This window comes from Streptomyces sp. NPDC044571 (genome assembly GCF_040647115.1).
GTDB lineage: Bacteria > Actinomycetota > Actinomycetes > Streptomycetales > Streptomycetaceae > Streptomyces.
The window spans coordinates 1-49,478 of the sequence record NZ_JBEZBN010000046.1 but is presented as its reverse complement, the minus strand read 5'-3'; the positions used below and the strand labels follow the sequence as shown (position 1 = coordinate 49,478).

Annotated in this window: 51 protein-coding genes; 20 read left to right on the top strand and 31 right to left on the bottom strand. The window is 71.4% G+C overall.

From position 1 onward, the window contains the following. Positions 1-205 precede the first annotated feature (205 nt). Positions 206-1,933 (bottom strand): AMP-dependent synthetase/ligase, encoded by a 1,728-nt coding sequence (locus tag AB0B01_RS23200; RefSeq protein WP_361722212.1) that lies wholly within the window; start codon positions 1,931-1,933, stop codon positions 206-208. A gap of 117 nt (positions 1,934-2,050) precedes the next feature. On the opposite strand from AB0B01_RS23200, the gene AB0B01_RS23195 reads away from it, so the two are divergent. Together AB0B01_RS23195 and AB0B01_RS23190 are read left to right on the top strand one after the other, a co-directional pair. Further along, complete coding sequence (locus AB0B01_RS23195) at positions 2,051-3,061, top strand: AraC family transcriptional regulator (RefSeq protein WP_361722209.1); 1,011 nt, start codon at positions 2,051-2,053, stop codon at positions 3,059-3,061. A 179-nt stretch (positions 3,062-3,240) separates the two neighbouring features. Next, positions 3,241-4,419 (top strand): lipase family protein, encoded by a 1,179-nt coding sequence (locus AB0B01_RS23190; protein WP_361722206.1) that lies wholly within the window; start codon positions 3,241-3,243, stop codon positions 4,417-4,419. 11 nt (positions 4,420-4,430) lie between these two features. On the opposite strand, the gene AB0B01_RS23185 is transcribed toward AB0B01_RS23190, so the two are convergent. The 4 genes from AB0B01_RS23185 to AB0B01_RS23170 form a co-directional block, all read right to left on the bottom strand. Beyond that, positions 4,431-6,044, bottom strand: a complete 1,614-nt coding sequence (locus AB0B01_RS23185) for an alpha/beta hydrolase (RefSeq protein ID WP_361722203.1) — start codon at positions 6,042-6,044, stop codon at positions 4,431-4,433. Positions 6,045-6,158: 114 nt separating this feature from the next. After that, positions 6,159-7,982, bottom strand: coding sequence for an AMP-dependent synthetase/ligase (locus AB0B01_RS23180; RefSeq protein ID WP_361722219.1), 1,824 nt, complete (start codon positions 7,980-7,982; stop codon positions 6,159-6,161). 196 nt (positions 7,983-8,178) lie between these two features. Beyond that, positions 8,179-9,030 carry a helix-turn-helix domain-containing protein gene (locus tag AB0B01_RS23175; RefSeq protein ID WP_361722200.1) on the bottom strand — a complete coding sequence of 284 codons (852 nt, stop codon included), beginning with the start codon at positions 9,028-9,030 and terminating at the stop codon, positions 8,179-8,181. A 213-nt stretch (positions 9,031-9,243) separates the two neighbouring features. Further along, on the bottom strand, positions 9,244-9,651 hold the full coding sequence (locus AB0B01_RS23170) for an ATP-binding protein (RefSeq protein WP_361722197.1): 408 nt from the start codon (positions 9,649-9,651) through the stop codon (positions 9,244-9,246). 155 nt (positions 9,652-9,806) lie between these two features. On the opposite strand from AB0B01_RS23170, the gene AB0B01_RS23165 reads away from it, so the two are divergent. Both AB0B01_RS23165 and AB0B01_RS23160 read left to right on the top strand, forming a co-directional pair. Continuing rightward, complete coding sequence (locus AB0B01_RS23165; RefSeq protein WP_361722194.1) at positions 9,807-10,664, top strand: helix-turn-helix transcriptional regulator; 858 nt, start codon at positions 9,807-9,809, stop codon at positions 10,662-10,664. Beyond that, positions 10,661-10,852, top strand: coding sequence for a DUF397 domain-containing protein (locus AB0B01_RS23160; RefSeq protein WP_361722191.1), 192 nt, complete (start codon positions 10,661-10,663; stop codon positions 10,850-10,852). The genes AB0B01_RS23165 and AB0B01_RS23160 overlap by 4 nt, the downstream gene beginning before the upstream one ends. A 42-nt stretch (positions 10,853-10,894) precedes the next feature. On the opposite strand, the gene AB0B01_RS23155 is transcribed toward AB0B01_RS23160, so the two are convergent. Then, entirely contained in the window at positions 10,895-11,593 is a 699-nt protein-coding gene (locus AB0B01_RS23155) for a hypothetical protein (protein ID WP_361722188.1), read from the bottom strand. Positions 11,594-11,707: 114 nt separating this feature from the next. Here AB0B01_RS23155 and AB0B01_RS23150 point away from each other — a divergent pair, with 114 nt between their 5' ends. The 4 genes from AB0B01_RS23150 (at position 11,708) to AB0B01_RS23135 (ending at position 14,553) form a co-directional block, all read left to right on the top strand. Continuing rightward, positions 11,708-12,028 (top strand): hypothetical protein, encoded by a 321-nt coding sequence (locus tag AB0B01_RS23150; protein ID WP_361722185.1) that lies wholly within the window; start codon positions 11,708-11,710, stop codon positions 12,026-12,028. Positions 12,029-12,100: 72 nt separating this feature from the next. Beyond that, positions 12,101-12,577 carry a hypothetical protein gene (locus AB0B01_RS23145; RefSeq protein WP_361722182.1) on the top strand — a complete coding sequence of 159 codons (477 nt, stop codon included), beginning with the start codon at positions 12,101-12,103 and terminating at the stop codon, positions 12,575-12,577. A 12-nt stretch (positions 12,578-12,589) separates the two neighbouring features. After that, complete coding sequence (locus AB0B01_RS23140; RefSeq protein ID WP_361722179.1) at positions 12,590-14,035, top strand: hypothetical protein; 1,446 nt, start codon at positions 12,590-12,592, stop codon at positions 14,033-14,035. A 119-nt stretch (positions 14,036-14,154) separates the two neighbouring features. Beyond that, on the top strand, positions 14,155-14,553 hold the full coding sequence (locus AB0B01_RS23135; RefSeq protein ID WP_361722176.1) for a hypothetical protein: 399 nt from the start codon (positions 14,155-14,157) through the stop codon (positions 14,551-14,553). 66 nt (positions 14,554-14,619) lie between these two features. On the opposite strand, the gene AB0B01_RS23130 is transcribed toward AB0B01_RS23135, so the two are convergent. The 5 genes from AB0B01_RS23130 to AB0B01_RS23110 all read right to left on the bottom strand — a co-directional run bounded on the left by AB0B01_RS23130 (position 14,620) and on the right by AB0B01_RS23110 (position 19,016). Beyond that, positions 14,620-15,957 (bottom strand): dicarboxylate/amino acid:cation symporter, encoded by a 1,338-nt coding sequence (locus AB0B01_RS23130; RefSeq protein WP_361722173.1) that lies wholly within the window; start codon positions 15,955-15,957, stop codon positions 14,620-14,622. 342 nt (positions 15,958-16,299) lie between these two features. Continuing rightward, on the bottom strand, positions 16,300-16,605 hold the full coding sequence (locus AB0B01_RS23125) for a DUF4229 domain-containing protein (protein ID WP_361722170.1): 306 nt from the start codon (positions 16,603-16,605) through the stop codon (positions 16,300-16,302). 108 nt (positions 16,606-16,713) lie between these two features. Beyond that, positions 16,714-17,238 (bottom strand): GNAT family N-acetyltransferase, encoded by a 525-nt coding sequence (locus AB0B01_RS23120; protein WP_361722167.1) that lies wholly within the window; start codon positions 17,236-17,238, stop codon positions 16,714-16,716. A 105-nt stretch (positions 17,239-17,343) separates the two neighbouring features. Next, a complete protein-coding gene (mqnE, locus tag AB0B01_RS23115) occupies positions 17,344-18,507 on the bottom strand; it encodes an aminofutalosine synthase MqnE (RefSeq protein ID WP_356851950.1) in 1,164 nt (387 codons plus the stop codon). A gap of 53 nt (positions 18,508-18,560) precedes the next feature. After that, positions 18,561-19,016 (bottom strand): Lrp/AsnC family transcriptional regulator, encoded by a 456-nt coding sequence (locus tag AB0B01_RS23110; protein ID WP_361722164.1) that lies wholly within the window; start codon positions 19,014-19,016, stop codon positions 18,561-18,563. Positions 19,017-19,146: 130 nt separating this feature from the next. Here AB0B01_RS23110 and AB0B01_RS23105 point away from each other — a divergent pair, with 130 nt between their 5' ends. After that, positions 19,147-19,278 carry a hypothetical protein gene (locus AB0B01_RS23105; protein WP_356851947.1) on the top strand — a complete coding sequence of 44 codons (132 nt, stop codon included), beginning with the start codon at positions 19,147-19,149 and terminating at the stop codon, positions 19,276-19,278. Here AB0B01_RS23105 and AB0B01_RS23100 read toward each other — a convergent pair. Continuing rightward, positions 19,275-19,958 (bottom strand): UbiX family flavin prenyltransferase, encoded by a 684-nt coding sequence (locus AB0B01_RS23100; protein WP_361722161.1) that lies wholly within the window; start codon positions 19,956-19,958, stop codon positions 19,275-19,277. The two genes, AB0B01_RS23105 and AB0B01_RS23100, sit on opposite strands and share 4 nt — an antisense overlap. A gap of 151 nt (positions 19,959-20,109) precedes the next feature. Here AB0B01_RS23100 and AB0B01_RS23095 point away from each other — a divergent pair, with 151 nt between their 5' ends. Next, on the top strand, positions 20,110-20,655 hold the full coding sequence (locus AB0B01_RS23095) for a rhomboid family intramembrane serine protease (protein WP_361722216.1): 546 nt from the start codon (positions 20,110-20,112) through the stop codon (positions 20,653-20,655). Here AB0B01_RS23095 and AB0B01_RS23090 read toward each other — a convergent pair. The 4 genes from AB0B01_RS23090 to AB0B01_RS23075 all read right to left on the bottom strand — a co-directional run bounded on the left by AB0B01_RS23090 (position 20,648) and on the right by AB0B01_RS23075 (position 24,161). Next, positions 20,648-21,232 carry a Uma2 family endonuclease gene (locus tag AB0B01_RS23090; protein ID WP_361722158.1) on the bottom strand — a complete coding sequence of 195 codons (585 nt, stop codon included), beginning with the start codon at positions 21,230-21,232 and terminating at the stop codon, positions 20,648-20,650. The two genes, AB0B01_RS23095 and AB0B01_RS23090, sit on opposite strands and share 8 nt — an antisense overlap. A gap of 78 nt (positions 21,233-21,310) precedes the next feature. Continuing rightward, complete coding sequence (gene mqnP, locus AB0B01_RS23085; RefSeq protein ID WP_361722155.1) at positions 21,311-22,231, bottom strand: menaquinone biosynthesis prenyltransferase MqnP; 921 nt, start codon at positions 22,229-22,231, stop codon at positions 21,311-21,313. Further along, complete coding sequence (locus AB0B01_RS23080) at positions 22,231-22,707, bottom strand: hypothetical protein (RefSeq protein WP_361722152.1); 477 nt, start codon at positions 22,705-22,707, stop codon at positions 22,231-22,233. Before AB0B01_RS23080 ends, mqnP begins: the two co-directional genes overlap by 1 nt. Next, entirely contained in the window at positions 22,704-24,161 is a 1,458-nt protein-coding gene (locus tag AB0B01_RS23075; protein WP_361722149.1) for a menaquinone biosynthesis decarboxylase, read from the bottom strand. The genes AB0B01_RS23080 and AB0B01_RS23075 overlap by 4 nt, the downstream gene beginning before the upstream one ends. A 90-nt stretch (positions 24,162-24,251) precedes the next feature. Between AB0B01_RS23075 and AB0B01_RS23070 the strand changes: the two genes are divergently transcribed. Next, positions 24,252-24,578, top strand: a complete 327-nt coding sequence (locus tag AB0B01_RS23070; protein WP_361722146.1) for a PLD nuclease N-terminal domain-containing protein — start codon at positions 24,252-24,254, stop codon at positions 24,576-24,578. A gap of 49 nt (positions 24,579-24,627) precedes the next feature. On the opposite strand, the gene AB0B01_RS23065 is transcribed toward AB0B01_RS23070, so the two are convergent. Together AB0B01_RS23065 and AB0B01_RS23060 are read right to left on the bottom strand one after the other, a co-directional pair. Then, on the bottom strand, positions 24,628-25,746 hold the full coding sequence (locus AB0B01_RS23065; RefSeq protein WP_361722144.1) for a hypothetical protein: 1,119 nt from the start codon (positions 25,744-25,746) through the stop codon (positions 24,628-24,630). A gap of 31 nt (positions 25,747-25,777) precedes the next feature. Beyond that, a complete protein-coding gene (locus AB0B01_RS23060) occupies positions 25,778-26,149 on the bottom strand; it encodes a cupin domain-containing protein (protein ID WP_361722141.1) in 372 nt (123 codons plus the stop codon). 82 nt (positions 26,150-26,231) lie between these two features. Between AB0B01_RS23060 and AB0B01_RS23055 the strand changes: the two genes are divergently transcribed. Beyond that, complete coding sequence (locus AB0B01_RS23055; RefSeq protein ID WP_361722138.1) at positions 26,232-26,708, top strand: MarR family winged helix-turn-helix transcriptional regulator; 477 nt, start codon at positions 26,232-26,234, stop codon at positions 26,706-26,708. Positions 26,709-26,760: 52 nt separating this feature from the next. Here the strand turns inward: AB0B01_RS23055 and AB0B01_RS23050 are convergent, their stop codons facing one another. The 8 genes from AB0B01_RS23050 to hemL all read right to left on the bottom strand — a co-directional run bounded on the left by AB0B01_RS23050 (position 26,761) and on the right by hemL (position 34,871). Continuing rightward, positions 26,761-27,264: an SRPBCC domain-containing protein gene (locus AB0B01_RS23050; RefSeq protein ID WP_361722135.1), complete on the bottom strand. Its 504-nt coding sequence runs from the start codon at positions 27,262-27,264 to the stop codon at positions 26,761-26,763. Positions 27,265-27,289: 25 nt separating this feature from the next. Then, on the bottom strand, positions 27,290-28,372 hold the full coding sequence (ccsB, locus tag AB0B01_RS23045) for a c-type cytochrome biogenesis protein CcsB (RefSeq protein WP_361722132.1): 1,083 nt from the start codon (positions 28,370-28,372) through the stop codon (positions 27,290-27,292). Beyond that, positions 28,369-30,048, bottom strand: coding sequence for a cytochrome c biogenesis protein ResB (locus AB0B01_RS23040; RefSeq protein ID WP_361722129.1), 1,680 nt, complete (start codon positions 30,046-30,048; stop codon positions 28,369-28,371). The genes ccsB and AB0B01_RS23040 overlap by 4 nt, the downstream gene beginning before the upstream one ends. 11 nt (positions 30,049-30,059) lie before the next feature. Beyond that, positions 30,060-30,833 carry a cytochrome c biogenesis protein CcdA gene (locus tag AB0B01_RS23035; RefSeq protein ID WP_361722126.1) on the bottom strand — a complete coding sequence of 258 codons (774 nt, stop codon included), beginning with the start codon at positions 30,831-30,833 and terminating at the stop codon, positions 30,060-30,062. 4 nt (positions 30,834-30,837) lie between these two features. Then, entirely contained in the window at positions 30,838-31,467 is a 630-nt protein-coding gene (locus AB0B01_RS23030; RefSeq protein ID WP_361722123.1) for a TlpA disulfide reductase family protein, read from the bottom strand. 67 nt (positions 31,468-31,534) lie between these two features. Continuing rightward, entirely contained in the window at positions 31,535-32,785 is a 1,251-nt protein-coding gene (locus AB0B01_RS23025; RefSeq protein WP_361722120.1) for a hypothetical protein, read from the bottom strand. 74 nt (positions 32,786-32,859) lie between these two features. Then, entirely contained in the window at positions 32,860-33,540 is a 681-nt protein-coding gene (locus tag AB0B01_RS23020) for a histidine phosphatase family protein (protein WP_361722117.1), read from the bottom strand. Next, positions 33,537-34,871: a glutamate-1-semialdehyde 2,1-aminomutase gene (gene hemL, locus AB0B01_RS23015; protein ID WP_361722114.1), complete on the bottom strand. Its 1,335-nt coding sequence runs from the start codon at positions 34,869-34,871 to the stop codon at positions 33,537-33,539. Before hemL ends, AB0B01_RS23020 begins: the two co-directional genes overlap by 4 nt. A gap of 307 nt (positions 34,872-35,178) precedes the next feature. Between hemL and AB0B01_RS23010 the strand changes: the two genes are divergently transcribed. Continuing rightward, positions 35,179-35,616 carry a hypothetical protein gene (locus tag AB0B01_RS23010; RefSeq protein WP_356851979.1) on the top strand — a complete coding sequence of 146 codons (438 nt, stop codon included), beginning with the start codon at positions 35,179-35,181 and terminating at the stop codon, positions 35,614-35,616. A gap of 148 nt (positions 35,617-35,764) precedes the next feature. On the opposite strand, the gene AB0B01_RS23005 is transcribed toward AB0B01_RS23010, so the two are convergent. Then, the gene (locus AB0B01_RS23005; protein ID WP_361722111.1) at positions 35,765-37,174 is read right to left on the bottom strand and encodes an FAD-binding oxidoreductase; all 1,410 of its coding nucleotides are present in this window, start codon (positions 37,172-37,174) and stop codon (positions 35,765-35,767) included. Positions 37,175-37,350: 176 nt separating this feature from the next. Here AB0B01_RS23005 and AB0B01_RS23000 point away from each other — a divergent pair, with 176 nt between their 5' ends. Further along, the gene (locus AB0B01_RS23000; protein ID WP_361722108.1) at positions 37,351-38,091 is read left to right on the top strand and encodes a Mut7-C RNAse domain-containing protein; all 741 of its coding nucleotides are present in this window, start codon (positions 37,351-37,353) and stop codon (positions 38,089-38,091) included. A gap of 35 nt (positions 38,092-38,126) precedes the next feature. Here the strand turns inward: AB0B01_RS23000 and AB0B01_RS22995 are convergent, their stop codons facing one another. After that, positions 38,127-38,564 carry a hypothetical protein gene (locus AB0B01_RS22995; RefSeq protein WP_361722105.1) on the bottom strand — a complete coding sequence of 146 codons (438 nt, stop codon included), beginning with the start codon at positions 38,562-38,564 and terminating at the stop codon, positions 38,127-38,129. Between the two features lie 246 nt (positions 38,565-38,810). Here AB0B01_RS22995 and AB0B01_RS22990 point away from each other — a divergent pair, with 246 nt between their 5' ends. Together AB0B01_RS22990 and AB0B01_RS22985 are read left to right on the top strand one after the other, a co-directional pair. Further along, the gene (locus AB0B01_RS22990; RefSeq protein ID WP_361722102.1) at positions 38,811-39,572 is read left to right on the top strand and encodes an SDR family NAD(P)-dependent oxidoreductase; all 762 of its coding nucleotides are present in this window, start codon (positions 38,811-38,813) and stop codon (positions 39,570-39,572) included. 106 nt (positions 39,573-39,678) lie between these two features. After that, positions 39,679-40,260, top strand: a complete 582-nt coding sequence (locus AB0B01_RS22985; RefSeq protein ID WP_361722099.1) for a Uma2 family endonuclease — start codon at positions 39,679-39,681, stop codon at positions 40,258-40,260. 72 nt (positions 40,261-40,332) lie between these two features. Here the strand turns inward: AB0B01_RS22985 and AB0B01_RS22980 are convergent, their stop codons facing one another. Then, positions 40,333-41,526, bottom strand: a complete 1,194-nt coding sequence (locus AB0B01_RS22980; protein WP_361722096.1) for an RtcB family protein — start codon at positions 41,524-41,526, stop codon at positions 40,333-40,335. Positions 41,527-41,717: 191 nt separating this feature from the next. Between AB0B01_RS22980 and AB0B01_RS22975 the strand changes: the two genes are divergently transcribed. From AB0B01_RS22975 to AB0B01_RS22965, 3 genes are all read left to right on the top strand, one after another. Continuing rightward, on the top strand, positions 41,718-42,584 hold the full coding sequence (locus AB0B01_RS22975) for a DUF3558 domain-containing protein (protein WP_361722093.1): 867 nt from the start codon (positions 41,718-41,720) through the stop codon (positions 42,582-42,584). A gap of 183 nt (positions 42,585-42,767) precedes the next feature. After that, complete coding sequence (locus tag AB0B01_RS22970; RefSeq protein ID WP_361722091.1) at positions 42,768-43,541, top strand: DUF3558 family protein; 774 nt, start codon at positions 42,768-42,770, stop codon at positions 43,539-43,541. Between the two features lie 103 nt (positions 43,542-43,644). Beyond that, positions 43,645-45,012 carry a DUF2637 domain-containing protein gene (locus tag AB0B01_RS22965; RefSeq protein WP_361722088.1) on the top strand — a complete coding sequence of 456 codons (1,368 nt, stop codon included), beginning with the start codon at positions 43,645-43,647 and terminating at the stop codon, positions 45,010-45,012. A 116-nt stretch (positions 45,013-45,128) separates the two neighbouring features. Here AB0B01_RS22965 and lysS read toward each other — a convergent pair whose 3' ends face one another. After that, positions 45,129-46,862, bottom strand: a complete 1,734-nt coding sequence (gene lysS / locus AB0B01_RS22960; protein WP_361722085.1) for a lysine--tRNA ligase — start codon at positions 46,860-46,862, stop codon at positions 45,129-45,131. Between the two features lie 180 nt (positions 46,863-47,042). Between lysS and argS the strand changes: the two genes are divergently transcribed. After that, positions 47,043-48,818, top strand: coding sequence for an arginine--tRNA ligase (gene argS / locus AB0B01_RS22955; protein ID WP_361722082.1), 1,776 nt, complete (start codon positions 47,043-47,045; stop codon positions 48,816-48,818). Positions 48,819-48,917: 99 nt separating this feature from the next. Here argS and AB0B01_RS22950 read toward each other — a convergent pair whose 3' ends face one another. Next, positions 48,918-49,190 carry a DUF1876 domain-containing protein gene (locus tag AB0B01_RS22950; protein ID WP_361722079.1) on the bottom strand — a complete coding sequence of 91 codons (273 nt, stop codon included), beginning with the start codon at positions 49,188-49,190 and terminating at the stop codon, positions 48,918-48,920. Positions 49,191-49,478 lie beyond the last annotated feature (288 nt).

Genomic DNA, 49,478 nt, shown 5'->3' with positions numbered 1-49,478 from the left:
GCAGTCTGTTGTCTTTCCGGGGCGGGCCGGGCAGTCAAGGGTGGCCGAAGGCCATCGCGAAGCGACGCGACGAAGGAGCGCCCTTGACGGCCCGGCACGACACGGAAGGACAGTGGACTGACGGGACGCCCCCGGACCTCCCCTGATGCCGGGTGCGGGCATCCCGGCCCCCGAAGCCCCCCCCCCGCCCCACGCCCCACGCCCCTCAGTCGTACAGCGCCTCGATCTCCGCCGCGTAGCGTTCCGCCACCGCCCCGCGGCGGAGTTTCAGGGTGGGGGTCAGGGTGCCCGATTCCACCGTGAAGTCCTCCGGCAGGATGTGGAAGGCGCGGATGCGGGCCGGGCGGGAGACCGTGGCGTTGGCCGCCGTGACCGCCTCCGCGATCAGGGCGCGGAGCGCCGGGTGGGCCGCCGCCTCTCGTGGGGTCAGCGCCAGGCCCTCGCGCTTCGCCCACGCCGTGGTCTCCTCCGCGTCCAGGGTGATCAGGGCGACCGGGTGGGGGCGGTGGTCGCCGATCAGGACCGCCCGGGAGACGTACCGGGAGCGCTGGAGGGCGAACTCGACCTCCGTCGGCGTGATGTTCTTGCCCGCCGAGGTGATGATCAGCTCCTTCTTCCGGCCGGTGATCCGCAGGTAGCCGTCCTCGTCCAGTTCACCCAGGTCGCCCGTGCGCAGCCAGCCCTCCGCGTCCAGTGCCTCCGCCGTCGCGGTGGGGTTCGCGTGGTAGCCCGGGAAGATCATGGGCCCCCGGGCCAGGACCTCCCCGTCCTGCGCGATGCGCACCTCGCAGCCCGTGATCGGGCGGCCGACCGTGCCGTGGCGGACGGCGCGCGGGTGGTTGAGGCTGATCACCCCGCCCGACTCGGTCATGCCGTAGCCCTCGTAGACGGCGATCCCGCAGGCCCGCAGGAAGTCCAGGGTCGCGGGGGCGATCGGGGCTCCGCCGGTCAGCGCCCAGGTCAGCCGGCCTCCGAACGCGCCGCGGACCAGGGAGTACAGCGATGTCTCCGCCTCCCGGTACGCCTCCCGGGCCGACTCCGGCAGCCGGTTCTCCGCCGCCAGCAGCCCGAGCCGCACCGCCTCCCGGAAGCGCTCGGCGCCGCCCTCCTGCGCCTCCGCCAGGGAGAGCACCACCGCGTGCACCTTCTCGAACAGCCGTGGCACCGAGGGCAGATGGGTGGGCCGGGCCTCGGCGAGCTCCGACAGCACCTCCTCGATCCGGCCGCCGAAATAGCACAGCTCACCGCCCTCCAGCAGGGTCGTGAACTGGATCAGCTGCGCCAGCAGGTGCGCGAGGGGGAGGTAGAGGTACGTGGAGTCGCCCGGGGCGCCCTGGACCAGCGGGAGCGTCGCGTCCTGGACGGCGCCCAGGTTGGCGTGGGTGAGGCGGCACCCCTTCGGCGGGCCCGTCGTGCCCGAGGTGTAGACGATCGCGGCGTCCGCGCCGGGCTCCACGGCGTCCGCCCGGGCGAGGAGTTCGGGCTCCGGGGCCGGGTCGAGTCGCGGCAGCGCGTCCATCCGTACGACCGCGCGCAGCGCCGGCAGCTTCGCCCGCAGCGCCTCCACCCGCGCGGCCTGGGCCGCGTCGTCGCAGACCACGGCCACCGCCTCGGAGTCCGCCAGGACCCAGGCGAGCTCCTCCTCCCCCGCCGTCGGGTAGACCGGTACGAGGACCGCCCCCGCCGCCAGGATCGCGAAGTGGGTGTACGTCCAGGCCGGCCGGGTCTCGGCCAGGACCGCCACCCGCTCGCCGGCCGCGACTCCCAGGCCGAGCAGGGCGCGCCCGGTCTGCCGTACCGCCGCCCCCAGTTCCGCGTACGTACGGGTCTCCCACCCGCCGTGCCGCCCTCGGAACCGCAGTGCGGTCTCCTGGCCGTACCGCTCCTCGGTCCACTGGGTGAAGACCGCCAACGTGCTCGGCCGACCGTTCATCGCGCACCCCTCCTGGATCGGTGACCTTTGACGCTAGCCACCGCCGGACGGCCCCCGGCATGACCGGAAGCGTCACCCCCGCTGACCCCGGCGCTCATTGGGGCTACCGTCGAAGGCATGGGGAGGCGGACGGTCACCGTGCACCATGTGCGCGCCGTGCTGGCCGGGGCGGCGCGCAGCGGCATCGACACCGTGCCGCTGCTCCAGGAGGCGCAGATCCCGCCGCTGCTGCTCGGTGACGACCGGGCCCGGGTCACGTCGGCGCAGTTCGCCCGGCTGTTCCGGGCGCTGTACCGGAGCACGCAGGACGAATTCCTCGGCCTGTCCTCCGTGCCGAGCCGGCCCGGCACCTTCGCGATGATGTGCCACGCCTCGCTCGGCTGCCGGGATCTCGGTGCGGCCGTGGAGCGGGCGGCGGCGTTCTACGGTCTGTTTCCGGGCGGGCCGGAGCTGGAGCTCGAAGTCGACGGCGCCGAGGCCCGCTTCACCGTGCGCAACGACTTCGCGCGGGACGAGGAGCGGTTCTTGACCGAGTGCGTGCTCGCCATCTTCCACCGGTTGAGCAGTTGGCTGGTCGGGCGCCGGATTCCGCTCGTGTCCGCCGGCTTCTCCTATCCGCCGCCGCCGCACCGCGACGAGTACGCGGTCCTCTTCGACTGCCCGGTCCGTTTCGGGGAGGGCCGGACGGGCGCGGTCTTCGAGGCGCACTGGCTGGCCGCGCCGCTCGTACGGGACGAGGCGGCGCTGGATGCGATGCTGCGCCGGGCCCCCTTCGACCTGCTGTCGCGGCCGGAGTACGGGACGACGGTCTCGGAGCAGGTGCGGCGGGCGCTGGCCCGGCAGTTGCGCGGCTCGCCGCGGCTGCCGGCGCTCGGGGAGGTGGCGGCGCGGCTGGCGGTGTCCCCGGCGACGCTGCGGCGGCGGCTGCAGCAGGAGGGGACCTCGTTCCAGCAGTTGAAGGACCACGTGCGGCGGGATGCGGCCATCGCGGGGCTGGCGGAGGGCGGTGAGCCGATCGCGGAGCTGGCGGCGCGGCTCGGCTTCTCGGAGGACACCGCCTTCCACCGGGCGTTCCGCCGGTGGACGGGGACGACGCCGGGGGCGTACCGGATCGCTTCGGGCGGCTGAGGTCCCGTCTCGGGGGACTGAGGTCCCGTCTCGGGCGGCCGTCGGCGGCGCGCGCGTGCCGGGTGGGGTGCGAGATCCCGTCAGGAAAGCTGAGCTGCGCGGTCAGCGACGTTCCGACCGGTCGGTCACTACCTTCTCCTCACCCACCCCGCACGGATCGAACCGTTGGGAGAGCCGCCATGCGTTTTCGAATCCCCCCGCGTCCGCGCCGCAGCAGCCTCGCCGCCGTGGCCGCCCTGGCCCTGACGGCCTCGGTGCCGGTCACCGCCGCCGCGGCGGAGCCGGCCGCGGAGGCCGGCCGCCCCGGTGACCTCGTCGCCGTCGCGCCCTCCGCCTTCCACCCGCTGCCAGGCCAGCCCACCGCCACCAAGGCCTGGAAGATCCACTACCGCTCCACCACCGCGGACGGTGCCCCGAACGTGGTCTCCGGCACCGTGATCGTCCCCCAGGACGGCCGCACCGGCCCGCGTCCCCTCGTCACGTACGCCGTCGGCACGGTCGGCATGGGCGACTCCTGCGCGCCGAGCAACAACCTCCCCCACGGCACCGCCATGGAGGCCAACCTGATCCAGCAGCTCACCCTGCGCGGCTGGGCCGTGGTCGTCACCGACTACGAGGGCCTGGGCACTCCGGGCGTCCACACCTACACCGTCGGCCCCTCCGCCGGCCACGCCATGCTCGACGCGGCGCGCGCGGCGACCCGGCTGCCCGAGGCGGGCCTCCCCGCCGACACCCCGGTGGGCATCATGGGCTACTCCCAGGGCGGCCAGGCCGGCAGCTGGGCCGCCGAGCTGCAGGGCTCGTACGCCCCGGAGCTGAAGGTGAAGGGCACGGCGACGGGCGGGGTCCCGGCCGACCTGATGGAGGTGGCCGACTTCAACAACGGCTCCTACGGGTCGGGGCTCATCTTCATGGCGGCCGCCGGGCAGGACGCGGCCTTCCCCGAGCTGAAGCTGGACTCGTACCTCAACCCGGCGGGCAAGGCGCTGGTCGGCGGGATGAGGGAAGGCTGCGTGGCCATCGACGCCATCGCCGGATCGTTCAAGCGGATCTCCGACCTCACCACCCGCAATCCGCTCGACCAGCCGGACTGGCAGGCCCGCCTGAACCAGAGCAGGCTCGGGCGGACGGCCCCGGCCGCGCCGGTGCTCCAGTACCACGCGCTCGGCGACGAGCTCATCCCGTACGCCGTCGGCCGGCAGCTGCGCTCCGAGTGGTGTGCGAAAGGCGCGAACGTGGAGTGGGACACGATCTGGGTCGGCGAGCACGTCAGCGGCGTGATCACGCACTCCCTCGCGGTCGGGAACTGGCTGGCCGACCGCTTCGCGGGACGCGCCACGCACGCCAACTGCCCGTAAGAAAGCGGAGGTTACGAGCCGGCGGGGCAGGAGCTGCGACCGGCCGGGAGGCGGCCGTCGACCAGGAAGCGGGTCACGTGCTCCCGTACGCAGCGCGAGGCGGAGTAGCCGGTGCGGCCGGCGCCGTGGTGGTCCAGGACCACCGCCGGGCCGCCGAGGCGCCGCGCCGTCTCCTGCGTCCAGCGGTACGGGGTCGCCGGGTCCGCGCGCGTGCCGACGAGCAGCATGCGCGGTAGCCCGGCCGGCTGGTCGATCCTGCGGAGGAAGTCGGTGCCTGCGGGGCGGCCGTAGCAGGAGAGCACGGCCGCCAGCTGCTGCGGCCCGAAGACCTGCGAGGCCCGGCGGAAGTCCTCCTCCAGCCCGTCGATCTCCTGCGCGAGGGCCGCGGCACCGGCCTCGTCCCGGCTGTGGTCGGGGTCGTCGGCGCAGTTGACGGCGGTCAGTGCGGCCGCGCCGTTGTCGGCGGGCACGGGAGGTACGGGAGGTGCAGGCGGTGCGGGGGCCGCGGCGCCGCTCCGCCCGCGCGGCGGCTGCGTCGGGCCGCCGAGCCGGAGCAGGCCGCCCGGTTCGCGCTCCCGTTCCACGAGGGCGAGGCCCGCGGCGAGAGCCGGCCACGTCTGCTTCGCGTCCAGCGCGGTGGCGAGGGAGGAGACGGCGTCCTGGCCGGTGAAGTACGAGCCGTCCTCGCCGACGAGCGGTTCGGCGTCGAGCCGGCTGACGAGCGCACCGACCTTCTCCTGGGCGGTGCGGGGGTCGGCGCCGTAGACGCAGTCCTTCCGCCGGGCGCACCAGGCGAGGAAGTCGTCCAGGGCCTGCTGCCGGCCCCGCGCGGTGACGAGCGCCCGCTCGACCAGCGGTTCGGTGAGGGTGTCGACGCCGTCGAGGACCATCCGGCCGGTGGTGCGCGGGAACTGGGCGGCGTACACCACGCCGAGGCGGGTCCCGTACGAGAAGCCGAGGTAGTTGAGCTTGGCCTCGCCGAGGGCCTGGCGGATGCGGTCCAGGTCGCGGGAGACGTTCACCGTGCCGATGTACGGCAGGACGGGGCCGGAGGCGAGCTCGCAGCGCCGGACGACGGCGCGCAGGGCGGCCAGCCGCGCGGCGGCGTCCTTGTCGGAGGCGGGGTCGGTCTGCTGGGAGCCGCCGCAGCTGACGGGCTCGCTGCGGCCGACCCCGCGGGGGTCGAAGGCGACGAGGTCGTAGCGCTCGCCGAGGGCGGCGAAGGCGGCGGGGTCGGCGGCGAGCCCGGCGATGCCGGGGGCGCCGGGGCCGCCGAAGTTCAGCAGCAGCGAGCCGAGCCGCCGGTCGGGGCGCCCGGTGGCGGGCAGCTTGGCGACGGCCACCCGCACGACACCCTTCCCCGGACGGGTGTGGTCCAGCGGCACGTCGAGGGTCCCGCACCGCATCCCGGCGGGCACGGCCGTCTGGGGGCACTCGCCCCATCGGATACCGGGCCGGGGGTCGTGCGCCACGCCCAGGGAGGCGGCCAGCAGCGCGACACCACCGCCGACGACGACACCGATCCGGGCCCGCGAACGCCCACGGGCCGGGGCCGGGACACGGGCACGCCCACGGGCACGGGCACGGGCACGGGCACGAAGAAAACCGGACTGGGACTGGGGCACGCCACCCTCCTAGGGCAACCCCCCGGACCCATCGGCCCCCACCCTAGGCGCCCCCGGGCCCCCCTGCACGGCGAAGCAACCCAGGGCGACACCCGCCCCCCTCCGCCGGCGGGCCTACCCGTTCCCGGACGGCGGCGTCCGGTACATCGCCTCGATCTCGTGCGCGTAGTCCCGCGCCACCACGCCCCTCCGAAGCTTCAGCGACGGCGTCAAGTGCCCCCGCACCTCCGTGAACTCCCCCGCCACCACCGCGAACCGCCGGATCGACTCCGCCCGGGACACCAGCCGGTTCGCCTCGTCCACCGCCCGCTGGAGCTCGGCCCGCAGTTCCTCGTCCGCCACCAGCTCCCTCATGGGCACGCCGGTCTTCTTCCGCATCTGCCGCCAGTGCGCCAGCCCCTCCGGCTCCAGGGTGATCAGCGCCGTGACGTAGGGCCGGTTGTCGCCGACGACCATGCACTGTCCGACCAGCGGATGAGCCCGCAGGCAGTCCTCCAGCGGGGCCGGGGCCACGTTCTTGCCGCCGGAGGTGATGATCAGGTCCTTCTTGCGGCCGGTGATCGTCAGGTATCCCTCCCCGTCCAGCTCGCCGATGTCCCCCGTCGCGAACCACCCGTCACCGGCCTGGACCGTCTGGGCCGAGTTCCAGTACCCCGTGAACACGTGCCGGCCCCGCAGCAGCACCTCCCCGTCCTCCGCGATCCGTACCGCCGTACCCGGCAGTGGCCACCCCACCGTCCCGAGCTTCGGTTTCAGCGGCGGCGTGACCGTGCTGGCGCCGGTGGTCTCGGTGAGCCCGTACCCCTCGAAGACCTCGACGCCCGACCCGGTGTAGAAGGCCGCGAGCCGCCGCCCCAGGGGGGAGCCGCCGCTCAGGATGTACCGCACGCGGCCGCCCAGCGCCGCCCGGATCCGGCGGTAGACCAGCGGCTCGTACAGGGCCCGCGCCGCCCCGAGGATGATCCCCGCGGCCCTGCCCTCCACGGCCGCCTCCCCGTACCGCTGCGCGATCCGCGCCGCCCGGTCGAAGGACGCGGCGCGGCCCATCCGTTCGGCGGTGGCTCGCGCGGTGTTGTAGACCTTCTCCAGGACGTACGGGATGGCCAGCAGGAACGTCGGCTGGAATCCGGCCAGGTCCGCGAGGAGGTCCTCGGTACGGATGCTCGGCGCGTGTCCGAGCTTCACCCGCGCCCGCAGGCAGCCGACGGCCACCATCCGGCCGAAGACGTGCGACAGCGGCAGGAACAGCAGGGTCGACGCGGGCTCCCTGCTCACCGACTTGAAGACGGGATGGAGCAGTTCCACGGAATTGTCGACCTCGGCGAAGAAGTTGCCGTGGGTGATCACGCAGCCCTTGGGCCGTCCGGTGGTCCCGGAGGTGTAGATGAGCGTGGCGACGGACTCGGGCGTACGCAGGGCCCGGCGCGCGTGCACGACGGCGTCCGGCAGGTGCTCCCCGGCCTTGACCAGCCGGGCCAGCGCCCCGGTGTCGAACTCCCACAGGTGCGCCAGCCACGGCAGCTGGGTCCGTTCGGCGCTGATGATGCGCGCCTGCGCGGTGTCCTCGACGGCACAGGCGACGGCGCCGGAGTCCTGGATGATCCAGCGGGCCTGGAGCGCGGAGGAGGTCGGGTAGACGGGTACGGTGACCAGCCCGGCCGCCCAGCCGGCGAAGTCCAGCAGGGTCCACTCGTACGTCGTACGGGCCATGATCGCGAGGCGGTCCCCCTCGCGCAGCCCCTCCGCGATCAGGCCTTTGGCGACGGCCATCACCTCGGCCGCGAACTCGGCGGCGGTGACGTCCCGCCAGCTGCCGTCCCGCTCCTTCCGGGCGAGCACCGCCTCCCGCGGCGCCTCCCGGGCGTTCAGGAACGGGATGTCCCCGAGCGACCCGCTTCCCGGCACCCCGACCAGCGCGGGGACCTCCACCTCCCGCACGACCCCGTCGACGGCGGTGATCACGGGCTGGACCGGCTCCGGCAGGGCTTCCACGGCGCTCTCCTCGGCTCGACTCCGGCGTTACCGCCGGTAATCTACGGACGAGTCATCGCCCTGACCACCCTCTCGACAGGCCCTGACCGCCGCACGCACGACTCCTCCACCCGCCGCCCATACGCCTCCACGCGGGAAGCGGTCAGGCCGCGACCGCCGCGTCGGGAGGGCAGTCCCGGCAGCGGCCCGGTTCGGGGGCGCGGAAGGCACGGTCGCAGCCGTCGCAGGTCTGGAACGGGTCCGGCCGTCTGACCTCCGGCTTGGAGGGCGCCTTGGGCAGGTGCGGCGGGAGCAGGGCGGCCAGGCGGTACGCGAGGACCGATGCGGGGTGGCGGAGGTGCTCGGGGAGGTTCGCCGACAGCGCCACCCCGACGGCCTCGGGATCGGCCCCGCGCTCCAGCCAGAGCGACAGGGCAGGCGCGAGCCTCCGTACGTCCCGCTCGGACAGCAGCAGCCGCGGGTCACGGCCGCGCAGGCCGGCAAGGACGCCCGCTGCTCGGGGATCGACCGGCCCCGCCGCAGGCGGCTCGGGCTGCGGCCGCGGCTCCGGGCCCGGGCCCGGCTCCGGGTCCGGCTCCTGCGGCTCCTGTGGGGGCGGGGAGGGCGGTGGGGGCGGGGGCCCGGCGGGGGCCCCCGGGTTGTTGTACGAGTACGTACGGGTCACCACCTGCCCCGTGTCCAGCCGTACGCGTCGCCGCTCCAGATACCCGTGCGCCTCCAGCTCCCGGAGGGCGGAACCGATCCGGATCTCCCCCTCCCGGAACCGCTCGGTGAGCGCCTTGATGCCGACCGGGGCACCGTCGGGCAGCGACTGGATGTACGCCGCGACCCCGATGGCCGTCGCCGACAGGTCGGGGTGCTGGAGCAGGTGGTTGCCGACCACGGTGAAGTGACGGGCGTGCCTCGTGTTGACGTGGATGACACCGGATCGGGGGGTCCCGGCGGGAACGCGGGACGAGGAACGCGAGGGCGCGCTAGTGTGCTCAAGAGCCATTGGGAAGATGCTGCTTCCTGGTTGGTCAGGCCCTCGGCCGGGATGCCAGTCCCGCCGGGGGCCGTCTCATGTCTGCGGTTGTCGGGGCGAGCATATGCCCGCCAACCGGCCAGAAATCCAGCTGAGTTGGCACGGTTCACCCGACCGAGCGACGCGGGCCGGTTGGGTTGGGTTGGTTGGTTCTTTCCCCCGGTTCTTTGGCTCTTTATGCGTCTAGGCACGCCGGATCGCGGCGCCCCGCGACCCGGCCGTGAGGGAGACGTCCGCCCACACCACCTTGCACGGAGCCGGCCCTTCCCTGACGCCCCAACGGTCCGCAAATGCTTCGACCAGGACGAGCCCCCGCCCCGAGTCGCGGATCTGCGGGATTCGGTCTCCCCGGGCGTCCGTCACCTCGATGCGCAGCGTGCCCGAGGTGACGGTGAGCGCCAGCCGGAAGTCCCGCCCCGGGACGCGCCCGTGGGTCACGGCGTTGGCGGCGAGCTCGGCCACGATGTGCGCGGGCGCCGCCAGAGGGAGTCCCCAGCCACGCAGTTGTTCCACCGTGAGCAGGCGGGCGAGCCGGGCGCCGCGGGGGGTGGCGGAGAGCTGGACGTGAAAGTCGACGAGTTGAGAGATCACGTCACTCAGCGTGGCCGCCCGTGCGTAACGTGAGAAGCGCCGCGGCCCGTACGTCCCGCGTTTGTCCGGTGGTTGTCCGGCGCTGTCGTGGCTGTCCGGACCGGCCGTCCGGGTACGGGGCGTTGAGGACATCGGCTCGTCGGAGGTGGGCGCGCGTGGGCGTGGACAGTGACGGTACGGAAGAGCCCGGCTGGGACATCGATCCCGAGGACGAACAGGGAGCCGCGGTCCTGTCCGCGCTCGGCCGCCAGCTGCGGGCCTGGCGGGAGTCGGCGGGGATGCGGGCCGCGGACTTCGGTACGGCGATCGGATACGGGGAGGACCAGGTCCGCAAGGTCGAGGCGGGCAAGCGCATCCCCCGCCCCGAGTACCTGGACAGGGCGGACGAGGTGCTCGGCGCGGGCGGCAAGATCGCCGCGATGAAGGGCGACCTGGAGCAGGTCCGCTACCCGAAGAAGGTACGCGACCTGGCGAAGCTGGAGGGCCGCGCCGTCGAGATCGGCGTGTACAGCACCCATGCCATCCACGGCCTGCTCCAAACACCGGAGCACGCCAGGGCTCTTTTCGAGATGCGACAGCCGACCTACCCGCAGGACGAAGTGGAGCGCTACATCGCCGCGCGCCTCGCCCGCCAATCGATCTTCGACCGGGCACCCGCCCCTGCACTCAGCTTCGTACACGAGGCATCGGCGCTGCGCCGTCCCATCGGAGGCACAATGGTGTGGCGCCGACAGCTCGAACGGCTCCTGGAGGTGGCTGCGTTGCGCAACGTGTCAATCCAGGTAATGCCGAATGACCGTGAAGCGCACGCCGGGATGGACGGCGGGATCGAGATCCTGAAGTTCGATGACGGCACCGGCGTGGGGCGCTCTGAAGGGGCGTTCAATGGTCGCGCCGTTTCCGATCCGAAGCAGCTCCGGATCCTTGAACTGCGCTATGGCATCATCCGGGCTGAGGCTCTCACGCCCCGTGAGTCACGGGACTTCATCAAGGAACTGCTGGGAGAGACATGATCGACAATCCCGAGCTGGACTGGTTCAAGAGCAGCTACAGCAGTGGCAGCGAGGGCGACTCCTGCGTCGAGGTGGCCACCACCCCCGCCGCCGTTCACGTCCGCGACTCCAAGGACACCGAGGGCCCGCAGCTCGCCTTCGCGCCGCAGGCCTGGGCCGGGTTCGTGGCCCACGCGTCCGGTAGCTGAACGGGCTCGTCAACGCCCCCGCGCAGACATCCCGATCGGCCGTCAGGCGCGGGTGCAGACGTGGACCGACTCGCTGTGCCCGTTCTCGCTGTGGACGATGCGCAGCACGTTGTTGCGGTAGGTCACCTTCAGCACTTCACCCTCGCTCGTGTCCCTGGCGCCCGGCGGCTTCCACGGGAAGGTGAGCGACAGGCCCTCCCCCGCCTCCTTGGGCACGGTGAGGGCCTCGCCGCCGGTCAGCCGCTGCACGCCGCCGGGGGCGTCGTACACGTCGAGGTTGAGGTGGCCGCCGCGCAGCAGCCAGCCGCCGGACCAGGTGACCGGGGAGCCGCCGCCGGTCCAGGTGATGGTGAAGCCGCCGTTCCCGCCGCCGTCCGCCATGACCGTGGCCGTCCCCTTCACGGTCTTGCCGTTCGGGGTGGTGGACTCCAGGTTCCACTTGCCCTTGACGAAGGCGTCGAAGGCCCGGGCGGCCAGGCCCGAGGTGGCGGGCTCCGAGGCTTCGGTGGACGCCGCCCCGGTCGACGCGGTCGCGGTGGCTGTGGCGCCGGAGGGCCCACCGGTGGTGGGGGACCCGGAGGGGCCGGGGGCTCCCCCGGAGCCGGACGGTGGCGTGGCGGCCTGGTCCTTGCCCGGACCGCATGCCGCGAGCAGTGACGCGCCCACGCCGATCGCCAGGTAGCGCAGTGCGTTGCGCCGCCCGATGATCCGTGCTGCCGCGCGTATCTCTCCTACCGTCACTGTCGTTCCCCCGTACGCCTCTTGGACAACAGCAGCCGACTATACGGCCGGCTCGGGGCCCGGGAACCGCTTGATCGTCCACTGCGTCATCGGCAGGGTGAAGGACGCAATGCGATGACGTACGGGCGCGAAAGCATCGACCTGCCCGAGGACCGGGGTTGTCTTCAGTGGGTCCTGGGCGTTCCGCTCGGGATCCTCCACCTGCTGAACGCCGGCACCGTCTTCTCGGCCGTCCTCGCGAGCCCCCAGGGCGACTGGGACGACCGGGGCCACGAGCGCATCGACGCCATGTGTTTCATCTCCCTGTGCCTGAGCGTGCTCGGCCTGCTGATCACCCTCGTCCCGAGCATCCGCCGCACCATGGGCCCGTGGTGGCCGGCCCTGCCGCTCGCCCTCGGCGTGATCGCGTACACGCGTATGGCCACACTGGGCTGACCTGGTCGAAAGCCCAACCGCCAAGGACCGTATCCCAGTTGTACGGTCGCAAGGCCGTGGTGAAATGACCTGATGGTATGGAATGAGTGGGAGAGCGCGAAGGCCGAGGTGGCCGCCCAACGGCAGGTGTCGATGCGGCTCAACCAGCTGCCCGGCGGCCCGGGGGGTGGCAGCGGTCAGGCCGATCTCGTCGCGCACCAGGACGACCTCGGTGACGTGGGCCACGAGGCCTTCCTGCTGCACGGCAAGTTGCAGAAGCAGGCCGACATCGCCGGCGCCGGGTCGAACAAGGAGGGGGCCGGTTCCACGATGCAGGCCGCCGCAACGTTGAAAGCGAGCAAATTCGCCCTCGGAGGCGAGCTGGAGACGACGGTCTCGGTGTGGACCTCGCAGGTCCAGACGGTTCTACAGGCCTGCGCGCACATATCGAACCATCTGGACTACTCGAAGAAGGCGCACGCCGAAGACGATGCCGCGATCGCGGCTTCCCTCCGGAACCGGGACGGCTCCGCCGTGCCGGTGTCGCGTCTCACCGAGTACTTCAAGTAGGGGCAGCGCGGAATGAACTACACCGAGCTCATCGAAGTCGATCTCGGCAAGCTGGGAACTGCGGTCGCGGACTGGAAGCGCATGGCCGGAGATCTGGAGCGCCTCGGCGGGGAGGCCCGCGACGGCCTGAAGGCGAAGGCGGAGAAGGCCCGCTGGGAAGGGGTCAACGCCGGAGTGACCCGCGACTTCACGGGAAAGACGGTGAAGGAGTTCGAGGACCTCCACGCGGAGGCGAAGAGCATCTTCAGCGTCCTCGACGACGCCCACACCGAGCTGAAGAGCCTCCAGCAGCGGGCGAAGGGCCTGGCCGACGACGCCAGGGAGAACGGGTTCTTCGTGAGGGTGGGCAAGGACGGGGGAACGGTGGTCGTGGAACCCTTGATGTGCACGGTGGAGGGGCCAAACCAGAGGCAGAAGGACCTGATGCGCTGGTACGCGGACACCCTCGCCGACGTGGTGACCCACGCCTCCGAAGTCGACGCCGCCGCGGTACGGGCGCTGCGCGCGAGCCACGGCGGTGACCCCACCAACCCGGGCCACGCGACGTACACCTCGCTCGACGGGGAGATGCTGCCCCGGGCCGTGAAACTGGCCGGTCTCGGCGAGGACGCCAACGACAAGCAGCGCAAGGAGCTGCGGCGGCTGTGGCAGTCGCTCAGCCCCGAGTCGCGGGCGCAGCTGTGGACGCAGCACAAGGACGACCTGCTGGCGGCGGGCCTGCTGGCGCCGTCGGTCAAGCAGGTGTCCGCGGACAAGGGCGCGGGGGCGTACGACTCCGAGTCCGCCGGCGCCAAGGACTATTGGAAGGAGCTCCAGGCGAACGGGATCTCCAACACGGGTGACTTCATGGGCAAGACGGACGCCGCCCGGCACATGGACCACTACCTGAACGGCTCGGGCCTTCCCCTCGACCTGGATGTCGACCGGATGCTGAACGACGAGGACGACCAGGTCCTCAATCAGCGGACGTCGAAGGTTCGCACCGAACAGCAGGAGGAATGGCGCCGCCAAGCGCTGGAGGCCTTCGAGAAGTCGGGCGGAAAGCCCGTCGCCATCCCGGTGGAGACGGCCGGGATGGGCTACACCCACGAGAAGGGGCCGGACGGTACGAACAACTGGTACCTGGCCGTGGGCAGCGCCATGACGAACCAGACCGGTGTGGTCACGGCGGTTCCGGGCCCGGACGGCAAGCCGCAGGTCAGCATCGACTACCAGGTCAACGTCTGGGACCGCTACAACTGGGACCCCGGCAAGGTGACTCCCATCGGCCCGACCACGGTGACCGACGCCGACATGGCCCGTCTGCACCGGACGGGGTTGGCGCAGGAGTTCGACATGAGAGGCAGCAGCTCCGTGCAGCACCACGACCTCAGCTCCGGGGGCTCCTGGCCCGAACCGAAGGATCCGGGCCGGGACGGGACGCGGACGGACATCGGCCGGAACGGGGACGCACGGTGAGGGGTCTGCAACGACGGAAGCGGTGTGCGGCGGTCGTCGCGGGCGCGGCTGCGCTCCTCGTCATGACGGCCGGATGCTCGGGGTCGTCCGCCGGCAGCGGAACCCGCGAGACCCGCGGCGTGACCTACTGGGTGGACGGAGCCACCGTGGAGTCCGTCGCGAAGACCCTGCAGGTGCAGGTGCCGGCGACGGCGACCGAGGCCAAGGCCGCCCATCTGAACGGGCTCCAGGACGACAGCCTGATCCTGGCGTTCGTGCTGCCCACCGCCGAGGTGGACGGCTTCGTCGCGGGGCTGAAGCCCGAGGCGCCCCTGCGCCTGCGGGAGCAGCCCTTGACGTTCGACTCGGACGCGACGGCCCCCTTCACGCACCTGGGGCTGCCCGCGCCGGATCTGCTGGGCCATGTCCGCGAGGGCCAGATCTGCGCCCCCTGCAAGGGCGATCTGAACTGGCTCAAGATCTCGGTGGCGAGCGTCGACGGCCAGAACAGCCGCATCTATCTGAGCGGCGTGGACTGACCCACACACCGCAGCCCCCGCCCGGACGGGGGCGGGGGCTGCGGCGGGTACGGGGCCGTCAGGCGGTCAGGCGGCCACGGGTACCGGGGTGCGGTCCTCCAGGGGGGAGGACGAGGCGGCCTCGTAGGCCTTCTTGTCCAGGATTCCCTCGCGGGCCGCGACCACGACCGGGACCAGGGCCTGGCCGGCGACGTTGGTGGCGGTGCGCATCATGTCCAGGATCGGGTCGATCGCCATCAGCAGGCCGACACCCTCCAGGGGCAGGCCCAGCGTCGACAGGGTCAGCGTCAGCATGACGGTGGCGCCCGTCAGGCCGGCCGTGGCGGCCGAGCCGACCACCGAGACGAAGGCGATCAGCAGGTAGTCGGTGATCGTCAGCTGCACGTCGAAGATCTGCGCGATGAAGATCGCGGCGAGCGCCGGGTAGATCGCGGCGCAGCCGTCCATCTTCGTCGTGGCGCCGAACGGAACGGCGAAGGAGGCGTACTCCTTCGGGACGCCGAGGCGCTCGGTGACCTTCTGGGTGACCGGCATGGTGCCGACCGAGGAGCGGGAGACGAAGGCCAGCTGGATCGCCGGCCAGGCGCCCTTGAAGAACTGGATCGGGTTGACCTTGGCGACCGTCGCGAGCAGCAGCGGGTAGACACCGAACATCACGAGCGCCGAGCCGACGTAGACGTCCGCGGTGAAGGTGGCGTACTTGCCGATGAGTTCCCAGCCGTACGAGGCGATGGCGGTGCCGATCAGGCCGACGGTGCCGATCGGGGCGAGGCGGATGACCCACCACAGGGCCTTCTGCAGCAGCTCCAGGACGGATTCGGCGACGTTCAGCACGGGCTGCGCCTTGCTGCCGAGCTGGAGGGCGGCGATACCGGCGACGGCGGCGAGGAAGACGATCTGGAGCACGTTCAGCTCGGTGAACGGCGTGACGATGTCCTTCGGCACGATGCCGGTCAGGAAGTCGAGCCACGAGCCCGTGCGCTTGGGCAGCTTGCCGTCCTGCGGGGTGAGGCCGGTGCCGGCGCCCGGGTTGGTCAGCAGGCCGATCGCGAGGCCGATGCCGACGGCGATCAGCGAGGTGATCATGAACCAGAGGAGGGTGCGGGAGGCGAGCCTGGCGGCGTTGTTGACCTTCCGCAGGTTGGTGATCGACACCAGGATCGCGAAGAAGACCAGCGGGGCGACGGCCAGCTTCAGGAGCTGGACGAAGATGTCACCGATCTGCTCCAGGGTGGTGGCGAGCCAGCTGACGTCCTGACTGCGTGCGATCCAACCGAACAGGACGCCGAGCGCGAGACCGGTGACGATCTGGGCCCAGAAGGGGAACTTGAACGAGGCCTTGGCGGGCGCGGGCTCGGGGGCGGACGCCGGCGTGGGGACCGGGGCCTGAGGGGTCGCGGACACGGACACTCTCCGGGGGAAACAGAGGAAAAGAGAAAAGGGTGTGGGCGTGGGTTCAGCGACAGCCACAACAGGCCGCGGACACGCGGCGGCAGAGGTCGACGTGCAGGCGCTCCACGAGCGGGACGCCCGTGGCCATGGGGTGCGCAACTGTGGTCAACATGTTGAACACGCTAACACTTTCGCTTTGAGAACCTCAAAGGCGTACTTTGAGCCAGCGGCGGGCCGGCCCCGCCCCCGGGGGCCCGGATCCCTGGGAACATGCGAAAGCCCCGGCATCACGGGTGGTGAACCCGGCACCGGGGCAGTTCGGTGTGTGAGGAAGCTAACGGGGGCCGGCGGCGCTCAGGCGCGGGCGGCGTCGTCGGCCGCGTCCTCCTGGGAGCGGTTGGCGGCGAGCTTCGACTTCGCGTCCGCGACGCGTCCGGCGATCTGCTCGGACATCTCGTCGCGCTGCTTGCGCAGCAGTACGAAGGACAGCGGCGCGGAGATCACCAGGGCGAGCAGCACGACCCACGCGAAGTTGGCATCGCCCAGCCCCGCGGGCACCAAGCCCAGGCGGACCAGCAGGGCGACCAGGACGAGGCATCCGACGAAGACGCCCAGGCGCATCGCGGTGTAGCGGATCGTCGCGCTCGGCTTGAGGGACACGGTGACCCCTTCTTTCTCGTCGTCCTACGTCGTCACGTGCCCGTCCAGTGAAGCACGCCGGGCCGCCGTCGCGGCCCGGCGGGGGGTGGGCGGGGGTCGCCGCGCAGCTCAGTGCAGGGGCAGCAGCATCGTGATGTCGTCGCGGTCGTCGCCCGGGGCCACCCGGATGGCGTCCGGGACGCGGCCGACCTCCTTGTAGCCGCAGGAGGCGTAGAAGTGCTCCAGCCCGAGCCCGCCGCGGCAGCCGAGCCGGATCGCCTCGATGCCGTCGAGCGAGCGCGCGGCCTCGGCGAGGGCGTCCATCAGGGCGCGCCCGACGCCCCGGCCTTGGAGCTCGGGGCTGACCATCACCGTGTACGCCCAGACCCAGTGCGTCTGGAGCCGGTGCGTGTTGAAGGCGAGGACGGCGCAGGCGACGACCCGGCCGCCGCCGTCGCGGCCGACGAGGAGGCGGTGGCGCCCTTCGGCCATCGCGACGAGGTGCTTGACCAGTTCGGGGCGGATGTCGTCCACGGTGACGGGCGGCACGAACCCGACGGCGCCGCCGGCGTTGGAGACATCGGTCCACAACTCCGCGATGCCGTCGCGCAGGGCGGGGTCGACGACCGGATCGAAGGTGAAGGTAATGGCCATTTCGGCAGAGTACCCATTACCAGCCGGGGTGGGCAACGGAGAAACGCAGCAGGCCCCGGTCCACCAGGGACCGGGGCCTGCCGTCGGAGAAACGGAGCGGCCGGCTCAGACGCGCATCGCCTGCGGGGTCTCGCGCAGCGCCGCGTCGGGGCCCGGGTACTCGCGGATGACCTCGTAGCGCGTGTTGCGCTCGACCGGGCGGAAGCCGGCCTCGCGGATCAGCTCCAGCAGGTCTTCGCGGCCCAGCTTGTTCGGGGTGCCGTAGTTGTCCGCGTCGTGCGTGATCTTGTACTCGACGACCGAGCCGTCCATGTCGTCCGCGCCGTGCTGGAGCGCGAGCTGGGCGGTCTGCACACCGTGCATCACCCAGAACACCTTGACGTGCGGCACGTTGTCGAACAGCAGCCGCGAGACCGCGAAGGTCTTCAGGGCCTCGGCGCCGGTCGCCATCGTCGTCCGCGCCTGGAGCCTGTTGCGGACCTTCCCGTCCTGCATGTCCACGAAGTCGTGCTGGTACCGCAGCGGGATGAAGACCTGGAAGCCGCCGGTCTCGTCCTGGAGCTCGCGCAGCCGCAGCACATGGTCCACGCGGTGGCGCGGCTCCTCGATGTGCCCGTAGAGCATGGTCGACGGGGTCTTCAGACCCTTCTCGTGCGCGAGCCGGTGGATGCGCGACCAGTCCTCCCAGTGGGTGCGGTGGTCGACGATGTGCCGGCGGACCTCCCAGTCGAAGATCTCCGCCCCGCCGCCGGTCAGCGACTCCAGACCGGCCTCGATCAGCTCGTCCAGGATGTCGGAGGCCGACATCCCGGAGATCGTCTCGAAGTGGTGGATCTCGGTCGCCGTGAACGCCTTGAGCGAGACGTTCGGCAGCGCCTCCTTCAGTGCGGAGAGCGAGCGCGGGTAGTAGCGCCACGGCAGGCTCGGGTGCAGGCCGTTGACGATGTGCAGCTCGGTGAGGTTCTCGTTCTCCATGGCCTTGGCCAGGCGCACGGCCTCCTCGATGCGCATCGTGTACGCGTCCTTCTCGCCCGGCTTGCGCTGGAACGAGCAGTAGGCGCACGACGCGGTGCACACGTTCGTCATGTTGAGGTGGCGGTTGACGTTGAAGTGGACGACGTCACCGTTCTTGCGCGTCCGCACCTCGTGGGCGAGGCCGCCGAGCCAGGCCAGGTCGTCCGACTCGTAGAGGGCGATACCGTCCTCACGGGTCAGCCGCTCGCCGGAGCGGACCTTCTCCTCCAGCTCACGCTTGAGCCCAGCGTCCATCGGCTGGTCGCCTCCTCTGTGTCCTGACGCCCTGTGTCCCCGCAACCGTACTCTCAGCGTTCCTCGGGCAGGTCCCCGACCCGGTTCTCCCACTTCGTGGAGAGCACGATGGTGGTGCGGGTGCGGGAGACGCCCTTGGTGCCGGAGAGCTTGCGGATGATCTTCTCCAGGCCGTCCACGTCGCTGGCCCGCACCTTCAGCATGAAGGAGTCGTCACCGGCGATGAACCAGCAGTCCTCGATCTCCGCGAGGTCGCGCAGCCGCCGGGCCACGTCCTCGTGGTCCGCGGCGTCGGAGAGGGAGATGCCGATGAGCGCCGTGACGCCGAGGCCGAGCGAAGCCGCGTCCACGGTCGCGCGGTAGCCCGTGATGACGCCGGCCGTCTCCAGCCGGTTGATCCGGTCGGTGACGCTGGGGCCGGAGAGGCCCACGAGCCGGCCCAGCTCCGCGTACGAGGCACGTCCGTTTTCCCGGAGAGCCTGGATGAGCTGCCTATCCACCGCGTCCATATACCTGGAGCCTTCCATTATTCGGCGATCCCGCAAGTTTACGTATAGAATCTAAGGCACACAGGGGCGACACCCTGTGAATCCGTCAACAGATCAACGACGATCTGACGAGCTTCAGGAGTGGTTCACCGTGTACACGATCGAGATGGCCTACGCGCACATGCGACAGCTCCAGGAGCTGGCCAACCGATCCCGCACCGACCAGCCCGCCGCCGCCCACCGCAACGACAAGACCCGCAAGCCGGGCGCCAGGAAGCGCTAGTCACCGCTTCCCTCCTGGGGGCGGCTGGTTCCCAGCTGCCCCTCCCACCGGCGGTACAGCGTGTGCGGCACCCCTGCCGCATCCAGCACCCGCCCCGCGACGAAATCCACCAGATCCTGGATGTGCGTCGCACCCGCGTAGAACGCCGGAGAGGCGGGCAGCACGACCGCGCCCGCCTCGTCCAGCGCCACCAGATGCCTCAGCGTCTGCCCGCTGAGCGGGGTCTCCCGCACCGCGACCACCAGACGGCGCCGCTCCTTGAGCGTCACGCTCGCGGCCCGCTGCAGCAGGTCCTTCGACAGGCCGAGCGCCACCCCCGCCACACAGGCCGTGGACGCCGGCACGATCAGCATCCCCTTGACGGGGTACGAGCCCGAGCTCGGCCCGGCGGCGAGGTCCCCGGCCGCCCAGTGCCGTACGCCGTCCAGTTCCGGCCGCGCGAAGGCGGCGGGCTTGCCGTCCGCCCCGCGCTGCAGCCACTCGGCGAGATCGTCCCGCCAGTGCGCGTCCCGGTAGGCGATGCCCGTCTCGTCCAGCAGGGTCAGCCGCGAGGCCCGGCTCACCACCAGGTCCACACTCTCCCCCGCCGCCAGCAGCCCGCGGATCACCGCCGCCGCGTACGGCGTCCCGGACGCGCCGGAAACCCCGACCACCCACGGGGCGCGCTTGCCGTCAGTCATGGCTACGAGACTATCCGGCCACACCCTGCGGGCACTCGCTAAGGTGTCCTGGACGTTCCAGGGGGTGGGACGCACGAGGGGCGGCGCGGCAGTGAGCACGTTGCAGGACACCTGGACGCAGACCGACCGGGCGAAGGCCGCGGCCCAGCTGATGCTGGGCTGGGTGGCCCTGTTGTGGGTCGTGGAAGCGGTCGATCACGCCACGGGGCACGCCCTCGACGCGTACGGGATCCCGGCGCGCGACCCGGCCGGCCTGAGCGGCATCCTCTTCGCGCCGTTCCTGCACTTCGGCTTCGGCCACGTCGCCGCCAACAGCATCCCGCTGCTGGTCCTCGGCTTCGTCACGGCCCTGTCGGGCATCCGCCGGTTCCTCGCGGTGTGCGGGCTGATCGTCCTGGCGGACGGGATCGGCATCTGGCTGATCGCCTGGCCGAACACCATCACGGCGGGCGCCTCCGGCCTGGTCTTCGGCCTGTTCGGCTACCTGCTGGTCCGCGGGTTCGTCGAGCGGAAGGCGCTGGGCATCGCCGTGTCCCTCGGCGTCGCCTTCGTCTGGGGCGCCACGATCGTGGTCGGCGTCCTCCCCACCGACGCCACCGTGAGCTGGCAGGGCCACCTGTGCGGCCTCGCGGCGGGCATCGCCACGGCCCTCTGGTTCCGCCGCCCGGCCCCGGACCGCCCGGCCGTCCTCAGCTGACGGCGGAGGGGTCCACGGGCAGCTCGGAGGTGTCGATCCTGAGCTTGCCGATGCCGGTCTCGACGGCGACGTTCTCGCCGTACGCGATGGTGTCCGTCCCCCGGTAGCCGTCGGGGCCGGGGTTCCAGAACATCACGCAGTGCGCCTTGTAGGGGTCGAAGACCAGGTAGTGCGGGATCCCTCGGCGCGCATAGGCGCGGCGCTTGACTTCGTAGTCGTTGTGGCGGCTGCTCGGCGAGACCACCTCGACGGCCAGCTCGATCAGGTCGGGCGCGTAGGCGCTAAGGTTCTTTGCCACTTCGGCGGCCGGGACCACGGCGAGGTCAGGGCAGAACTCGTTGTCGCCGTCGAAGGGGATCGCGACATCGCTGAGGAAGCCCCACTCTTCGGACATCTGGGGCTTCAGCACGCTCCACAGCTGCCAGATGGTGGCGTTGTGGTGCGGCTTGAGCGGACTCATCACGATGGCGCCCTCGACAATCTCCATCCGGTAGCCCGGGAACATGTCCTCGAACCGGCTGAGCTGTGAGTGCAGGCGGTCGCTCTCCGAGACGGTCACGTCGGCCTCCCTGTCCATGCACTCGATGGTAGGCCGGACGGTACCCACGGCGTCAGACCGTGCGCACGCAGATCCGCCACGGCTCACGCCATCGAGCTAAAGGGTCAGGCCCCGCACCGCGAGGTCCAGGAGGGCGCACACGAAAAGCGCGATTCCGATGAAGCCGTTGACCGTGAAGAAGGCGCGGTTCAGTCGGGACAGGTCGTGCGGCTTGACGATCGTGTGCTCGTAGAGGAACGCCCCGACCACGATCACCAGGCCGCACCAGAACAGCACCCCGGCCCCGGTCGCCACCGCGTACCAGGCCAGCAGGCCGGTGGTCACGACGTGCGCGCCGCGGGCGCCCCACAGGGCCGCCGGCACGCCGAAGCGGGCGGGGACGGACTTGACGCCCTCCGCGCGGTCCGCGGCCACGTCCTGGCAGGCGAAGATCAGGTCGAAGCCGCCGATCCACACGCCCACGGCGAGGCCCAGGATCACCGCGTCCCAGGACCAGGCGCCGGTGATCGCCAGCCAGGCCCCGACGGGCCCCATCGCCTGGGCCAGGCCCAGGATGGCGTGCGGGAAGTTCGTGAACCGCTTGCCGTACGGGTACACCACCATCGGGACGACGGCCACCGGAGCCAGCGCCAGGCAGAGCGGGTTCAGCAGCGCCGCCGCCCCGAGGAACACGGCCAGCGCCACCCCGGCGCCCGTCCAGGCCGACCGCACGGACACCGCGCCCGTGACGAGCTCGCGCCCGGCGGTGCGCGGGTTGCGGGCGTCGATCTCCCGGTCGATGATCCGGTTGGTCGCCATCGCGAAGGTCCGCAGCCCCACCATGCACACCGTCACGAGCAGCAGCTCGCCCCAGTGCACGGTCCCGTCGAGCCGGAACATCGCGGTGAGCGCGGCGATGTAGGCGAAGGGCAGCGCGAAGACCGAGTGCTCGATCATCACCAGCCGCAGGAAGGCCCTGACCTTGCCGGGGGCCTGCGGCGCCTGTCCGGGGCCGAGCACGCCATCGGCGGTGGTCATCATGCGAGGCTCCTGCGGAAGTCTTCGAGGTCGGCGCGGAGCGCGTCGGCGTCCACGGGCGGGATCTCCAGCGTGAGCGGGGGCAGTTCCTCGCCCTCCGGCGGGGTGATGGCGGCCAGGAAGCGGCAGTCCGCGCCGCCAGGGCCGGGGTGGGCCTGCAGCCGCAGCACCTCGCCCGCCCCGACGACGAACGGCCCGGTCTCGAAGGACAGCTCGGCCAGCAGGCGGGCGGCGAAGTCCTCGGCCTCCGCGTCCCTGAGGCCCGGCAGTTCGAAGCCGCCGCCCGCGCCGGTCTCGTCCTCCCACATCAGCGCCCACACGTTGCCGGGCCCCGCGAACTCCTCCGGCGAGACGCCGGTTTGTTCGGCGGCCGCACGGACCTCGGGGTCGGCCGGGTCCAGGCGCGGGCGCACGACGGCCACGTACGCCGTGTCGGTGCCGATGAAGAGGGCGGGTCCGCCCATCGCCGGGCTCACAGTCCGTACTCCTTCCAGCGGCGGTCCACCAGGGCCGCCGTCGCGGGGTCCGACTCGACCATGTCGGGCCAGCCCCCGTCGCGGGTGTAGCCCTCCTCGGGGAGCTTCTTCGTGGCGTCGATGCCCGCCTTGCCGCCCCAGAACTGCTGGTACGAGGCGTGGTCGAGGTGGTCGACGGGGCCCTCCACGACGGTCAGGTCGCGGGAGTAGTCCGTGTTGCCCAGCGCCCGCCAGGACACCTCGTGCAGGTCGTGGACGTCGCAGTCCGCGTCGACCACGATGATCAGCTTGGTCAGCGACATCATGTGCGCGCCCCAGATGGCGTGCATGACCTTCTGCGCGTGCTTCGGGTACTTCTTGTCGATCGAGACGATCGCGCAGTTGTGGAAGCCGCCCGACTCGGGCAGGTGGTAGTCCACGACGTCCGGGACGATGATCTTCAGCAACGGCAGGAAGAAACGCTCCGTCGCCCGGCCCAGCGGGCCGTCCTCCGTCGGCGGGCGGCCGACGACGATCGACTGGAGCAGCGGCCGCTTGCGCATCGTCACGCAGTCGATCTTCAGCGCGGGGAACGGCTCCTGCGGCGTGTAGAAGCCGGTGTGGTCGCCGAAGGGGCCTTCCGGCAGCATCTCGCCCGGATCCAGCCAGCCCTCGACGACGACTTCGGCGTTCGCCGGGACCTGGAGCGGAACGGTCTTGCAGTCGACCATCTCGATCCGCTTGCCCGCGACGAACCCGGCGAAGAGGTACTCGTCGATGTCGCCCGGCAGCGGCGCCGTCGACGCGTACGTGACCGCCGGCGGACAGCCGAAGGCGATGGCGACCGGCAGCCGCTCGCCGCGCTTGGCGGCGACCGCGTAGTGGTTGCGGCTGTCCTTGTGGATCTGCCAGTGCATGCCGATGGTGCGCTTGTCGTGGCGCTGGAGGCGGTAGAGGCCGAGGTTGCGCACGCCCGTCTCGGGGTGCTTGGTGTGGGTGAGGCCGAGGTTGAAGAAGGAGCCGCCGTCCTTGGGCCAGGTGAAGAGGGCCGGCAGCCGGTCGAGGTCCACGTCGTCGCCGGTGAGCACGACCTCCTGGACGGGGGCGGCGTCGCCCTTCACCTTCTTCGGCGGCACGTGGACCATCGAGCCGAGCTTCCCGAAGGCCTCACGGACCCCGATGAAGCCCTGCGGGAGCTCCGGCTTGAGCAGACCGCCGATCTTGTCGCTGATCTCGCCGTACGACTTGAGGCCGAGGGCCTTGAGCAGGCGGCGGTCGGTCCCGAAGACGTTCATGGCGAGCGGCATCGCCGAGCCCTTGACGTTCTCGAAGAGCAGCGCGGGCCCGCCCGCCTTGTTCACTCTGTCGACGATCTCCCCGACCTCCAGGTACGGGTCGACTTCGGCCTTGATGCGCTTGAGGTCGCCCTCCCGCTCCAGAGCCCGGAGCAGCGAGCGGAGATCGTCGTAAGCCATGGGGTTCAGTATCCGCCACCTACTACCCTGGGAGCGTCACCGGGGCCCGCTGCGGGCCCCCCGCCACTGCCGGGGAGTCGGTCCCACACCGTGCTGCGCTATCTGCCGTTCCTGCTGATCATCGCGCTGACCATCTACGCCTTCATCGACTGCCTGAACACGCCCGAGGAAGAGGTCAAGCACCTTCCCAAGGTGGTGTGGGTGCTCATCATCCTGCTCTTCTCGATCGTCGGGCCGGTGGTGTGGCTGTTCGCGGGCAGGCAGCGGGCGGCGATCGGCGGCGGGAGCCGGGGCGCGGGCCGCCGGACGCAGTGGGTGGCGCCCGACGACAACCCGGAGTTCCTGAGGTCCCTGCGCGAGGAGCAGGAGAACAGGAAGAAGGACACCGACCGGGACAAGGACCAGGACCAGGACTAGGTGCATGAGGCCGTTCCCCTCGTCCCGCCGCCCGGGCACCACGTCCGCCCTAGGACACTCCGGCGGGCCGGACCTGCGGGAGTGCGCCGACCAGCCACGGCATGTCGCGGCGGCGGGCGGCGATGAGCACCTCGCGCTCCCCGTCCCGGCACTGGGCGACCACGTACGAGGTCTCCTCGGCGGCCACGTCCATGGCGTCGGGGTCCGAAGCCAAGAGCGGGCGGACCCGCTCCAGCATCAGCCCCGCCGGGAGCGGCTCGCGGCGGAAGGCGCCGGTCGGGTCGTTGGTGAAGGCGACCACCCCCGGCGCCACCACGAGGTAGGCGTTGCGCCGGGTGCCGGCGGGGCCGCTGCGGTCGCCGAGCAGGACCGCCCCGAAGACGTGCTCGCGCTCGTCGCGGCGCGGCGCCATCTCGATCGTGTCCTGTTCGCCGCGCAGGCCCTTGTACAGGCAGACGGCTCCGGCGCAGAGGACGGTGAGAGCGGCGGCGGCCCCGCTCCAGCGCAGGGTCTCCTCGATCCGGAGGTCCAGGGTCATGGCGATGACCGCAACGCCGACGCCCAGGACGGTCAGCGCGAGGGAGGGCACGACGAGCTGCCAGGGAGCGGCCCGCCGCGAGCGTCCGGACAGCCACCGCTGCCGGCAGCCGACCCACACCAGGGCGGGCCCGATGATCAGCAGGCCCAGCCCCCAGCCGAAGGGCACCGCGTAGGCGGTGTACGGGTTCTCCACGGTGTAGGCGGTGTGGGCGAAGCCGGGGCCGTAGGTGATGTTCCGGACCTGGCCGCGCCAGCGGACCAGCCGGACCTCGGCGCCGTCCGCGACGATCGGCTCGGCGCTGTGCCACTGCATCCGCAGCCGCTGCTTCTTCCCGTCCCCGCGCACGACCTCGATGTCCTCGACCGTGTACCTGACCCCGGGCTTCCAGGACCGCTCCACCGTCGCCGGCACCGAGCTCACGCACTGCGCCTCCTGTCGCGGCCGCAGGCCGGGGGCGCAGGTGTCCGCGGCGGCGAAGTCGCGGGCGGCCGCGGTGGCGGTCCGCACCGGCACCAGCAGCAGGCAGGCGCCGATCAGCATCATCACGGCGCCGAAGCCGATCCCGAGTCCGGCGGATCGCCAACTCGCCTGGTCCACAGGTCTCTTGGGGTTCTCTTCGGAGTTCACGAAGCCCAAGCATGCCGTACGGGCCGGCGGCTCACTGCGCCCAGGGCAGGGCGCGGGTGCCCTCGGTCCCCGGGACCGACACCACGCCGTCCGCCCGCATGGCGACGTACGCCTCGAAGTCCTGCGGCGCGTGGATCCGCCGGAGGGCGCCGGGCGGGAGGACCAGGGTCTGGCCTGCCGCGACCTGCTCGGTGCGGTCGGCCGAGGTGACCTCCAGCGCGCCCGCGACCACCGTCCAGACCTGCTCGCGGTCGACGGAGTGCTCGGGGCCGGTGGAGCCGGCGGTCATGGCGACGTGCCAGGTGCTGAGCTCGGAGCTGCCCCGGCTGGGGGCGGCGAGGCCGGTCATGGTGGCGTTGGGCGAAACGGTGACGTGGTCGGGCGAGGTGGTGACGACGTGCACGGGAACTCCTTCGGGGCAGGGCGAGTCAATCCGCTTTACTCACGAGTAAAGCAGACTGACTCGGTCGTGTCACCATGTTTGCGTGACCAGAGACGACGTACCCGGAAGCCCGCAAGGCCCCGAGCTGGCCTTCCTGCTCGGCCTCGGCTTCCAGCTCCTGCTCGGCGAGTTCACCCGGCGCCTCGACGAAGCCGGGTACGGGGACCTGCGCCCCGTGCACGGCATGGCCTTCCAGGCCCTCAAAGGCCCCGGGGCCACCGCCACCGAGCTCGCCGAACGACTCGGGGTGACCAAGCAGGCCGCCGGGCAGATCGTGGACGACCTGGAGAAACGGGGCTACGTCCGGCGTGAACCGCACCCCGAGGGCGGCCGACGCAAGCTGGTGGTGCTCACCCCCGCCGCGGACCGGCACCTCGCCGTCGCGGGCCGCGTCCTGCACGCGCTGGAAGCGGAGCTCGGGGCCGACGTCGACCTCGGCGCCCTGCGCATGGAACTGGGCCGGCTGGTGCGCGCGCTGAACGGGGACGCACCCCTGCCCGCACTGCGGCCCGTCTGGTGAACGCCGGCACGCCCGCCCGCCCGCCCCACGCCCGGTGCCGACGCGCGGGCGCCTACGTCCGGGCGAAGGACGCGTAGGAGGACCGCAGCTGCGCCCAGCGGGCGTCCGTCCACTGCGACCAGTCCGCCGGATGGCCGCCCAGGGAGGTCTCCAGCAGCTCGAAGTGGTGGTGCCAGCCGGCCAGGCTGTCCAGGCGGTCGTCGTGCGAACCTTCGCGCTCGTTCAGGAAACGGATCACCGTCGAGTCCGTGCCCACGGGCTCCAAGTGGAAGCGGATCCGCCCGTGCTCGGCGAGCGTGTACTCCACGACCCGCTCCACGTCCCAGGCCGTGATGTGGCCGGAATCGCTCGCGCCGCTGTTCAGCCAGCGCAGGGTGACGGCTCCGCCGAGCCGCCGTTCCAGGACGTCCGCCGCGGCCAGCCAGCCGCGCAGTCCCTCCGCCGTGGTCAGCGCGGGCCACAGGCCCTCGTACGCGCACGGCAGGTGCACCTCGAAACGGAGCAGCCAGCGGTCTTCGCCGCGGCTCTCGCTGGTGGCATGACTCACAGGAGGCATACCACCAGCGTCCCACTCCGCTCGGTCAGATGCCCGCGTAGGAGTGCTTGCCGTTGAGCAGGATGTTCACGCCGTAGTAGTTCCAGATCCAGCAGGCGAAGGCGAAGAGCGCGAGGTACGCGGCCTTGCGGCCCTTCCAGCCGGCGGTGGCGCGGGCGTGCAGGTAGCAGGCGTACGCCACCCAGGTCACGAAGGACCAGACCTCCTTGGGGTCCCAGCCCCAGTAGCGGCCCCAGGCGTCGCCCGCCCAGATCGCGCCCGCGATGATCGTGAAGGTCCACAGCGGGAAGACGGCCGCGTTGATGCGGTACGAGAACTTGTCGAGCGAGGCCGCCGAGGGGAACCGCTCCAGCACCGAGCCCGCGAACCGCGACGGCGTACCGCCGCCGGCCAGCTTGGCCTCGTAGGAGTCGCGGAACAGGTACAGCACCGCTCCGGCCGCACCGATGTAGAAGACGGCGCCGCAGAAGATCGCCGTGGAGACGTGGATCCACAGCCAGTACGAGTGCAGCGCCGGGACCAGCTGGTCGCTCTCGGTGTAGAGCCAGGTGGTGGCGATGCCCAGGTCGAGCAGGACGGTGGTGACCAGGAACAGGCCGAGCCAGCGCACGTTCTTCTTCAGCCCGAGCAGCGCCAGGTACGCGCCGACGGCCACCGTGGCGAAGGTGATCGAGAACTCGTACATGTTGCCCCACGGGGCCCGCTGCACGGACAGCGCGCGGGTGACGACGCCGCCCGCCGCGAGGAGGAACCCGAGCACGGTCAGCGACACCGCGATCCGCCCGTAGAGGTCGCCCTCCGCTGTGCCGCCGGCGGCGCCGGGGCCGTCCGGGACGTCACGGGTGCCCGCGGCGGACCGCGTGACCACCTGCGGCTTGTCGAGGACGGCGGTGCCCGCCTTGCCCCGCACCTGCACGGCGGGAGCGGCGGCGGCCTGCGGGGCAGTCAGCGCGGCCGCCGTACGGGCCACCTTGCTGCGGCTGCCGAAGGTCCACTCGGCGATGTGCGCGAGGAAGGCGAGCGTGTAGACCGCCATCGACGAGTAGATCAGGTAGTTGCTGATCTGAGCCAGGTTCTCGTTGACCTCGGCTGCTGCGAGCGGCGTCATCCGCGCTCTCCTTCGGCAGTTTCCTTGACGGGGTGGTCGGGCGCCGTGGGCGCCTGCTCGTGCAGGGCGGCGGCCAGCTGCCCCAGTTCCTCGGGGAGCTTTGCCGACTCGCTGCGGCCCAGGCCGGCCATCTCGACGACGGTGGTGCCGTCCTCGGCGCGGACCGCGCGCACCCAGACGCGGCGGCGCTGGATGAACAGGGACGCTGCCAGGCCGCCGATGGCGGCGACGGCGCCGGCGAGGGCGAGGCCGCTGCCGGGCTGGCGGGTGACGGAGAAGGTGGCCCAGCGCTCGATGCCCTCGAACTTCACGGTGCCCGCGCCGTTCGGCAGCTCCATGGCCTCGCCGGGCAGCAGCCGCTTCTTGAACAGCTGCCCGTCCTCGCCCTTGAACTCCTGCATCTTCGAGGTGTTCAGCTGGTACACGTTCTGCGGCAGGCCCGAGTCCATGCCCAGGCTGCCGTGGTAGGCGCTGAGGGCGAGGACGGGGAAGTCGGCCGCCGGGAACTGGGAGAGCATCGTGCCCCTGCCCTCACCGGCGAACGTGGGGACGAACATGGCGTTGAAGCCGAGCTGCTCCTTCTGCCCGTCCTTGTTCGTGTAGCCGTCCGGCACCTTGACGGCGCCCGAGGAGCTCAGGTTGGAGTCGAAGGGCAGCATCGGCACGGCGTCCTTGTAAACCACCTTGCCGGAGGGGTCGGTCACCGAGACGACGGGCGCGTAGCCGTGGCCGAGCAGGTAGACCTTGGCCCCGTCGACCTCCAGGGGCTTGTTGACCTGGATCTCGCGCTGCTGCGGCGCGCCGTCTGCGCCTTCCCGGAAGGTGACGTACGCCGTGAAGTCGCGCGGGGTGCCCTTCTGCGGGCCGGTCCTCTCGTACGTGGCGTCGAACCGGTCGAGCGTGAAGGAGAACGGCGGCAGGTCGTCGGGGCTGAAGAAGCTGCCGTACTTGAAGTCGTCGTACTGGGTCAGCGTGTTGGCGAAGCCCTTGCCGCGCAGGACCAGCTTGCCGCCCTCGGACTTGAACAGCTGACCCCAGGCGAAGGCGACCAGCAGCACGATCAGGGCGACGTGGAAGACCAGGTTCCCGGCCTCGCGCAGGTAGCCCTTCTCGGCGGCGACGGAGCCCTGCCCGGCCTCGGTGCGGAAGCGGCGCCCGCCGAGGACCGTCTTCGCGTGCGCGAGCACCTCGTCGGGGGAGGCCTCCGTACGCCACGTCGCGTACGCGGGCAGCCGGTCCAGGCGCTTGGGCGCGCCGGGCGGGCGGCCGGTGAGCTGGCCGACGAACTGCCAGCTGCGCGGGACGATGCAGCCGATCAGGGAGATGAACAGCAGCAGGTAGATCGCGGAGAACCAGACCGAGCTGTAGACGTCGAACAGCTGGAGCTTCTCGGCGAGCGGCACCCAGAAGGAGTGGTCCTTCTTCCACTGGGCCACCTTCATGGCGTCGACCTGGCTCTGCGGAACCAGGGAACCCGGGATGGAGCCCAGCGAGAGGAGGAAGAGCAGGATCAGCGCCACCCGCATGGAGGTGAGCTGGCGCCAGATCCAGCGGATCCAGCCGACCACGCCGATGCCAACGGGGCCGCCGGCGTCCTCGACGGGGGCGGTGGACAGCTGCGCCCCGGCCGCGACGGCGTCGGGTTCGGTTTCGGTTTCGCTTTCGGTCGTACTCATGCGTGTAGTCCTCAGATCCCCACCGTGAAGCCTTGGGTCCAGCTCTGCATGTCGTTGACGATGCTGTCCCACAAACCTGTGACGAGCAGCAGGCCGGTCAGGATCAGCATGCCGCCGCCGATGCGCATCACCCATGCATAGTGGCGCTTGACCCAGCCGAACGCGCCGAGCGCCTTGCGGAAGGCGATGGCGGCGAGGATGAAGGGCAGGCCGAGGCCGAGGCAGTAGGCGACGGTCAGCAGTGCGCCCCGGCCGGCGCTGGCCTGGTCGATGGAGAGCGTGTTGACGGCGGCGAGCGTCGGACCCATGCAGGGGGTCCAGCCGACGCCGAAGAGCACGCCGAGCACGGGCGCCCCGATCAGGCCCGCGGTCGGCTTCTTGTGGAAGCGGAACTCCCGCATCGTCAGGCCCGGGATCGCGCCCATGAAGAAGAGGCCGAGCACGATCACCAGACCGCCGAGGACGCGGGAGATGATCTCCTTGTTGCCCTGGAGGGTCGCTCCGAAGTAGCCGAAGAGGGCTCCGGTGGAGACGAAGACGGCCGTGAAGCCGGCGATGAACAGGCTCGCGCCCGCCACCATCCGGCCGCGCCGGGCCTCGGCGAGGTCGGCTCCGCTGACGCCGGTGACGTACGAGAGGTAGCCGGGGACCAGCGGCAGGACGCAGGGCGAGAAGAAGGACACCAGCCCGGCGAGCAGGGCCAGGGGCATGGCCAGCAGCAGTGCGCCGCTGAGCACCGTCGTGTTCACGCCGGTCGACTCGGCGGCGAGGACGTACACGAGCACGAGGTCACTGCTCCGCGAGCAGCGGGTCGATCATGGAGCGCAGCTGCTGTTCGCTGACCGCGACCAGGGTGCGGGCGGCGATCCGGCCCTCCTTGTCGAGGACGATCGTGGAAGGGATGGACTGGGCGTTCAGCGTGCCCGCGGGGAAGCGGAGCATCAGCTTGCCGTCCGGGTCGTAGAGGCTCGGGTAGGTGATCCCGAAGTTCTCCTCGAAGGAGGCGGCGTTCTGCTTGCTGGTGTCGCGGGTGTTGATGCCGACGAAGGCGACGGGCTTCCCGGCGGCCTCCAGCTCCTTGGAGACCTTCGCGAAGTAGGGGGCCTCGGCGCGGCACGGCGGGCACCAGGATCCCCACACGTTGAGGACGACGACCTTGCCCTTGAGGGCGGTGGTGTCGAGGGTCCCGCCGTCGACGGTCTCTCCGTCGAGCTTGGGCGCCTCGTCGCGCGAGCCCTTGGCGACGGTGGAGATGCCGCTCTTGCCGGTCACGTAGTTGCCGCCGGCGCTCCCGGACGGCTTGCCGCCGTCGTCGCTGCACGCCGTCAGGGTCAGGGCGCTCGCGAGGGTCACCGCGGTCAGCAGGAGGACGCGGCCGCTGGTCGAGCGGCGGCGACGGGGGGCGCGGCCAATTCTCATGTGAAAAGTTTCGCATGGGCGTTTTGCGGATCTTCCGCACCCCCCGGGGCGGTGCGCAATTCGCTGGTCAGGCCGCGGGGAGCGGGGTGAGGTACGTCTTCCAGCCGCCGGCCGGGGACTCGCCGGGGGCGAGGGTGCGCAGCCGGGAGAGCAGTGCGGGGTCCTGGACGTCCAGCCAGTCGGTGAACTGCCGGAAGGATACGAGCCGTACATCCTTTTTGTCCGACATGCTCTTGAGGGCTTCCTCCACGGCGTCCATGTAGATCCCGCCGTTCCACTCCTCGAAGTGGTTGCCGATGAAGAGGGGCGCGCGGTTCGTCTCGTACGCACGGCGGAAGCCCGCCTGGTAGGAGGCGGTGGCCTGGGTGCGCCAGGCCGGGTAGTTGGAGGGGACGCCCCGGGTGGTGTTCTTCGACTGGTTGGCGAGGATGTTGTAGTCCATCGACAGCACCTCGAAGGAGTGCCCGGGGAACGGCATGGACTGCAGGGGCAGGTCCCACAGGCCGCCCCTCTTCTGCGGCCAGACCTGGAGGCCGCCGGGCGAGGAGGCGTCGTAGCGCCAGCCCAGCTCCGCGGCGACCGGGAGCAGGTTGTCCCGGCCGAGCAGGCAGGGGGTGCGGCCGCCGGTGAGCTCCTTGCCGTAGTCGAAGGGCAGCGGGTCGACGTCGGTGAAGCCGGTGTGGGTGCGCCAGTTGGTGACGAAGGACACGGCCTGGTCGATCTCGCTGCGCCAGTCGGCCGGGGTCCAGTGCTCGACGGAGCCGGAACCGCCGCAGAAGTGGCCGTTGAAGTGGGTGCCGATCTCGTGGCCGTCGAGCCAGGCCTGACGGACGCAGCCGAGGGTGTTGCGGACGTTCTCGTCCTTGAGGTAGCCGATGTCGGAGGCCCCGGCCGGGTTGTTCGGCGGCCGGTAGAGCTCCTTCTTGGACTCGGGCAGCAGGTAGAGGCCGGAGAGGAAGAAGGTCATGTACGCGCCGTGGTCCCTGGCGAGCTTGAGGAAGCGCGGGAAGAGGCCGTTGCCGACCTCTCCCGCGCCGTCCCAGCTGAACACCACGAACTGCGGTGGCGTCTCGCCCGGCTGGAGCGGCACGGGCCGGGGCGGCTGGTGCGGCTGGGGCCCGGTGTCGGCGGTGGAACCGTCGCCCAGGGGCCGGATCACCGACGCGGACGGGCCGGAGCCGCCGGGGCCGGGACGGCCGCCCGGGCCGGCCGGGCGGCTGCTGCCGCCGCAGCCGCCGATCCCGGCCGCAACCGCCACGGCCGCGGCACCGAGCCCGAGCAGTCCCCTGCGGGTGAGGTCGCGCGCATCGTCGCTCATGAATAGTCACATAAACGGACTTTTCAATGAAGTCGAGGTACCACGCGGTGATTCCAGGGGACTTGTATGAATCTTTAGGCGCCGAACGCCTTGGACTTGCCCTTCACCGGCTTCGCCCCCGCCAGGAGATGCGCCGGAACCAGGTCCCGGGCCGGCTCGCTGTACCCCACCGACACCAGCCGGTCGCCCTGGTACGTGAACGAGGTCAGCGAGGCCAGCGTGCACTGGCGCCGCCGCGGGTCGTGCCACAGCCGGCGCTTCTCCGCGAAGCTGCGCACGATCCAGATCGGCAGCTGGTGGCTGACCGCCACCGCCTCGTGGCCGCGGGCCGCGTCGCGCGCCGCCTCGATCGCGCTCATCATCCGGACGACCTGCTCCACGTACGGCTCGCCCCAGGACGGCCGGAACGGGTTCGTCAGGTGCTTCCAGTTGGCGGGCTTGCGCAGCGCGCCGTCCCCGACCCCGAAGGTCTTGCCCTCGAAGACGTTCTCCGCTTCCAGCAGCCGCGCATCCGTCGCCACGTCCAGTCCGTGCCGCTTGGCGACCGGCGCCGCCGTCTCCTGCGCCCGCTCCAGCGGGGAGGAGACGACGTACGTGACGTCACGCCCCTGCAGGTGGTCCGCGACCCGCTCGGCCATCCGGTGCCCCAGCTCGGAAAGGTGATAGCCGGAACGGCGCCCGTAGAGGACCCCGTCCGGGTTGTGCACCTCACCGTGCCGCATCAGATGGACGACGGTGATCTCCTTGCTGCTCATACGGTCCCCTCCGGGGAGGCCTCGGCGGCGGCGCGGGCGGCGGCGGGCAGCGCCGCCGCGATCCGCTCGATCGCCCGCGCATCGTGGGCGGTGGAGACGAACCACGACTCGAAGGCCGACGGCGGCAGGTAGACGCCCTGCGACAGCATCGAGTGGAAGAAGCCGTTGAAGCGGAAGGACTCCTGCTTCTTCGCGTCGTCGTAGGTGCGGACCTCGTCCTCCGTGAAGAACACGGAGAACATGTTGGACGCCGTCTGCACCCGGTGCGCGACGCCCTCCTTGGCCAGCGCCCCGGTCACCAGCGCCTGGATCTCCTTCGAGACGGCGTCGACCTTCTCGTACGCGGCCCCGTCGAGCAGCCGCAGCTGCGCGAGGCCGGCAGCGGTGGCGACCGGGTTACCGGACAGCGTGCCCGCCTGGTAGACCGGGCCCGCCGGAGCGAGGAAGCCCATCACGTCGGCGCGGCCGCCGAACGCCGCGGCCGGGAAACCGCCGCCCATGACCTTGCCGAAGGTCATCAGGTCGGGCTTGACCCCGTCCACGCCGTACCAGCCGGCGCGGGAGGTGCGGAAACCCGTCATCACCTCGTCGGAGATGTAGAGTGCCCCGTTCTCGCGGCAGAGGTCGGCAAGGCCCTGGTTGAAGCCGGGCAGCGGGGTGACGACGCCCATGTTGCCCGGCGCGGCCTCGGTGATCACACAGGCGATCTCACCGGGGTGCGCGGCGAAGGCCGCCCGGACCGCCTCCAGGTCGTTGTAGGGCAGCACGATCGTGTCGCCGGCCTGCGCACCGGTCACGCCCGGGGTGTCCGGCAGCGCGAAGGTGGCCAGGCCCGAACCGGCGGCGGCCAGCAGCGCGTCCACGTGCCCGTGGTAGCAGCCGGCGAACTTCACCACCTTGGCGCGGCCCGTGAAACCCCTGGCCAGCCGGATCGCGGACATCGTCGCCTCGGTGCCGGAGGACACCAGGCGGACCTGCTCGACCGGCTCGATCCGCGCGACGATCTCCTCGGCGAGCGCGACCTCGCCCTCACCGGGCGTGCCGAAGGACGTGCCGCGGGCGACGGCGGCCTGGACCGCCTCGGTGACGGCGGGGTGGGCGTGGCCGAGGATCATCGGCCCCCACGAGCAGACGAGGTCGACGTACTCGCGGCCGTCGGCATCGGTCAGGTACGGACCGGTACCGGACACCATGAACCTGGGCGTTCCGCCCACGGCGCGGAAGGCCCGCACCGGAGAGTTCACGCCGCCAGGCGTCACGAGGGACGCGCGGTCAAAGAGAGTCTGCGAGACTTTGGCTTCATACGGGTACGGGTAGCTCACACCAGCCATGGTCTCATCAGGCCGCGACTGACTTGCGGACGGGCGTTTCACCGCGCCGCCCCGGGGGAGGTCACTGCCATGATGATCAGGCCACGTGGTGGGGCCACGGGGCCGGGGCAGGCAAGACCAGTCGGGTGGAGATATGCAACGCGGTGGTGGACCGGGCGAGGGTACGGACGGCCTCGACCCGCAGCGCGCCCGTGAGGCCCGCGAAGCCCGCCGACGGGGCAAGCACCGGCGCCGGGCCGCGGACGCGGCCGATCCCGTACCGGGGCCGATGGAAGCCCCCGACGACGACCTGCCCAAGGGCCGCGGTATGGGCGTGACGTACAAGTACTTCGGCGCCCCCGACGGCGCGACGGCGGCCCGGGTCCCGGTCACGATGCGGCCGGAGGAGCTCGGCGGCGACGAGCTCGGCATGGGCGGCATGTTCACCAAGATCAAGCCGGAGACGATGGCCGCGATGGTCCTGACCGGCATCGAGGGCATACCTCTGCACAAGGTGCCCCCGTTGGAGCTGGTCGTCCTCCACCCCGACTACGCGGTGGTCAAGCTCCCGATGACGGTGGTCGACCCGCTGCGCGGCATCGGCGAGGAGTCGGTGGGCGCAGCGGCCTTCATCTGGTCGACGGTCCCGGACCGCGGCGGTCCGCGCGACGCGTTCAACGTCTACCAGCTGCTCCACGAATGGCAGGACTTCTCCCACCGCCTCCACGAGAACGGCCACCAGGCCTACTGCCTGGTCTGGCCCTGATCGAAGCCCGGGCGCGGCAGGTGGATCCCGACACGCTCGCCGGTGCCGTGCTGCCCGTCACAGCCCTGCTGTACGGGTGGCTCGGGGCGCGCCGCCACCGTGCGAACGCACCGGCGGGCGGACCCGTGGGCGGACCGGCGGACGGCGGCTAGACCGGCGGTGGCGGGATGTTCTGGTTGAGGCGGAAGACGTTCGCCGGATCCCATTCGGCCTTCAGGGCCCGCAGACGGCCCAGCGCGCCCGGCCCGTAGGCCTGCCGGATCCGCCGCTCGCCCTCGTCCATCAGGAAGTTGACGTACACCCCCGCATGGTGCGGCTCCAGCGCCGCCCAGAACTCCCGGACCCAGCGGCGCTCCTCGTCGAAGCCGTCGGCGCTCGCGCAGATCCCGTTGATGTTGAGCATGTGGCCCACGCCGCGGTCACCGAACGCCGTGCCGTCCCCATCCGCCCGGGCCACCGCGCCGCCCAGCTGGAACAGCGGGAAGGAGCTGAGCGGGGAACCGATCCGGGCCGCGTACCGCGCCATGGTGTCGATCACCTCGTCGGTGAGGCGGTCGATGCCCGTACTGCGGAAGTAGTACCACCAGCCGTGCGGGAACGACGGGTCGAACATCGCCTGGTGCGCCAGGAACGGCTTCGGCACGCACAGGTCCAGCAGGGGCCGTCCGAACTCCCGCATCGGACGCATCACCTCCGCACCGGCCTCCACGTCGCCCGCGTAGCAGCCGATCACCATGACCACGGGCCGCCCGTGCAGCTCGGCCGGGATCGCCGGCAGCGGCGGGACCTTGCGGTGCACGACGATCGTCGTCAGCTCGTCGGGCACCGCCGTGATCCAGTCCCGGTAGAAGCGCAGCACCTGCGGGGAATCCTCCACGGACCACAGGACGGGCCCGGCGAGGACGGTCGGCCCGACCGGATTCAGCCGGAACGTGAACTCCGTGACGACACCGAAGTTCCCACCGGCCCCGCGCACTCCCCAGAACAGCTCCGGATGGCTCGTCTCACTCACCGTGACCTGTTCCCCGCGAGCCGTGACCAGCTCCACCGACAGCAGCTGGTCGACGCTCAGCCCGTACTTGCGGCTCAGCCACCCGATCCCGCCGCCCAGGGTCAACCCGGCGACCCCGGTGTGCGTCACGATCCCGGACGGCACCGCCAGCCCGAACGGCTGGGTCGCCCGGTCCAGCTCCCCCAGCAGCACCCCCGCCCGGACCCTGGCCGTACGGGTCTCGGGGTCCACCCGGATGTCCTTCATCGGCGACAGGTCGATGACGACACCGCCGTCGCACACCGAGTGCCCGGGGAAACTGTGGCCGCCGCTGCGGACGGCGACGAGCGCGCCCGTGTCCGTCGCCCACTTCAGCGCCGCGGCGACGTCGCCGGGGCCCGTGCACGGCGCGATGAGGGCGGGATGCCGGTCGATCGCGCCGTTCCAGACCCGCCGTCGCTCCTCGTACGTCGCATCGCCGGCCCGCACCAGGCTGCCGCGGAAGGACCGCGCCAGCTCGTGGTACGCGGAGTCGTCCAGCCGGACCGGCTCGGTCGAGACACCCATGGGCCCACTCCTCGCCCCTCGCCCCTCCCTTCCGAGTCTTCCACCCCCCGCCACGCCCGGCCACGGCAAGCCGGCCGGCGGACGACGAACGGCAGCGGGCCACAGTCAGGGGCCACGACCCCCGCCACCCCGTAAATTCGGCCGCACCGCCCGGCCCCCAATGGCATGCTGACAGCGTGAACGGACCCGGCATTCAGCTCACCCTCGCCCCCGAACTGCGCCTGTTCGCCGCGCCCAGCCGGCGCGCGGAGCGCGTACCGACCCCGACCGACGGCGCCTCCAGCCTCGGACACGTCGTCGAATCGGCCGGCGTCCCGCTCACCGAGGTCGGCCGGCTCCTCGTCGACGGCGACGAGGTGCCCTTCTCGTACGTGCCCCGCGCCGGCCAGACCGTCGAGGTGTTCGGCGTCGACCGCCCCCAGCAGATCCCGGGCGCAACACCGCTGCGCTTCCTCCTCGACGTCCACCTCGGCACCCTCGCCCGCCGCCTGCGCCTGCTCGGCGTGGACGCCGCGTACGAGAACGAGGACATCGGCGACCCCGCCCTCGCCACCCGCTCCGCCGCCGAGCAGCGCATCCTGCTCTCCCGCGACCGCGGACTGCTGCGCCGCCGCGAGATCTTCGCAGGGGCGTACGTCTACAGCGACAACCCCGACGAGCAACTGCGCGACGTACTGGGCCGGTTCGCCCCCGCCCTGACCCCGTGGACCCGCTGCACCGCCTGCAACGGCCCGCTGCGCCAAGCCGACAAGGAGAGCGTCGGCGACCGCCTCGAACGCGGCACGCACCGCTCGTACGACGTCTTCGCGCAGTGCACCGCCTGCGAGCGCGTCTACTGGCGCGGCGCCCACCACGCCCGCCTGGAGCGGATCGTCAGCGAGGCGGTCGAGGAGTTCGGCGGCGTGGCCACGCCGTGACGGCGTGGCCACGCGGCGGCCCGACCACCCGGCGGTCAGAAGGCGTACGTGTCGCCCGTGTCCAGCGCCAGCACCGCGGGCTCGTTGTTGGACAGGTTCCGGTCCGCCGCGCCGCCGTCCCACCAGGTGTCGATCCGGACCACCACCTCCGGCACCCGCTCCCGTAGCCGCAGCAGCAGCCCGATGTGCCGGCCGCGCCCGTGCAGCGGCATGGCGCCCGTCTCGCACACCACCTGGCGCAGCCCGGCCCGGGCGCAGCCCTCGGCCAGTTGCTGCCGGTCCGCGAGGTCGGCCGACAGGCGCACCCGCAGCGTGGCGTTGGCCACCGCCGACGGCCCCTCGTTCTGCGGGACCAGCCACACCCGCAGCTGCCCCTGGGACAGGGAGACCCGCCCGTGGTAGGACACGTCCGCCTCGGGCCCGCTCCGCGCCTGGGCAGGCCCGGTCGCCCCGAGCACCAGCAAGCCCGCCACCACCACACTCCGTACGGCACAACGGCGCACCGCCACCACCTCCACGCGCGGACGCTAGCCCGCCCCGGCCCCGACCGGTCGGACCATCACACGAACGAGGGCGCGCCGCCCCCCACCCGGCCGACCGTCCCGAGCGGCCGCACGCCCCGCGCGGCCGCCGACCCCACGCCTATGCTGGCGGGTACTCACCCGTACCACGCCCGTACGAAGCCGTACGGAGGACCGAGCGCACCAGGAGCCCCGCACATGAGCACGGCCACCCGAACCGCCGTAGTCACCGGCGCGAGCAGCGGCATCGGCGCGGCCACCGCCCGGCAGCTCGCCGCCGCCGGCTACCACGTCGTCCTCACGGCCCGCCGCAAGGACCGCATCGAGGCCCTCGCCGCCGAGATCGCCGAGGCCGGGCACGAGGCCACTGCCCACGCCCTCGACGTCACCGACCGCGCCGCGGTCGACGCCTTCGCCGCCTCCCTCGCCCGCTGCGACGTACTCGTCAACAACGCGGGCGGCGCCCTCGGAGCCGAGCCCGTCGCCACCGGCGACCCGGCCGACTGGCGCACGATGTACGAGGTCAACGTCATCGGCACCCTCAACGTCACCCAGGCCCTGCTCCCCGCCCTCACCGCCTCCGGCGACGGCACGGTGGTGGTCCTGTCCTCCACGGCCGGGCACGCCACGTACGAGGGCGGCGCGGGCTACGTCGCCGCCAAGAACGGCGCCCGCGTCCTCGCCGAGACCCTCCGCCTGGAGATCGTCGGACAGCCCGTCCGCGTCATCGAGATCGCGCCGGGCATGGTGAAGACCGAGGAGTTCGCCACCACCCGCTTCCGCGGCGACACGGAGAAGGCCGCCAAGGTCTACGCGGGCGTCGCGGACCCCCTGTCCGCCGACGACGTGGCCGACACCATCACCTGGGCCGTCACCCGCCCCAGCCACGTGAACATCGACCTCCTGGTGGTCCGCCCCCGCGCCCAGGCCTCGAACACCAAGGTCCACCGCGAGCTGTAGCCCCCCACCGGCCCCGCCGGGCGCGTAGGGGTGAATCAGCACGGATTGCCGGTGGTCACGGCTACGCTCCGAAAGGGTGGGTCACGAAAGGGAGGAAGCCATCGCCGTGATACAGCACGAGACCACGATCGCGGAGGCCGCCGATCGTCTCTCCAAGGAGCTTCCCGGGCACCGAGTGGAGATTCTCCAGGGGAGGCTCACCGTGACACCACCTGCCGACGGGGCACACTCAGAGACCCTGACGTGGCTGATCGAGGAATTCGCCGCAGCTGGGGCAAGGAAGGCCGGGCTGAAGTACCTCCAGACCATCGGCATCGACCTGCCGACCGGCCCGGACGATTTCGCCATTCCAGACTTCGCGCTGGTCGAGGCGGATTACCGTGAGTCCCGGGCCGCCCGCAACTGCTATGCCCCCGACGCGTTCCGCATGATCCTGGAGGTCACCTCCTCGAACTGGTCGGACGACATCGGCATCAAGGTCGAGAGCTACGCCAAGGCCGGCATCCCCGTGTACGTCGTCGCGGACCGCCACCACGACGAGGTCGTCCTCCACACCGACCCCCGTGGCGACGGCTACCGCCGGCGCAAGGCCTTCAAGCGCGGTACCGCCGTCCCCCTCCCCGAGGACATCGGCGTCACCCTTGAGCTCTCCGTCGACCGCCTCCTCGACGGCGACGAGAACGCCTGAGCCCGGACACGGAAGGGCCCGGACCGATCACGGTCCGGGCCCTTCCATTCCCCCGACAACGGCACCCCGGGCTCAGCCCTTGATGCAGATGACCTGCTTGAGCTTGGCCACGACCTGGACCAGGTCGGTCTGCTGGTCGATGACCTGCTCGATCGACTTGTACGCGCCCGGGATCTCGTCCACGACGCCCGAGTCCTTGCGGCACTCCACGCCCCGGGTCTGCTCCGCCAGGTCGCGCGCAGAGAACCGCTTCTTCGCGGCCGTCCGGCTCATCTTGCGGCCCGCGCCGTGCGAGGCCGAGTTGAAGGACTTCTCGTTGCCGAGGCCCTTCACGATGTACGAACCCGTGCCCATGGAGCCCGGGATGATCCCGTAGTCACCGCTGCCGGCGCGGATCGCGCCCTTGCGGGTGACCAGCAGGTCCATGCCGTCGTACCGCTCCTCCGCCACGTAGTTGTGGTGGCAGCTGATCTCCTGGGTGAAGGAGACCTTCGCCTTGCGGAACTCCCGCCGGACGACCTCCTTGAACAGGCTCATCATCACCGCGCGGTTGTACTTGGCGTACTCCTGCGCCCAGAAGAGGTCGTTGCGGTACGCCTCCATCTCGGGGGTGGCCGCGAGGAAGACCGCGAGGTCCCGGTCGACCAGGCCCTGGTTGTGCGAGAGGCCGCGGGCGACTCCGATGTGGTGCGAGGCGAGTTCGTTGCCGATGCCGCGGGATCCGGAGTGCAGCATCAGCCAGACCGAGCCGGCCTCATCGAGACAGAACTCAATGAAGTGGTTTCCCGATCCGAGCGTTCCGACCTGCTTCGTGGCCCGCTCATGACGGAATTTGACCGCATCCGCAAGGTAGTCGAACCGCTCCCACAGGTCCCCGAACCCCGTCGGCCCGAACCCGTAGAGCCGCCCCGGGTCCACCGGCTCCCGGTGCATGCCCGCGCCCACCGGGATGGCCGCCTCGATCTTCGAGCGGAGCTTCGAGAGGTCGCCCGGCAGGTCGTTCGCCGTGAGGGACGTCTTCACCGCCGACATGCCGCAGCCGATGTCCACCCCCACCGCCGCAGGACACACCGCGTCCTTCATGGCGATCACCGAGCCGACTGTGGCGCCCTTGCCGTAGTGGACGTCCGGCATGACGGCCAGGCCCTTGATCCACGGAAGGCCGGAGACGTTGTGCAGCTGCTGCATCGCACTGGCCTCGACCGACGCGGGGTCGGTCCACATCCGGATCGGGACCTTCGCTCCCGGCACCTCTACATACGACATAAGGTCTTAATCCCCCGTAAAGCGCAAAAAAGTCTCCATACGCAAAAGCCTCGCTCTTGGCCCCAAACCAGACAAGGGACCGGCGCCGGCACCAGCGTGTGCGATAGACATTGTGTTCATCCGCGCCCACGGCGCGGCAACGCATTTTCCTGACCGCCGGGCGGCCGGGCGGTCGAAGGGAGCCAGTGGACGTGCAGCGCAAGGCGGTACGGCGGGTCCTGCCAGGCATCGCGATGCTCACCGCACTCGTGGCCGGGGCCAGCGGCCTGACAGGGTGCACCAGCGGGAGCGGCGGCGGGTCCGCCGGCGACTCCAAGGCCGGGGACAGCACCACCGTGCCCGCACCCCCCGGCAAGTACCGCAGCCTCCCCTCGCCCTGCAAGGCAGCCGACGGCAAGCGCCTCAAGGCCATGCTCCCGGCCGCGGCCACGCTCACTGAGGAGCAGCGCGGCCGGCTGTACGCCGGCACTGCCGACACCTCGTACGACGCCGACCGGCACGTCGCCTGCCGCTGGACGGCGCAGACCCCCGAGGAGACCCGGCTGCTGTCGGTCGGCTTCGAGCGCGTGGTGTCCTACGACCGGTCCACGGCGAGCGACGACGACAAGGCGCGACAGGTCTACGTCCGCCGCCTGACGGACGCGCACCTGCCCTTCCCCGGCCCGGCCCCCACGGGCAGCCCCGGCACCGCCCCCACCACGGCCCCGAACCCCGCCACCAGCCCCGCCACCAGCCCGGCCGCCAACCCGGCCACCGGCCCGGCCGCGGGAACCTCGACGACCCCCGGCCCCGGCGCGAGCGTCCCGCCGCCCGAGCTCGGTTCCCGCGTGCTCGAAGGGCTCGGCACCGAGGCCTTCCTCGACGACAAGCTGAGCGCGGCCGGCGCCAGCGCGGCCCAGGCGCGGACCGTGCGGATTGTGTTCCGCACCTCGAACGTCATCGTCACCGTCGAGTACAGCGTGCAGCCGTCGCTGCCCGGCACCATCCCGTCGAGCCCCGAAACCCAGGACAAAGCACGGCAGTTGGCACAGGCGCTCGTCGAGCGGTTCAACGACTGAACGGCACCGCGGACGGCCCGGCGTGACGGCGCGCACAGCAGGCCCGCGCCGGATCGGGCTACCGTTGCCCGGGTCCCACGCCCCGGACGGCGTCACCCGAACAGCTCACGGAACACGCCACGGCGTCGCCCACACGTCCACACGTCGCCACCACGTACCGGCCCACCACGTACTGAAGGAACCATGCACCGATCAGCCTCGCGCCGCCTCACCCGCGTCCTCGCCTGCGCAGCCGTCCCGGTGATCCTCACCGTCGCCGGATGCTCCTCCGACTCGGACAAGGGCTCGGGCTCGGACGGCGGCAAGAAGTCCAGCGCCTCCTCGCCCGCCAAGCCGAACGGGAAGCCGTCGGCCGGCCTGGAGAAGGCGGCGTTCGCGACGCTGCCCGACCCCTGCAAGGCGATCCAGACGAAGACCGTCGAGACCCTCGTCCCCGAGGCGAAGGACAAGAACGGCACGGCGACCAAGTCGAACGACCTCTCCAGCCGCGCCAGCTGCTCCTGGAACGGTCTCGACGAGGACGGCCTGAAGGGCTCGCAGTACCGCTGGCTGTCGATCTCCCTCGTGCGCTACGACTCCCACGCGTCGCTGGGCAGTGCCAACAAGCGCGCCGAGGAGCAGTACGCCAAGCAGACCGCGGCGGCGAAGACCACCGAGGGCGCGCACGACGTGAAGGAGGAGGCCGCCGGCGGTATCGGCGACCAGGCCACCTCCGTCGTGTACGGGGTGAAGAAGGACGTCGACTTCTTCAACACCACCATCGTGGCGCGCACCCAGAACGTAGTGGTCACGCTTGACTACAACGGTGCGGCGTACGAGGGTGCGAGCGCCCCGGACCAGGCGAAGCTGCTCCAGGACGCCATCGCGGCGGCGAAGGAAGCGGTGGCCTCGGTGGACGCCGCGAACCAGCAGCAGAAGCAGCCCGAGCAGCAGGCTTCCCCCTCGCCCCAGCAGTGATCGGCGGTAACCCACCGTATTAAAGGGAGGCTGACATTCAGTCACTCCCACCGTCACCCGTACGCTGTGCCTGCCGTAGCTCGACAAGGGGAGGGGATCGCGGGTGGCCGCGATGCAGCTGACTCGTACGCACCGGATACTCATCGGCGTCGTGGTCGCAGGAGCCGTGGTCATCGCGGGCATCGGCTTCGCGGGCTCGTACGCCGCGGTGCGGGCGCTCGCATTGCAGAAAGGCTTCGGCAGCTTCTCGCTGGTGTTCCCGATCGGCATCGACGCGGGCATCTGCGTGCTGCTGGCCCTGGACCTGCTGCTGACGTGGATCCGGATCCCGTTCCCGCTGCTGCGGCAGACGGCGTGGCTGCTGACCGCGGCGACCATCGCGTTCAACGGTGCGGCGGCCTGGCCGGACCCGCTCGGTGTCGGCATGCACGCCGTGATCCCCATCCTGTTCGTGGTCACGGTGGAGGCGGCCCGGCACGCGGTGGGCCGGATCGCGGACATCACCGCGGACCGGCACATGGAGGGCGTACGGATCACCCGGTGGCTGCTGTCGCCGGTGCCGACCTTCAAGCTGTGGCGCCGGATGAAGCTGTGGGAGCTGCGGTCCTACGAGCAGGCCGTCGGCATGGAGCAGGACCGGCTGATCTACCAGGCGCGGCTCCAGGCCCGCTACGGCCGGGCCTGGCGCCGCAAGGCGCCGGTGGAGGCGCTGATGCCGCTGCGCCTGGCCCGGATCGGCGTCCCGCTGGCCCAGACGGCCCCGGAGGGCCTGGCGGCGGCGGGGATCGACCCGGTACTGCTGCCTCCGGCGGATGCGGCGGGTTCGGCCCCGGCCCTGGAGCCGGGCAGGGCCGGCGGCCCGGCGCCCGCGGGCATCGGCCTTCCCGGCGGGGCCGCGGGACCGGCGGCGGCCGCGGGCCAGGCCGCACCGGCGGCCGCCGGTGCGGAGCCCGGCGATCGGACGGAGGGCGTGCAGGGCCCGGCCGCAGTCCCCGGGCACCACGCCCCGCCGCCCTTCGCGGTGGAGCCGACGGCGATGCCCGCCGCGCACGACAGCGCCTGGTTCGCGGCCCCGCTCGCCCCGCAGGCCGCGTACGAGGGCGGCTACAACCCGCAGTACGTCGAGGGCCTGGAGCCGACCCCGGTGATGCCCCCGGCGGGCCCGGAGGATCCGGAAGGCCCGCAGGGTCTGCAGGCCGCCCGGCCCCTGCCGGACCCGGCGGCGTCCGTGCAGCTGCCGGCGCCGCAGGCGCAGGACGTCGACGAGGTGAAGTTCGCGGAGGCCTCGTACGAGGTCTTCCGCGCCTACATCGACGAGTACGGCCAGTTCCCGAACCCGGAGCAGCTGGACATACACCTCGCGGACCGGCTCGGCATCGTGCACCCGCGCAGCGCCACCACGCTCAAGCGGCTCATGCCGGAGCTCAAGCAGCGCTACCAGCGCGACCTTGAGAACGAGCACATCGCGTAACGGGCATCGCGCTACGAGCCTCGCGTCACGGGCATCGCGCAACGCCGTCCCGCGCATGCGGAAGGGCCCGTACCCCTCGGGGTGCGGGCCCTTCCCACGTCAGGGCACGGTCCGGCTCAGGCGGCGAGCAGCTTGCGCACCCGGTCCGCCCCCACCGCCAGCAGCAGCGTGGGCAGGCGCGGCCCGGTCTCCCGGGTCACCAGCAGGCGGTACAGCAGGGCGAAGAAGGACCGCTGCGCGACCTTGAGCTCCGGTGTCGGCTTGGCGTCGGGCTCCAGGCCCGCCATCACCTTCGGCACGCCGTAGACGAGCGTGGTCAGCCCGTCCAGCGACCAGTGCGAGTCCAGGCCGTCCACCAGCAGGCGCAGCGACTCGCGGGCCTCGTCGTCCAGGGAGGACAGCAGCTCGGTGTCGGGCTCCTCGCGGACGAGGGTGCGCTGGTCGGCCGGGACCTGGGTGGTGATCCAGTTCTCGGCGCGGTCCAGGCGCGGCCGTACCTCGTCGAGGGAGGTGAGCGGCTTGTCCGGCTCCAGGTCGCTGAGGATGCGCAGGGTCTGCTCGTCGTGGCCGGCGGTGATGTCGACCACCGAGGCGAGCGTGCGGTACGGCATCGGCCGTGGCGTGCGGGGCAGCTCGTGCGAGGCGACCCGGACGGCGCGGGTGTGGGCGGCGGCGTCGGCCGGCAGGACGGAGCCGTCGGCGACCTTGGCCTCCAGCTTGTCCCACTCGTCGTACAGCCGCTGGATCTCCTGGTCGAAGGCGATCTTGAAGGACTGGTTCGGCCGGCGGCGGGCGTACAGCCAGCGCAGCAGCTGCGGCTCCATGATCTTCAGGGCGTCGGCCGGGGTGGGGACGCCTCCCTTCGAGGAGGACATCTTGGCCATGCCGCTGATGCCGACGAAGGCGTACATCGGTCCGATCGGCTGCTCGCCGCCGAAGATGTGCACGATCTGCCCGCCGACCTGGAAGGACGAGCCGGGCGAGGAGTGGTCGACGCCGGAGGGCTCGAAGACGACGCCCTCGAAGGCCCAGCGCATCGGCCAGTCGACCTTCCAGACCAGCTTGCCGCGGTTGAACTCGCTGAGCTTGACCGTCTCGGTGTACTCGTCCTCGGTGCAGACGTAGGTCATCTCGGTCGTCTCGTCGTTGTACGAGGTGACCTTGGTGAAGTCCTTGCCGCAGGCACCGCAGTACGGCTTGTACGGGAAGTACTCGGAGCCCTCCGCGCTGCCGTCGTCCTCGGCGGCCGCGCCCGATCCCTCGGCGGCCTCCAGCTCGGCGGCGTCTACGGGCTTCTGCTGCGGCTTCTTGCCGGCGCCCGGCTTCTGCTTCGTGCGGTACTGGTCGAGTACGGCGTCGATCTCGCGGCGGTGCTTCATCGCGAACAGCACCTGCTCGCGGTAGGCGCCGGAGGTGTACTGCTCGGTCTGGCTGATCGGGTCGTACTCGACGCCCATCTCGGCGAGCGCCTCGACGAAGGCGGCCTTGAAGTGCTCGGCCCAGGTCGCGTACGGCGATCCGGCCGGCGCCGGGACGGAGGTCAGCGGCTTGCCGATGTGCTGTCCGAAGGTCTCCTCGTCCACGCCGGGGATGCCCCGGGGCACCTTCCGGTAGCGGTCGTAGTCGTCCCAGGACAGGACGTGCCGGACCTCGAAGCCGCGGCGGCGGATCTCGTCGGCGACCAGGTGCGGGGTCATGACCTCGCGGAGGTTGCCCAGGTGGATCGGGCCGGAGGGGGAGAGTCCGGACGCGACGACGACAGGTTTGCCGGGTGCTCGGCGCTCCGCCTCGGCGATGACCTCGTCCGCGAAACGGGAGACCCAGTCGGTCTCGGTGCTGCTCTGAGCCACGACACGTCCTTCTATCTCGTAATGCTGGCTTCAGCCATTCTCCCAGACGGAACGGGCCGCTCCGGGGTTGCCCGGGAGCACCTTTATCCCGGACTGCGGACAGCCCCCGCGTGGGATACTCGGGGCTTGTCGGAAAACCCAAGCGCGCCTCCGGGCACAACCTCACAGGAACGGCAGCTCATGGCCTCGGTCCATTCCCTCGCTTCCTCCGTCAACCAGCGCGTCGCGGACGCCCTCGCCTCCGCCCTGCCGGAGGCCGGTGCCGCCGACCCCCTGCTGCGACGTAGCGACCGGGCCGACTTCCAGGCCAACGGCATCCTGGCGCTGGCGAAGAAGGCGAAGGCCAACCCGCGGGAACTCGCCACGACGGTGGTCGAGGGCATCCCGACCGGCGGCGCGTCCGACGTGATCCGGGAGATCGAGGTCTCGGGCCCCGGCTTCCTCAACATCACGGTCTCCGACCGGGCGATCATCGAGACCCTGGCCGCCCGGGCCGGCGACGACCGCCTCGGCGTCCCGTACGCGGCGAACGCGGGCACGACGGTGATCGACTACGCGCAGCCGAACGTCGCGAAGGAGATGCACGTCGGCCACCTGCGCTCGGCGGTCATCGGCGCGGCGATGGTGGAGATCCTGGAGTTCACCGGCGAGAAGGTCATCCGCCGCCACCACATCGGCGACTGGGGCACCCAGTTCGGCATGCTCATCCAGTACCTGATCGAGCACCCGCACGAGCTGGACCACAAGGCCGACGGCGACGCGGAGGTCTCCGGCGAGGAGGCCATGTCCAACCTGAACCGGCTCTACAAGGCCTCGCGCGCGCTGTTCGACTCGGACGAGGAGTTCAAGACGCGGGCGCGCGCGCGGGTCGTGGACCTCCAGGCGGGCGACGCCGAGACGCTGGCGCTGTGGCAGCGGTTCGTCGACGAGTCGAAGATCTACTTCTACTCCGTCTTCAACAAGCTGGACATGGACATCCAGGACCCGGACGTCGTCGGCGAGTCCGGCTACAACGACATGCTGGCCGAGACCTGCAAGCTGCTGGAGGAGTCGGGCGTCGCCGTCCGCTCCAACGGCGCGCTGTGCGTGTTCTTCGACGAGTACAAGGGCCCGGACGGCAACCCGACCCCGCTGATCGTCCAGAAGTCCGACGGCGGCTTCGGCTACGCGGCGACCGACCTGTCCGCGATCCGCGACCGCGTCGGCAAGCTCGGCGCGGACACCCTGATCTACGTGGTCGACGCCCGCCAGTCCCTCCACTTCAAGATGGTCTTCGAGACGGCCCGCCGCGCCGGCTGGCTGGGCGAGGACGTCCAGGCGGTCCAGCTGGCCTTCGGCACGGTCCTCGGCAAGGACGGCAAGCCGTTCAAGACCCGCGAGGGCGAGACGGTGCGGCTGGTGGATCTGCTGGACGAGGCCATCGACCGCGCCGCGGCCGTGGTGCGGGAGAAGGCCAAGGACCTGACCGAAACCGAGATCGGCGAGCGGGCCGTTCAGGTGGGGATCGGCGCGGTGAAGTACGCGGACCTGTCCACCTCCGCCGCGCGCGACTACAAGTTCGACCTGGACCAGATGGTCTCCCTCACGGGTGACACGTCGGTGTACCTGCAGTACGCGTACGCCCGTATCCAGTCGATCCTGCGCAAGGCCGGGGAGGCGAAGCCGGCTGCCCACCCTGAGCTGGCCCTGGCACCTGCCGAGCGGGCGCTGGGCCTGCACCTGGACGCCTTCGGCGAGCTGATCGCCGAGGCGGCCGCCGAGCACGCCCCGCACAAGCTGGCTGCGTACCTCTACCAGCTGGCGTCGCACTACACGACGTTCTACTCGGAGTGCCCGGTCCTGAAGGCCGAGACGCCCGAGCAGGTCGAGAACCGCCTCTTCCTGTGCGACCTGACCGCCCGCACCCTCACCAAGGGCATGTCCCTGCTGGGTATCCGCACCCCCGAGAAGCTCTGACCCCGCCTGCTCCACGGGGCGGCCCCCGTCTCCCGGCCGGGGAGACGGGGGCCGCCCCGTTTGGGTTCAGGGGGAGTGGGTGGGAGTGGGTTCAGGCGTTCACTGGTTCAGCGGGTAGGAGTGCCGGCCCGTCACCTCGTCGATCTCGGAGTGGGCCTTCTGCAACAGCTGGGTGGAGAGATCCATGAGCGCACGAGCCCCCGCGATCTCCTCGCCGACCCTCAACTGCTCCGGGTCGGAAGGATGACGCATGGCGTAGCCGCGCGCCTTGAGTTCGGAGCCGTCACCGAGCCGGACCATGGCCGCCGCGCTGGTGCGGTGGCCTTCCTCGCTGAACTCCAGCTCCACGTGCCACCCGACCAGTGTGGACATGGTGCATCACCTCCAGGCAGGGTCACCCTGACTCCAGGGTGCGCCGAGGGGACGACTAACGCGAGCGGGGGGCGGGGTCGGGAGGCGGGGGTGGGGGCTTCGGGGGCCGGGATGCCCGCACCCGGGGTCGAAGGGTGGGCCGGGGGCGGGGTCGGGGTGGGCGGGATGCCCGCGCCCGGCATCAGGGGAGGTCCGGGGGCGTCCCGTCAGTCCACTGTCCTTCCGTGTCGGTCCGGGCCGTCAAGGGCGCTCCTTCGTCGCGTCGCTTCGCGATGGCCTTCGGCCACC

Excerpts from the sequence above, each read along its gene's own strand:
- AB0B01_RS23200 (WP_361722212.1), bottom strand. The coding sequence starts at position 1,933 with ATGAACGGTCGGCCGAGCACGTTGGCGGTCTTCACCCAGTGGACCGAG.
- AB0B01_RS23195 (WP_361722209.1), top strand. The coding sequence starts at position 2,051 with ATGGGGAGGCGGACGGTCACCGTGCACCATGTGCGCGCCGTGCTGGCC.
- AB0B01_RS23190 (WP_361722206.1), top strand. The coding sequence starts at position 3,241 with ATGCGTTTTCGAATCCCCCCGCGTCCGCGCCGCAGCAGCCTCGCCGCC.
- AB0B01_RS23175 (WP_361722200.1), bottom strand. The coding sequence starts at position 9,030 with ATGGCTCTTGAGCACACTAGCGCGCCCTCGCGTTCCTCGTCCCGCGTT.
- AB0B01_RS23160 (WP_361722191.1), top strand. The coding sequence starts at position 10,661 with ATGATCGACAATCCCGAGCTGGACTGGTTCAAGAGCAGCTACAGCAGT.
- AB0B01_RS23150 (WP_361722185.1), top strand. The coding sequence starts at position 11,708 with ATGACGTACGGGCGCGAAAGCATCGACCTGCCCGAGGACCGGGGTTGT.
- AB0B01_RS23145 (WP_361722182.1), top strand. The coding sequence starts at position 12,101 with ATGGTATGGAATGAGTGGGAGAGCGCGAAGGCCGAGGTGGCCGCCCAA.
- AB0B01_RS23140 (WP_361722179.1), top strand. The coding sequence starts at position 12,590 with ATGAACTACACCGAGCTCATCGAAGTCGATCTCGGCAAGCTGGGAACT.
- AB0B01_RS23120 (WP_361722167.1), bottom strand. The coding sequence starts at position 17,238 with ATGGCCATTACCTTCACCTTCGATCCGGTCGTCGACCCCGCCCTGCGC.
- mqnE (WP_356851950.1), bottom strand. The coding sequence starts at position 18,507 with ATGGACGCTGGGCTCAAGCGTGAGCTGGAGGAGAAGGTCCGCTCCGGC.
- AB0B01_RS23110 (WP_361722164.1), bottom strand. The coding sequence starts at position 19,016 with ATGGACGCGGTGGATAGGCAGCTCATCCAGGCTCTCCGGGAAAACGGA.
- AB0B01_RS23100 (WP_361722161.1), bottom strand. The coding sequence starts at position 19,958 with ATGACTGACGGCAAGCGCGCCCCGTGGGTGGTCGGGGTTTCCGGCGCG.
- AB0B01_RS23095 (WP_361722216.1), top strand. The coding sequence starts at position 20,110 with ATGCTGGGCTGGGTGGCCCTGTTGTGGGTCGTGGAAGCGGTCGATCAC.
- AB0B01_RS23090 (WP_361722158.1), bottom strand. The coding sequence starts at position 21,232 with ATGGACAGGGAGGCCGACGTGACCGTCTCGGAGAGCGACCGCCTGCAC.
- mqnP (WP_361722155.1), bottom strand. The coding sequence starts at position 22,231 with ATGACCACCGCCGATGGCGTGCTCGGCCCCGGACAGGCGCCGCAGGCC.
- AB0B01_RS23075 (WP_361722149.1), bottom strand. The coding sequence starts at position 24,161 with ATGGCTTACGACGATCTCCGCTCGCTGCTCCGGGCTCTGGAGCGGGAG.
- AB0B01_RS23050 (WP_361722135.1), bottom strand. The coding sequence starts at position 27,264 with ATGCCTCCTGTGAGTCATGCCACCAGCGAGAGCCGCGGCGAAGACCGC.
- ccsB (WP_361722132.1), bottom strand. The coding sequence starts at position 28,372 with ATGACGCCGCTCGCAGCAGCCGAGGTCAACGAGAACCTGGCTCAGATC.
- AB0B01_RS23040 (WP_361722129.1), bottom strand. The coding sequence starts at position 30,048 with ATGAGTACGACCGAAAGCGAAACCGAAACCGAACCCGACGCCGTCGCG.
- AB0B01_RS23030 (WP_361722123.1), bottom strand. The coding sequence starts at position 31,467 with ATGAGAATTGGCCGCGCCCCCCGTCGCCGCCGCTCGACCAGCGGCCGC.
- AB0B01_RS23025 (WP_361722120.1), bottom strand. The coding sequence starts at position 32,785 with ATGAGCGACGATGCGCGCGACCTCACCCGCAGGGGACTGCTCGGGCTC.
- AB0B01_RS23020 (WP_361722117.1), bottom strand. The coding sequence starts at position 33,540 with ATGAGCAGCAAGGAGATCACCGTCGTCCATCTGATGCGGCACGGTGAG.
- hemL (WP_361722114.1), bottom strand. The coding sequence starts at position 34,871 with ATGGCTGGTGTGAGCTACCCGTACCCGTATGAAGCCAAAGTCTCGCAG.
- AB0B01_RS23010 (WP_356851979.1), top strand. The coding sequence starts at position 35,179 with ATGGGCGTGACGTACAAGTACTTCGGCGCCCCCGACGGCGCGACGGCG.
- AB0B01_RS23005 (WP_361722111.1), bottom strand. The coding sequence starts at position 37,174 with ATGGGTGTCTCGACCGAGCCGGTCCGGCTGGACGACTCCGCGTACCAC.
- AB0B01_RS22990 (WP_361722102.1), top strand. The coding sequence starts at position 38,811 with ATGAGCACGGCCACCCGAACCGCCGTAGTCACCGGCGCGAGCAGCGGC.
- AB0B01_RS22980 (WP_361722096.1), bottom strand. The coding sequence starts at position 41,526 with ATGTCGTATGTAGAGGTGCCGGGAGCGAAGGTCCCGATCCGGATGTGG.
- AB0B01_RS22970 (WP_361722091.1), top strand. The coding sequence starts at position 42,768 with ATGCACCGATCAGCCTCGCGCCGCCTCACCCGCGTCCTCGCCTGCGCA.
- argS (WP_361722082.1), top strand. The coding sequence starts at position 47,043 with ATGGCCTCGGTCCATTCCCTCGCTTCCTCCGTCAACCAGCGCGTCGCG.
- AB0B01_RS22950 (WP_361722079.1), bottom strand. The coding sequence starts at position 49,190 with ATGTCCACACTGGTCGGGTGGCACGTGGAGCTGGAGTTCAGCGAGGAA.